This is a genomic window from Bacillus cereus group sp. MYBK108-1 (genome assembly GCF_051917185.1).
In the GTDB taxonomy this organism is placed as follows: Bacteria; Bacillota; Bacilli; order Bacillales; family Bacillaceae_G; genus Bacillus_A; species Bacillus_A cereus.
The window spans coordinates 57,153-99,901 of the sequence record NZ_JBQAHZ010000021.1 but is presented as its reverse complement, the minus strand read 5'-3'; the positions used below and the strand labels follow the sequence as shown (position 1 = coordinate 99,901).

Genomic DNA, 42,749 nt, shown 5'->3' with positions numbered 1-42,749 from the left:
CTACAATTGTGTGCGAATTCAAGAAAAATTAAACCACCTATCCCCTAAAGAATTTAGGGAACAAGTGGTTTAGGTGTTTTGATTGGTGTCCCGTTTTCGGGGTTCACTTCAGTAAACAAGGGTTTTTTATGCAAACTTATACAGGTTTTACATGAAGACGGTATGCTCAAATGAATTTACGCTACGATAAAAGAAAATAATAGATTAGATGGTGTGAATTTCAAACATACTGTTTTGAAAACAAAAAATAAATGCATGATAAGGATTGGCGTTGGAGCTTAATCCTTTTTTTATGAAGATGTAGAGAATGGCAAGTAGACCTAATACTACACGAGTGATGCCTTTAGTTAAGTAAAAGTAAGTTGAGTTATATAAAAAATGTGATTTTCTCTTGCATTACTATCACTTGAGTGGTAAAGTGATAGTAAGATTCACGATAGGAAGTGATCAAACATGCGTGATAATACGATAGGATCATTAATATGGTTACGTTTAATACGATTTACGAACCAAAGTAATCAAATGTCAAATGAGTTTTTAAAACGTTTTGATTTAACGACAGCTCAATTTGATGTGCTTTTGCAAATACGTACGTATCAACCACTAACACAAATGGAGTTAGCTGAAAAGGTAACTGTTACACAAGGTGGCATTTCTCGAATGTTAACTCGTCTTGAAAAAGAAGGATATATTGTACGAAAACAAGATTGGAAAACGAAAACAATTAGTCTTACAGAGCAAGGAGAAGCGGCTTTAGAGAGAGCATTGCCAGAGCAACTTGCATTTCAATCTTCGTTTTTTGATGATGTATTAAATGAAGAAGAGCAGAAAATATTATATGAGCTGATGACGAAAGTTCATAAGCATAGTGAAAAAAAAGAATTACCGCAAGAGTAATTTTTTTTACACCATCAATTGACTAATCAAGTGATGGTGTAGGTAATACGGAGATAAACTTGACTTACCAACGTTTTTAGAAAAAAACTAATACTACTTTATTAAAGGGGAGAGTAACTATGGAAAAATACCGTATAGATACAAGAAAAGGAATTGAGTTTGGATTATATTCAATTGGTGATCATGTTTTAAATCCACATAATGGGGACAAAATTACGCCAGAGAAAAGAATTCACGAACTAATTGAAACAGCTAAGTTAGCAGATGAGGCAGGACTTGATGTGTTTGCTGTCGGCGAAAGTCACCAAACACATTTTACAACGCAAGCTCATACAGTTATTTTAGGTGCGGTCGCGCAAGCTACGAAAAATATAAAAATTGCAAGTTCCGCAACGATATTAAGTACATCTGATCCAGTTAGAGTATATGAGGATTTCGCTACCATTGACTTGATTTCTAATGGACGTGCAGAAATTGTGGCTGGTCGTGGATCTCGTATTGGAGGATATAGTTTACTTGGTTATGACGTGAATGATTATGAAGAATTATTTGAAGAGAAGATGGATCTTTTATTAAAAATTAATAACGAGGAACATGTAACATGGAATGGACAGTTCAGAGCACCGCTCGCACATGCATCGGTTATTCCAAGAGCGAAAAATAATAACTTACCAATTTGGCGTGCAGTCGGAGGTCCACCAGCTAGTGCAATTAAAGCAGGACGTGCAGGTGTGCCAATGATGATAACAACACTTGGTGGTCCAGCAATTAACTTTAAAGTGTCAGTAGATGCTTACCGCGAGGCTGCTCAGCAAAGCGGATTTGATCCAGCTAGTTTACCAGTTGCGACAACGAGTTTATTTTATACGGCAAAAAATTCACAAGATGCACTTAGTGAATATTACCCTCACATTAATGCTGGTATGCTTACACTGCGCGGTGATGGGTATCCGAAACAGCAATTTACAAATGCAATAGATTACCGTGATGCTTTAATGGTTGGTAGTCCACAACAAATCATTGAGAAAATGCTTTACCAATATGAATTGTTTGGCCAACAACGCTTTATGGCACAAATTGATTTTGGCGGTGTACCATTTGATAAAATTGAGAAAAATATTGAATTAATTGCTACTGAAATTTTACCAGCCGTTAGAAAACATACAGCAAAATAAATAAAAAAACTGAGAGTTTAATCGACTCTCAGTTTTTTTATTTGTTCTGGAAAAATGACAAAAAAATGAACTTTTAGTCGAGGAAGAGGGAAGTTGTTTTCTATTTTTGAATAACATTATTTCGAGTTTGAATTTTGAAAATACATTTTTCTCTTGACAAAAAATAAGCATTTATCGTGGGTGCTTTCGAGGACATTTTTCCGAGTAAAAGTCAAGCGTATGAAGAAAAAACGATTGTTTTATAGATATAAAAGTAAGAAGTATATTGAAAAAACACATTTTGCTAATGAGAAAAATCTGATTCAAAAAAATGACAAAAGACATATTTCAGACAAAATGATGTCAATAATACGTCAAAAATAACCTGAATTTACTATGCAGGTATATTATACAATTCGATTAACGAATAAAACACTACAGAAATAGTGAAAAGGTAAAAAATAGCATTACAATAGTTTGAAAAACTGAAACTTCATATTTTTCGACAATACATACAAAATGTTTTTGTCTTTTCGTATTTCTTAATAATTGAGTTTGATAAGATTGCTCAATTAACTTTTATTATAAAAACTATGAAGGAAGTGATTTTAGTATGGAAACGCTCGAATTGGCACGAATACAGTTCGCATCAACAACGATTTTCCATTACTTTTTTGTTCCGCTGTCAATTGGTTTAGCTTTTATTATTGCGATCATGCAAACGTTGTATGTGGTAAAAGGGCAAGAGGTATATAAGAAGATGGCAAAGTTTTGGACGCAATTATTCCTTATTAACTTTGCAGTAGGTGTAGTAACAGGTATTTTACAAGAATTTCAGTTTGGTATGAACTGGTCAACGTATTCACGTTTTGTAGGTGATGTATTTGGTCCCTCGCTTGCAATTGAAGGATTACTGGCATTTTTCATTGAGTCTACATTCCTAGGTTTATGGGTATTCGGTGAGGACAAATTACCGAAGCGAATTCACTTAATGTGTATTTGGCTCCTTTCAATTGGAACGATGTTATCAGCATTCTGGATTTTAACTGCAAGTGCATTTATGCAGTCACCTGTCGGGTATGAAATGGCAGCTGATGGTCGTGCGCAAATGAATGATTTCTTAGCCATTATTCAAAACCCACAACTATGGGTACAATTCCCGCATACAATTACAGCGGCAATTGCAACAGGTGCATTCTTTATTGCTGGTGTAAGTGCATGGAAAATTACAAAAGGACAAGAAACTGTAGTATTTAAAAAATCTTTCCGAATTTCTATCATTGTTGGAACAATTACAACGGCGCTTGTATTATTCTTCGGTCATGCACAAGCGCAACAATTAATTAAGACACATCCAATGAAGATGGCGGCAGCTGAAGCGCTATGGAATACAAGTGAGGATCCAGCGCCATTTACAGTATTTTCGAAAATTGATACAGAGAAGAAAGAAAATTCGTTTGAAATTCAAATCCCTTATATGCTAAGTCTATTATCGTATGATAAGTTTAGCGGTCAAGTTGAAGGAATGAATCAAATTCAAAAACAATATGAAGAAAAATATGGACCTGGGGATTATATTCCTCCAGTGCATACAATGTTTTGGAGTTTTAGAGCGATGGTAATGAGTGGAACATTCATGCTTCTTCTAGGAGCTTACGGATGGTTCTTATCAAGAAAAGATCGTTTAGCTGAAAAAACGTGGTATTTAAAATTAATGGTGTATGCAATTTCTCTTCCATTCATCGGTAATACAGTAGGGTGGATTATGACTGAAATGGGTCGTCAACCTTGGGTTGTATTTGGTGTAATGAAAACAGAAGATGCTGTATCACCAAATGTAACATTCGGTGAAGTATTATTCTCACTTATTTCATTCACATCAATGTATTTAATTATGGGTGGAATTTGTGTGTACTTATTTGTTCGTACCATTAAGGGCCACAAGAATAAGAAAACGAAAAAGGATTATCAAAGCCATGATCCATTTGATAAGGAGGAAGAGTATGTTATCTCTTAATGAGTTATGGTTTTTAGTTATTGCAATCTTATTTGTTGGATTCTTCGTACTGGAAGGTTTCGATTTTGGTGTAGGAATGGTTTCGAGGTTTTTAGGAAAGAATGATTTTGAAAAACGAGTTTACTTAAATACAATAGGACCGTTCTGGCACGCGAATGAAGTATGGCTTGTTTGTGCTGGTGGAGCCATGTTTGCGGCATTTCCGCACTGGTATGCAACTTTATTTAGTGGTTTTTATATTCCATTTGTATTTATGCTTCTTGCTTTAATTTTAAGAGGTGTTTCCTTTAAATTTCGTGCGAAAATAGATAATCATAAATGGAAGAGTGCGTGGGATTGGGGGATGTTTATTGGAAGTATGTTACCTCCTATCCTTTGGGGAGTTGCGATTGCAAACTTTATGGTAGGTGTACCTATTGATGAGAGTAAAAATGTTGTAGGTGGATTCTTGCAATTACTTCATCCATTTGCGTTACTTGGAGGAGTAATGTTTCTCCTACTATGTATTGTTCACGGATTACAATTTCTTACGATACGTACAACTGGTAAATTGAGAGAACGTGCACGAATTGCTGCAATAAAAATTGCACCATTTTCATTACTTACACTTCTTGTTTTTGCTGGTGTGGGGTTATGGAAAACCGACATTTTCACTGCTCATGGAACAGAATGGATTATGGTACCAATCGGAGCTTTTGTAGCACTATTAGTGTCCACTTTATTAAATAAAAGAAGAAGAGATGGTTGGGCTTTCTTTATGACGAGTTTAACGATCATTTTACTAAGTGCGAGTGTATTTATCGGTATGTTCCCACGTGTTATGATTAGCTCTTTAGGAGCAATGAATGATTTGACAATTTACAACGCAGCATCAGGAGCTTATGCATTAAAACTTATGACTTACTTTGCGATTGCTATTTTGCCTTTCGTTATCGGAAGTCAAATATGGAGTTATTATGTATTTAGACAACCTGTTAAGTCAGACAACGATTTGGAGTACTAATGAAAAGAAAAAGAGGACTTCCGTCTTATCCCGGTAGCCGTATTTTATATGTAGCGTTAACGATTATTAGTATTTTAGAAGCTTTTAGTATTATTGCGCAAACAATCTTTTTAGCACGAGCTATTACGTTTTTATTTCATGGAGAGACAGTACAAACAATATTAAGTGAAGTTGTTTATTTTGGTATCGCGTTTGCAGCGCGTAACATAGTAGTTCGAACATCACAAATATTAGTGGAACGTTTTGCTGAAAAAACAGGGTCGTTACTAAGAAAACAATTGATAGAGGCATATTTCACATTAGGTCCAAGGTATGTTCAAACTGTTGGAACTGGTCATCTGGTTACCTTATCAATTGAGGGGATTGAGAAATTTAAAACATATATTGAATTAACGATTCCTAAAATGATTAGAAGTAGTATCGTTCCAGGTCTAATTGTACTATATGTTTTTACGCTAGATATTGAGTCTGGAATCATTTTAGTTGTAACGATTCCTATCGTGATCATATTTATGATTCTTCTCGGATTAGCAGCGCAAAAAATGGCAGATAGTCAGTATGAGATATATCGTGTACTTTCGAATCATTTTGTAGATACGTTAAAAGGTTTAGAAACATTAAAGTATTTAGGGAAAAGTGAACAGCACGAAGGAAAGATTGAAAAAGTAAGTAAAAGATATAGAAAAGCAACGATGCGTACTTTGCGAGTTGCTTTTCTTTCTTCTTTTGCATTAGATTTCTTTACGAGTTTATCAATTGCGTTTGTGGCAGTTGGATTAGGGATACGTTTAATAGATGGAACGATTATACTATTACCAGCCCTTACAATTTTGATTTTAGCTCCGGAATATTTTCTGCCGATTAAACAAGTGGGAGCAAATTATCATGCGACATTAGATGGACAAATTGCGATGGAGCAAATAGAAGAGATTTTGCAACAACAAAAAGGAATACAAAAGAAAGATTTAAATGAAGATATAGTATGGAATGCCTCTAGTAGCTTGAAATTACAAGATATCAAAGTTAATAATACTGAATCTGAAAAGGGTATATTAGAAGGAATTAATTTTACTTGGGAAGGTAACGGTGCTATTGGTGTTATTGGTGAAAGTGGTGCAGGGAAATCGACGTTAATCGACGTATTAGCAGGTTTTTTATCTCCTTCGAGTGGAAAGATGTTAGTAAATGGTCTAGAAGTTGATGGATCTACTCGTGAAGATTGGCAAAAAAATATTGCTTATATTCCGCAGCAACCTTATATTTTTCCGCTTTCATTAAAGGATAACATTCGTTTTTATGAAACAAATGCAACAGATGAAGAAGTTGAAAGAGTTATTAATGAAGTCGGCCTTCGTTCACTCGTTACATCACTTCCAAATGGGATACACGAAAGAATTGGAGAAGGTGGACGTATGCTAAGTGGCGGACAAGAACAGCGTGTTGCTATGGCGCGTGCGCTTTTAAGTAAAAAACCAATCATTTTATTAGATGAGCCTACGGCACATCTTGATATTGAAACCGAATTTGAAATAAAGCAAGCGATGTTACGTCTATTTAATGGAAAGTTAGTATTTTTAGCAACTCACCGTCTACATTGGATGAAACAAATGGACCATATTCTTATTCTAAATAAAGGGGAAATGAAAGAAAGTGGGACGTATGAAGAACTTTTAGAGAATGAGACATTACATTTTCATAGGGAAGAGAGGGGAGAGAAATGAGTAACTGGGTTAAACCTTATATAAAACAAAATAAAGGTAGAATGACTTTAACTATTTTCCTTGGCCTTCTTGGAGTTAGTTCAGGAGCGATGTTACTTTTTATTTCAGGTTATTTGATCTCAAAATCTGCCCTTAGACCAGAAAATGTAATGGCTGTATATGTTCCTATTGTTGCAACAAGAGCGTTTAGTATAGGGCAAGCTGTATTTCATTATATAGAGCGCCTAGTCGGACATGATGTCGTACTACGTATATTAGAAAAAATGAGAACGAGGCTATATAGAATAGTAGAACCACAGGCGTTATTTTTCCGTTCTCGATTTCAAACGGGTGATATGTTAGGAGTGTTATCCGAAGATATAGAGCATTTGCAAAACCTATATTTACGTACAATATTTCCTAGCATATTAGCGCTAGTTGTTTATAGTATCTTCGTACTTGTTATCGGTGCATTTGATTTTGTTTTTGCACTTATTGTAGGTTGTATGCTAGCTATTATCGTTTTTCTTCTTCCGTTTGTATCATTACTTTTGATGAAGAAACATCATGTTACTTTAAAGCAAGGAAGAAACCGTTTGTATCAACAACTGACAGATGCTGTTTTTGGATTATCTGATTGGCAAGCAAGTGGTCGTAAAGATGAATTTATTAATGAGTATGTAAAACAAAATGATCAGTTGTTAAAAATCGAAAAGAGAGTGAAACGCTGGTATCATATTCGGGACAGTATCATTCAATTAGTAGTAGGTATTGTAGTTATTTCGATGATCATATGGACTGGGAATGAAGCGGCAAGTGAACAAATTGCTCCTACAGTTATCGCAGCTTTCGTATTAATGACTTTATCTGTAACAAATGCGCTTATTCCTATTGCAGATGCCATCGATCGAATACCGTCGTACGTAGAATCTACCCATCGTCTTAATGACGTAGAAAGTGATAGTGTTTTACATGATGAAACGGATTTGCATGGAGAGAAAGATTATATTGAACCAAAACATGTAGATATTGAACTGAATCACGTATCGTATAGTTATCCAGATAGTAATGAGATTGTATTAAAAGATGTATCATTACAAATAAAAGCAGGGAAGAAAATTGCTATTTTAGGGAGAAGTGGGACAGGGAAATCTACTTTACTAAAATTATTAACAGGGGCGTTAAGCCCAGTAAATGGCCAAGTTGTATTGAATGGTGAACGAGCTCATACGAATCTTTTATCTAAATATATTTCTGTATTAAATCAAAAGCCGCATTTGTTTGATACGACAATTGGAAATAATGTACGAATTGGCAAACCGGAGGCGACGGATGAAGAGATATGGAAAGCTTTAGAGAAAGCACAATTAGCTTCACATGTTACTTCTCTTCCAGACGGATTACAAACAAAAATGCATGAAATGGGAAAGCGGTTTTCTGGTGGGGAAAGACAAAGGGTTGCTTTTGCTAGAACTCTTATGCAAGAAACACCAATTATTGTACTTGATGAACCGACTATCGGTTTAGATCCAAAAACAGAATTGTCTTTAATCGAAACAATGTTTTCTGCAACGGAAGAAAAGACGGTTATTTGGATTACGCACCATCTTGTAGGAATAGAACATGTAGACGAAGTTATATTCCTTGATCGTGGCCAAATTGTCATGCAAGGTAGTCATAAACAACTTCTGAAAGAAAATGAAAAGTATCGTAAACTTTATGAGTTAGATAAAGGAATATGATTTGAATAAGCAATAATTGTAAAAATAGCTACGCCTAATGGTGGAGCTATTTTTTTGTTAGATTGCAGGTGTATATGATTGTTACGAATTAAAAATGAATTTCATATTATACATATAATGGAGGGGATGTACATGAAGGAGCAATATAAAATCATTGTTTTAAGTGATGAGTTATCAGGGGAGAGGATTCGAAATACGTTAGACAAAAATAAATGTAAAACAATAGTTCATGTTGTAGACGTTTCAGATGTTGTTCGTATAGAAAGTTCTTTTCAATATATAGTCATTTGGAGAGGGGACGCAGAAAAACTTACAAATGACTTGATAAATAGGGGCGTGCAAAGTTCAAAAATTATTAATTTAACAAAATACATGTATGAATGGAAGAATAAATTAATTTCTATCTATCAAATAAATCCGGATCTTATGTCTTTATACATTTCTATGAAAAAAGCAAAGAGTGATCCGACGTATGAATTGTTTGCTACCGGTTTGTCTTATCCACATTGTGGCATAAGTACGGAGCTTCTCTCAAAAAAGTCAATAAAATTAACACTTCCATCGCAAGATCTATACTATGATTATTTAATAGCATCACAACTTTTATCAAACAATCATTCATTTCAATATTGTTTAATAGGAATAGCCTATTTCTCGTTTTACTTTGATATGTCGTTATCATCTGAATCATATAGAATTCACAAAGTATATTATCCATTGTTTCAAGATGGTCATCATACTGTAGTTCATTCTCCTCTACCCACTGATGGATTCTCACATCTAAATACTCCGAAACCACTTCTTTCTATTTTTAATTTGCATTTTGAATATATTTTATTAGACGAACTAAAAGATGAATCATTGACGCTGCCTTGGATAAATGCTGAATGGAATACTACTTCTCTTCATATTCCTTTTGAAGAACACGGGAAAATAAGAGCAGCTTCACATGCTAAATTGGCGTATCCTCATACTTTAGTTGAAAATAAAATGATTTTTAAGAAATATTTAGAATTACTGTTAAAAAACGATATAAAGCCATTAATTGTTGTGTTCCCTGTTACTTCACATTATTTCAATTGTAGTAGTAAGAAATTAAAAGAAGATTTTTATAAAGTTATAAATGATTTTCAAACTCAATATTCTTTTCAAATTATAGATCTATTTGATTCGCCATTATTTTGTGACGATGATTTTTATGATAGTGATCATATGAATAAAAAAGGTGCAAATAAAATGTCCGCATTATTAAATATGTTTATTCAGGAACGAAAAGTATGATATTTTGTTTCATGTTTGCATAAAAGTATATAGGCTCCATACAGTTAAAGTAATGTGATTTTTGTGTCGCGTATATAAATAATATGCGAAGAGGTGAGAGAGTTAAAATGAGAACTCGTATTGAAAGAACTGAAGAAATGGTAGAGCAACTTCCGTTGGTAAGTGTATTAATTCCTACGTATAATCGTCCTAGTTACTTTGAAAAGGCGTTATGTAGTGTGTTAGAACAAACGTACCCTAATATAGAAATTATAGTTGGAGATGACAGCACGAATGATGAAACAGAAAAATTGTTACAAAAATACTTATGTGATCATTCAAATATTATTTATATAAAAAATAGGTCAACTCTCGGACAATTTGAAAATGCGTTAATGTTATTTAATGAAGCGAACGGTGAGTATATAAATTTTTTAATGGATGATGATGTATTTCATGTGAATAAAATTGAAAAAATGATGAAGTATTTTTTCAATGATTTAGATAATGAAATTAAGCTTGTAACATCTCATCGTCAAGTCATTGATGATAAAGGGAAAGAACTGCGACATATTTATTCGACTGTCCGTTTATTTGAAGAGGATACCATTATAGAGGGAACAGAATTAGGAAATAAGGTAATTGTGGATCAAAAAAATTATATTGGAGAACCGACAACAGTTTTATTTCGTAAAAATGATTTACAAGAACCATATGGGATTTTTGATAAGAGGCGGTATTTATGTAACGTAGATATAGCTTCATGGTTATCTTTATTAAGTAAAGGAAAAGCAGTATATATAGCAGAGACACTGAGTTACTTTCGATTACATCCAGATCAACAGTTAAATGAATCTAATAAAATGATGGATGGGTTAGAAGATTTTTCACACAGTATTATAGCAGGAGAACAATATGGTTTCTTATCCACCGAAAAAGAGTTAGACAAAGCGATAACTAATTTTCTAGATTATGCAAGAAGGATAGTTCCATCATCAATATTATATACATTAGACTATTACCAAAAAATTAGAGCGAAGAAAATAAACATAGAAAAGAAAAAACAACATATAAATAATAATTCTTCATTACCGAAAGTAAGTATACTTATTCCTGCATACAATAGACCTTATTACTTGGAATTAGCACTCAACAGCGCTTTGAATCAAACATATGAAAATATTGAAATTATTATTTCTGACGATAGTACAAATAATGAAGTCAATGCTATGATTCAACCGTACTTACGTGAATATGAGTGTATTACATATGTTAAAAATGAAACGCCGTTAGTTGCCGAAAACTTTAATAAGTGTGTAGAACTTGCGAATGGGGACTATATAAACTTTTTATTAGATGATGATTTATTTCATCATGAAAAGATCGAGAGAATGATGAAATACTTTTTGACGTTAGAAAATATTTCATTTGTGACGTCATATCGTGAACTGATTGATGAGAATGGAGAGATATTACCACCTTCAACATTAAATATGAAAATCGCGAAAGAAACTACACTTTTTGAAGGAAAAGAATTAGGAAATTATATGTTAAAAAACTTAAAAAATGTAGTTGGTGAGCCGACAACTGTTTTGTTTAATCGGGATTTGTTTGACGGGAAGTTTGGATATTTTAAAGGAAAGGCTTATTCTGCTATTAATGACATTGCAACTTGGCTAGATATGATGAGGAAAGGAAAAGTAGTTTATATGCAAGAACCTCTTAGTTATTTTAGACAACATAGTGGACAAAATCAAAAACAAATGCATTTTATTTTAATGACAATTGAAGAGTGGATTGAATTAATTATAGATGCATATAATAGTGGATTTTTAAGCTCCGAAAGTGAGTATAAAGAGAGTTTATCTTATTGTTTAGAAAATGCGGGATTTATAGTTAAGGATGCAGTAAGAAATGGCGAACTAGATCAAATTTATAATGAAAAGATAAAAAAAGGGTTAAACAAGTTAGTTGCTCATATGTTTGAGAAAGAATCTTGTTATTGTCAATATTGCAATCAACAATTTGAAAAATTTTCACCTTGGCCAGCGCATTATGATTTTCCGAAATATAAATTTGAGATGTGGAATAAAGATACAGGGATATGTCCAGTTTGCAATTCGATGGATCGTGAAAGATTGTATCATGCGTACATTGAAACGGAAACGGACTTGTTAAATAGAAACTATACAATGCTTCATATTGCACCTGAAGCGAAGTTAAGAGATTGGTTTAACGAGTATAAAAATATTACGTATGTATGTGGTGACTTAGAACCAAAGGATCCATTAATGAAGGAAATTGATGTTACAAGGATTACATATGATAGTAATACTTTTGATGTAATATTATGTAGCCATGTGTTAGAACACGTTCCTGATGATGACAAAGCAATGCGAGAGTTATATAGAGTGTTAAAGCCAAATGGATGGGGAATTATTCAAGTACCGATCGTAATGAATGTAGATTTTATTATAGAGAATGAATTAATTGTAACACCACAATTGAGGAAATTAGCTTTTGGTCAAGAAGATCATGTGAGAATTTACAATCAATCGGGATTTATTCAACGATTAATGAATGCAGGATTTAAGGTAGAATTATATAACATAGCGGAAAAACAAGGAATGAAAAGTGCTAGGAAGTTTGGATTATCTGAAACAGATATGCTCTATATTGTCCGAAAATGATAGGAAGGAATAGATAGATATGGAGAATATTCCTTTTTTACGTGCTTCAACTGTACCTGTAAGTGAGTATTTGGACGAATTGAAGGAAATTGATACATCTCACATATATACGAATTATGGACCTATAAATCAACGTTTTGAGGAAACAATTATGTCGTCATTTTTTCAAAACAGGGGAGCTGTTACAACAGTAGCAAACGCAACGTTAGGGTTAATGGCGGCTATTCAACTAAAGAAAAGAAGAAAGGGAAAGTATGCTCTCATGCCTAGCTTTACATTCCCTGCGACTGCCTTAGCCGCTATTTGGTGTGGATTGGAACCGTACTTTATTGATATTTCAATAGATGATTGGTATATGGATAAAACCGTACTTTTGGATAAAATAGAAGAATTAAAAGAAGAGGTTGCGATTGTTATCCCGTACGCCACTTTTGGATCATGGATGAACTTAGAAGAATATGAAGAACTAGAGAAGAAGGGGATTCCGGTTGTCGTAGATGCGGCGCCGGGATTTGGATTAATGAATGGAGGGATGCATTACGGTCAAGATTTTAGTGGAATGATTGTATATAGCTTTCATGCAACAAAGCCGTTCGGAATTGGTGAAGGAGGGCTCATATATAGTAAAAACGAAGAAGATATACAACGTATTAAAAGAATGGGGAATTTCGGATTTGATAAAAATCGTGAATGTACGATGATGGGGTTTAATTGTAAAATGTCTGAATACGCAGCAGCTATTGGGATAGCGACTATAAAAAAGTGGGATCAAAAATTAAAAGAACGCAGCCGTATTTCTGAATGGTATAAACAGTTGTTACAAAATACTGGGTTAATGAAAAAAGGGTGGAAAGTCCAAAAGACAGAAGCGGTTATTCACCAATTTATGCCTATCATTTGTCCAGAAGAAGTTCGCAATATACAAGTAATAGAAGAACTGAAAAAACAGAAAATAGAAGCTAGATTATACTTTTCACCATCTTGCCACCAACAAGTTCTTTTTAAAAACTATAAGTCTACAGATTTAACAAAGACGAATAAAATAGCAAAACGAATCGTAAGTTTACCTTTATGGGAAGGAATGACGAAAGAACTAGTAGAGCAAATTGTAATCTGTTTAGAGCAGAAGGTGGTGTCGGTAGATGAATAGTTTTTATAGTCAAGAAGAACTAAAGCAAATTGGATTTTTATCTGTTGGGAAAAATGTATTGGTTAGTAAAAAAGCAAGTATATATAATCCGAGTGCTATATCAGTTGGCAATCATGTAAGAATTGATGATTTTTGCATTTTAAGTGGTAAAATCACAATTGGAAGTTATTCGCACATATCAGCGTATACAGCGTTATATGGAGGGGAAGTTGGGATTGAAATGCATGATTTTGCAAACATCTCAGCTAAAACAATCGTATATGCAGTACTTGATGATTTCAGTGGAAATACATTAATGGGGCCAACCGTCCCGAATCAATATAGGAATGTGAAAGCAGAAAAAGTTATTTTAAAAAAACATGTGATTATTGGTGCTAATTCTATTATTTTTCCAAATGTAACGGTAGGAGAAGGTACGGCAGTCGGTGCGATGAGTATGGTAAAAGAGAGTTTAGATGATTGGTATATTTACGCTGGAGTTCCCGTAAGAAAAGTAAAACCTCGTCAAAAAAAGATGCTAGAGTTAGAAATTGATTTTTTAAAAAGCATTCATTCTTAACAAAAAAGAATGAATGTTTTTTATTTTTATCTCGCTATTTGCCGGGCAGTAAGACCCTACCTCAAAATTCAGCGGAAGTAAAGAAGTTAGGTGGGGATCGGGCTGATAGCCAGTGGGGGATGAACAAAATCCTCACTGATTAAACTTTCACTTTATGATAGAGCAGAGAGTATCTTAACTTATTGTGTTTTAAATTTTGCTGACCAAGGCAATACTGAGCCATAGTGAATGTAAAGTTGGAGGGCGAGCGTATATGTTTGATGAAGATGGGATTGTTTTAATTATGGAACCAGCTGATGAAAGAAACTTGAGGAGATTTATTTTTTCAGTGCCAAAGTCAGTGTATGAAAAGAAGGGGCTTACATTACACTATGGAACAGCTATAGGACAAGGCTATATGGATATAATTGAAGATATTATAAGCGTACATATAGAAATAGATGTTGTAACGATAATAGGGCATGTAAGAGGATAAATAGCTATTTGAAAAAGGTTATAAACAATTTAGCTAGAAGTTATGTATAGAGAAAATTACAGACAATGATAAAGACGAAGGGAGTCTAAAATGAAAATAAAATCAATTTTATTAGTATTTATAGTTTCAATTGGTTTAATGGGATGTTCAATAGTGGAAGAAGGAAAGAACTCCATAGATTATGCTCAAAAGGCGACAGACTATGTAAATGAAATAAGTGCATTTGCAAATGATGCACCAGCATTAGCAGAAAAGGCCGTTAATGATAGCGAGGCTCGAAAAGAATTAGAAACGAAGCTTAGTGAAATTAAACAAGATATACCCGCATTCAATGAATTAACGCCACCTGATGTAGCAAAGGATCTTCATCAACAAATCGTCGGATATAACGAAAAGTTAAATACGTTAATTGATACGGCGATGACAAAGATAGAAGAAGGGAAAGTGGATGTAGAGCAATTTAAAAACTCTGAACTTATGCAGACGGTAGATCAAGTTCGAGATTTGAAAGATAAAGTGCAAAATTTAGGTCAATAGTAAAAAGCTCCGTTTGTGATAAACGGAGCTTTTTACTATTGGATACAATAAACGATTACACCAACGATAATAATCATGTTGCCGATGAGTTTACGTTTCGTTATTTTTTCTCCTAGGAAATACCAACCAAAAATTAATATGATGATATAACTTAAGGATTCTAATGCTGATGCTTGTTTTAATGCCATGCCCTTCATGGCGATAACATTTAATCCGGCGTTAATTACAAATAAAGAGTAGCCGATAATAACATAAGGATTCACATATTCTTTTATTCTAGAATCGTATTGTTGCAAAGTAGCTTTTTTTAATAATATTTGTGAGTAATTAGCTAAAATTATCCCGAAAATAAATAATAACATATAACTATTCATCTTTTGTCACCACCACAATTCCGACGATAATAATAGCTGCACCAAGTAAATGATTCCACTGAATCGTATCTCCAAATAGAAATACTGACCAAAGCATTGACCACAGTATAATAATCCCGCGATGTGAATATGCTTTTGAAATTTCGAAATGTTTAATTACTTGTTGCCATAAAATTGCATATCCGAATAAAAGTATAACTAATCCGAAATAAGCAACAAAAAATGAGATGGAAGCAATGGGGAATTTAGCTGCCCATTTCATGTAAACCATAATGATAGAATATATCAAAAAAGCTACATGTAAAAATACGTAATTTTTAATAGTTGGTTTCATTTATTCACTCTCTTTTGCATATAAATATATATTTATACCTAATTTTTCTAGTGTTAGATATTGGAACATATTTTGTTTAATCTTTCACATTCCAAATTATATAGTATCATGGCTTTTATTGTAAAACAATAGAAGCTATGCATTCATTTTTTCCAAGGTTCTACAATATGTATCGTTTTATTTGTTGCATCCAACTCTACTTGAACACCGATAGGCATGGTAATCATTGGATGTGTATGACAACAATCGAAGTCAGCTAGAAAAGGAATTCTTTGATTTTGAAGTACTTCTAGTAGTATTTCAAAAGGTTTTCGATTTGTACCACAATCATCAAATTGCTCATGTTTTCCAAGAATGATACCTGAAATTTTATCGAATACACCGTTAATTTTAAGTAATGAAAAGCTTCTTTCAATAGTAGCTGCATCTTTTGAACTGTCCTCAATGAAGAGAATGTCGCCTTCTTGAATATGTGGCATATAGGGGCTACCCCAAATTCCTTGTATCGTGTTTAAATTCCCGCCAATAATACGCCCAGTAGCTTTTCCATCAATTACTGAAATCCAATCGTTTGGTCGAAGTTCTTTCTCCTTTGTCTTTTCTTCCCAATTAATAAATTCATCTGACCAAAATAATGGTTGTTTTATATGATAAGGAAGAGAATGATCATGTAGTAAAGTTTCAGCGAAATATTTGTATGTGCAATCAACAAAAGGTTCAAATTCGCCAAAGGAAGGGACGAGAGCTGGTCCATAAAATGTAGGGATTCCTGTTTTGGTGTAAATTGCTAGTAATAAAGCAGTTGCATCTGAATACCCAATCATTATTTTAGGGTTCTTTAGAAAAGCATCATAATCAATATAAGGTAATATTGAATTTGAATTCATCCCACCAATTGTTGACATAATACAAGAAATATTAGGATTTCTTATTAAGACATTTAGCTCCTCAGCACGCTCTTGTATACTACCAGAACGATAAAAATCATATCGACCTGTTAATGAACCTTCTAATATATGAAACCCTTTCTGTTGTAAGTAAGATTTTGCTCTTTCAAATCTCTTTGGTGAAGTGTAGGTTACTGGTGAAGAAGGGGAGTAAATCCCAACTGTGTCTCCGTATTTTAATGATTTTGGAAGTAGCATTTGTATGAATCCCTTCTATTAAATAGTTTATCTCGCTATTTGACGGGTAGCCTGATTGGTGGGGCTGATTAAAGTTTCGCTTTATTTACGAGATTTTATTATTAAATATTCTTACGTTTCAATATTGTAAGTTTAACATAAATAAATTAAAATAATGATTGCTGTACTATGAATAAATATACCTTTTACCTTGACTGTATAAAGGAATTGTTGATAAGGTTAAATGTGAGTGTATAAAAGGTTTGCTAAAGGAGTTTTGAAATGAATCGGTTAAAATGGGGAAGGATGACAGTCCTATTAGTCATTATTTTAGGGATATGTTGGTTCTTATTCCAAGGAAATCAAAAGAGCATAGCGAATGTAGAGGGACAACCTTTGCAAGTGGCAGAACTACCTAAAGCAGGATTTACTGAAAAAGTAGTCCCGCCAAAGTACATCCCACCAGAAATTAACGCAAAAGCAGCTATGATTATCGATGCGAGTGATGGAGATATTATTTATCAATATAATGAAAATGAAGCTTTTGCACCGGCTAGTATGTCTAAGATGATGACAGCGTATCTCTTACTAGAGAGTATACATAACGGGAAAGTTCGCTGGGAAGATCCAGTAAAAATGAGTGCGAAGGCGGCACAAACAGAGGGAGCGAGAATCCCAGTACAAGTTAATGATACATTAACTGTTAAAGATTTATATCATGCATTAATGATTGAGTCAGCTAATAATTCAGCTGTGGCTTTAGCAGAACATATGGCAAAATCGGAGAAAGATTTCGTTCAGCTTATGGATGCAAAAGCGAAACAGTTAAAAATGTCGGAACATGCTAAATTTGCAAATGCGTCTGGATTACAAGAGCCAGATGGAAGTGAAACAAAAATGACGGCTGGTGATGTAGCACAATTGGCGTATCATCTTATAAAAGATTATCCGGAAATATTAGAAGTGACTCACTTACGTCAAAGTCAGCTAGCATTTAATAATATTAATGTTATAAGCACAAACGACATGTTAAATAAAAATAATAAAAGTTTATATATAGAAGGAATGGACGGACTAAAGACTGGATTTACAGATAGTGCAGGATACTGTTTTACGGGGACTGCAAAGCAAGGTGATAATCGAATTATTACAGTGGTCATGGGGACATCAAGTAAAACAAAACGTTTTACAGAGACAAATAAGTTAATGTCGTATGCATTTGGATTAGTTAATTAAGTAAGTAAAATACGAATCTAGATCGCTACATAAGTAAGACTGTTTGTTGTTACTAATTTTAGATAACAACAAACAGTCTTTTTATTTTTATTTTAAAAAGGAAAAAGCTTCTAAATACAAGTGTTATCATTTGAGTTTATTTGTTGCTGTGATATTATAAAGTTATAAGCTTATTAATAATAAGTTTGAGGGGCGTAATATGATATATACATATGAAATAGCCTCAATTGAAAATTGGAGGGAATTATGATGGCAAAAGATTTTTACTCAGCAATTGAAGACAGAAGATCTATTTATGCAATTAGTAAAGAGCAAGTAGTTTCTGATGAGAAAATTCAAGAAGTGATTTATCATGCTGTAAAACATACACCTTCAGCTTTTAATTCTCAAAGTGCTCGCGTTGTTGTTTTATTAGGAGAACAACATGATAAATTATGGGATATTACGAAAGAAACGTTACGAAAAATTGTACCTGAAAATAACTTTGCACCTACTGAAGAAAAAATGAATGCATTTAAAAGTGGTTATGGAACGGTTTTATATTTTGAAGACAGTGAAGTAGTGGAAAGCCTTCAAGCAAACTTTGCATTATATAAAGATAATTTCCCAACTTGGTCTCAGCAATCATCAGGAATGTTACAATTTGCAATTTGGACAGCTTTAGAAATTGAAGGGTTTGGTGCTACGTTACAGCATTACAATCCGCTGATTGATGAAAAAGTGAGAAAAGAGTGGGATGTTCCAGAGAATTGGAAACTTATTGCGCAAATGCCATTTGGTAAACCGGTAGTACATGCTGGTGAAAAAGAATTCCAACCGCTAGAGGACCGTGTGAAAATTTATAAATAATTTAAAAAGGTGAACAGGAATATAACCTGTTCACCTTTTTTTATACGTAATAAGGGTTTTTTTGTCCGGCATTTTTCATCTGATTTTTTAATTCATTTTTACGTGTTTCAATAGCTGATACTTTTTGTAATGTTATCATTGAAACGAATTGAATAAAAGCATAGTATAGCTCTATATTTTTTTGTATTGGATCATCTATTATATTTCTCACAAATATGCCTCCTCTTTTTATTCCAATAAAAATCCGCATTAACGGGCAGCCCGAGTGGTGAGGGTTAAAAATTAGCGGAGGATGTATAAAACCCTTACCGATTAAAGTTTCATTTTATAAAATGAAACTTTAATCAGTTCGCTAAAATTCTTTTTTATTAAGATATGTATATAATACTATAAACACCCTATAAATTCCATTATCGGAAAAAGAGAACAGTTGGTATAGTGTGTGTTTTCTTTAAAGGAGAAATGGCTTTTGTGAAATAAATCTTACAATTCGTCAAATTATTTCAAAATTGTAGATAGTATAGAAATTTAGTTTTCTAAAAATATTATACTATTGATAAATAGAGTGATTTTTGTCATGATGAAAGTATACTTTATATAAGGAGCTTTATAAGGAAATACATACTTGAGTTTGTATTAGGTTAATAGAATTTTTTATAATAGATAGAAAAGGGATATTTTATATTAAAATATTAAATAGAATGTCGAATTTTTATGTGATATATAAGAAATTTGAAAAAACCATTGCAAAAACACTATGTTTAATGATAAAGTTCACATGAAGTTCACACGGATTTCACTTTGTTCATTTAAAATGAACTACGTGTGAAAAATAAAACTCTTGCTAAAAAATGGAACTGAATGAATATTTTACTTTGATAATATTGTAAAGTATTAAAGTTTTAAGTTTTTTTAAGAGGATAGTAGGGAAAGGAAGTAAAGACAACTTATGAAAAAAGTAATTGCAGGTTTAGCAGCAGCTTCTGTAGCTGGCGTTGCAGTTCCAGGAATGGATTCTGCTCATGCACAAGTTTCAAATGAAGCGCTAAAAGAAATTAATGGACAAACTCAAACTCAAACGACTGTAACTGAAACAAAAACTGTAGAAACAACTTCTGAATTAAAATACACAGTAACTGCTGATGTATTAAATGTTCGTTCAGGTGCTGGTACAGGACATAACGTTATTTCTAAAGTAAAATCAGGCCAAGTGCTACAAGTAGTTGGACAAGAAAATGGTTGGTTCAAAGTAAACGTAAATGGTCAAACAGGTTATGTAAGTGGTGACTTCGTAACGACTGGTGGCAAAACAGGAACGACTGTTCAACAAGGAACAGGTACTTACACAGTAAACGTTTCTTCACTTAACGTACGTACAGGCCCAAGTACATCTCATACAGTATTAGGTTCTGTAAACAAAGGTAAAACAGTACAAGTTGTAGGTGAAGTACAAGATTGGTTTAAAATCAACTTCAATGGTGGAACTGGATACGTAAGCAAAGACTTCGTAACAAAAGGTGGTTCTGCTGTATCTAACGAAACAAAACAACCAACTACAAACAACAATACTACAACAGTTCAAACTGGTGGTTCTTATGTTGTTAACACTGGTGCTTTAAAAGTACGTACAGGCCCAGCTACATACAACGCTGTAATCGGTGGAGTAACAAATGGTAAAGTATTAAACGTTACTGGTGCTGAAAATGGTTGGTACAAAATTAACCATAACGGCCGCACAGGTTACGTAAGTGCAGACTTCGTTAAGTTTGTAAAAGGCGGAGTAAACAACGTTACAAATAACAATAATGTTACAAATAACGTTCAACAACCAGGTAAAGACGTACAAAAACCAACAACAGGTGGAGATACATCTTCAATCGCTGGATTCGCTAGATCTTTAAATGGTTCACCATACAGAACTGCTGGTACAACACCTGCTGGTTTTGACTGCAGTGGATTCATTCACTACGTATTAAATCAAACTGGTCATAAAGGCGCTCGTCAAACAGTTGCTGGATACTGGAGCTCTAAAACAAAAACTAGCAATCCACAACCAGGTGATTTAGTATACTTCCAAAATACTTATAAATCAGGTCCTTCTCACATGGGTGTTTACTTAGGAAACGGTCAGTTCATTAGTGCAGAAACAGATGCAACTGGTGTACGTATTAGTTCTGTAAGTAACTCTTACTGGAGCAAGCACCTATTAGGTTACACAAAAGCATACTAAGAAAAAGTAGTTTTATATACTTTTCGTATAGAGAAAAGGCTTTCCAAGGAAACTTGGGAAGCCTTTTTATAGTTGAATAAATTGGAAGTTTAATAGTTTTTATTTTAACTTTCCATTTAAAAATCGATCATATAAGTCATGGAAATAGTTAGGACGAAATAAGTTCGCTGCATGTCCTGCTAAAGGTATTTCCCTATATAGAACGTTAGGCAAAATAGATTTCAAATCAAATAGACAAGATTTATAGAGATGATCATGCTCTCCCATTACCCATAGTATAGGGTGAGGAAGTGATTTTAATTTAGATTTTAAATCGAATTCTAACCTATGTCGTAATGACTGGGCAATTATGGATGAATGTAATTGTAATCCGAAACGGTAGTAAATATTTCTTGAAATGACTGCGAACGGATTTGCTTTTAGTATACCACTTGGAAAAATAGTATTTGCGTATTGAGAGAGCCATTTAGAGTATTCATCTCCTCGCTTCTCCCAAAAATTTTGAAATACATTATATAAACGAGAAGGGTTATTGTAATGTCCTCCAATATGACAAATACTTAATACTTTTTCTGGATGCAATTGTGCAAAAATTGTAGAGATGTAACAGCCGTAACTTAGCGCACAAATATGTGCTTTTTTAATACCTTCTTGTTCATATAAGTTTAATAATTGATCTACGAGGCGCTGTAATGAAAAGTCGATTGCTTCTCCTTTATCATCACCGTGACCTAATAAGTCATAAGTTATAATGTTGTAGGAGGCAGAAAATCGTTTTTGCTCTTTTTTGAAGGCGCGACGATTGCCAACTAATCCATGAATAAAAATAATTGTTTCCTTTTCAGAATGTATATTTGTTTGCAAAAAGGATACTCCTTTCACTAACTGGAGATTTATATCGTGTTTTAAATTATTTATCTATAATTTACATAGAATAATATTAAGTACCAGGTAATAATATCAGATGTTTATATCTGTTGTAAAGATGAGTTTTTATGTATATTTTGTAAAAATAGAAAAAGTGTGTTTACATTCAGTTTACATTTGTATCGTATTCTAATTTTAGAAAGAACAGTTTTGTTTAACATGAGGAGATGAACAGGAATGGAAGTTAGAAATGAAATAAAGAAAAAAGGGAGTTGGAGGCAGTTTTTACGCCTTATTCAAGATACAAATCCTCCGAAAGGAATTTTAGTTTTTGCGTTGTTAATGAGTTTGCTTTCTACAGGAGCGAGTTTATTTATTCCTATGCTGACAAAAGGATTAGTAGATAATTTTTCGCTTTCTTCAATTAGTGCAGGACAAATTGTTGGGTTAGTTGCTTTCTTTGTAATGCAAACTATTGCGGCAGGGTTGTCTATATATTTACTAAATTATATTGGGCAGAAGATTGTAGCGGGACTAAGAGAACGTTTGTGGAAAAAGGTACTTATCTTGCCGGTATCTTATTACGATCAAAATAGAACAGGTGATACGATTAGCCGTATGACGAATGGTACAGGTGTTGTGAAAACGTTAATTTCTGAGCATTTGTCAAACTTATTAACAGGTGGTATTTCAATTGTTGGATCGTTAATTGTATTATTTGTTTTAGATTGGAAAATGACTGCGTTACTTTTAACGGTTATTCCGTTGTCTGTGCTAATTTTAGTTCCACTTGGACGAAAAATGTATAAGATTTCAAAAGCGCTTCAAGATGAAACTGCATCTTTTACAAGTGTGTTAACGCAAGTGTTATCAGAAATTCGTTTAGTGAAATCTTCAAATACAGAAAAGAGAGAATATGAAACGGGTAATACAGGTATACAAAAGTTATTAAAATTTGGTTTGAAAGAAGGAAAAGTGCAAGCATTAATTTCGCCAGTTATGTCGTTTGTTTTAATGGCACTACTTGTTATTATCGTAGGGTATGGCGGGATGCGAGTTTCTAGCGGTGCATTAACAACCGGTGAACTTGTAGCGTTTATTTTGTATTTAGTTCAAATTGTAATGCCAATGAGTCAATTATCTATGTTCTTTACACAATTCCAAAAGGCAATTGGTGCAACGGAAAGAATTAGTACGATTTTAGAATATGAAGTAGAAGATCATGAAACTGGTGTGAAAGTGACAAATGCTAAGCAACCGATCGTTCTTGAAAATGTACATTTTGAGTATAACGAAGAAGAGCAAGTTTTGAAAAATATTGATTTCACAATTGAATCTGGAAAAGTGACAGCGATTGTAGGACCAAGTGGTAGTGGGAAAACAACGTTATTCTCATTACTGGAACGTTTTTATGAGCCAACTAGTGGTGCCATTAAATTAGGAAAAGAATCAATTACGAGTTATTCATTACAGTCATGGCGACGTCAAATCGGTTACGTATCACAAGATAGTCCGTTAATTGATGGAACAATTCGTGATAATATTTGTTACGGCGTTGAGGGCGAAGTAACGGATGAAGAAATTGAAAAAGTAGCTGCAATGGCATATGTTGATGCATTTATTCATGACTTACCAAACGGTTATGCAACAGAAGTTGGAGAACGCGGTGTGAAACTTTCTGGAGGACAAAGACAGCGAATTGCCATTGCTCGAGCGTTACTGCGAAATCCGCAAATTCTTATGTTAGATGAGGCAACTTCAAGCTTAGATAGCAAATCTGAGTCTGTCGTTCAAAAAGCGTTAAATAACTTAATGAAAGGCCGAACAACATTAGTGATTGCACATAGACTTTCTACTGTTGTAGATGCAGATAAAATTATCTTTATTGAAAAAGGCAACCTTACAGGAAGTGGTACACATGATGAATTATTACAGACGCATGACATGTATCGTGAGTTTGCAACGCAGCAATTGAAAATTAAAGAGGGTGCATTATAAAATGAATCATCAGTGGGATTTTACTCCACTGATGATTCATTTTTAAAAAATATATTAGATGCTAAGTAGAAAGGAAATGGTTCCTTTGATACCTAAAATTTTAATAGTAGATGACGATCCACACATTAGAGAACTCGTTTCTGTATTTTTAGAACGAGAAGGTTTTCAAACATATGAGGCAATTGATGGAGTAGATGCACTTCAGAAAATGGATGACGTAAAAGTCGATATGGTTATTCTTGATATCATGATGCCAAATATGGATGGATTTGATGTATGTTTTGAATTAAGAAAATACTATGATATCCCGATTCTGATACTAACTGCCAAAGGAGAAACATCACAAAAAGTAAAAGGATTTCACCTTGGGACAGATGATTATCTTGTAAAACCATTTGATCCTATAGAACTAGTAGTGAGAGTAAAGGCATTATTAAAACGTTACCAAATTACAGTTTCGCAATCGATTCAAGTTGGAAATGTATTATTAAATCGTAAAACATTCGAAGTTACATCTGGAGAACAAACGGTTACGTTACCGTTAAAAGAATTTGAGCTGCTCTTTACTTTAGGGGCTAAATCGGGAAGGACTTGTTCGAGAGAGCAATTAATTGAAGAAATATGGGGATATGATTTTGAAGGGAATGAACGTACACTAGACGTTCATATTAATCGGTTACGTGAGAAGTTTCTAGAAGAGCAATCGAAATTTAGTATTAAAACAATAAGAGGATTAGGGTATCGCTTAGAGGTAAGTAAATGAGAAAAAGAAAACGAATGAGTAAGTTGAAGATGCTGAAAGTATTTGGAGCGGTATTAGCGCTCTTTTCTATTCTTACTATCATTTGGTCTATCGCATTTTATGTAGCAACTAGTTTATTGAATGCTTTTGACGTAAACGTATCGCCGTTTGTTGCCTTTCTAATTAGTGATATGGTCGGTTTTGTCTTTATTATTCTTATTTGGACATTGATTGGAATATTAATGAGACCAAAACGAGAGGCGATGATTTGGACTATTATTGAACCGATACAAAAAATTGCAAAAGGAGACTTCTCCGTAAAAATACGAAATGAAGAAAAGTATGATGGCGAAATTGGCGTGCTCGTAAAAAGTATAAATGATATGACAGATGAACTGAATGCGATGGAGAAAATGAGACAAGAGTTTGTATCAAATGTTTCTCATGAAATACAGTCACCATTAACTTCTATAAAAGGATTTGCTAGAGCACTACAAGACGATAATCTTTCTGAGGAAAAAAGAAAGCATTATCTTACCATTATTGAAACTGAAACAACGAGATTATCTAAACTAAGTCAAAATTTACTAAAGCTAACTCTTTTAGAATCAGAAGAATATATACCAGAAAGAGTGAGCTATCGATTAGATCAACAATTAAAGCAAATTGTGTTAAATAGTGAACCACTCTGGGCTGAAAAAGAAATTGAGTTAGAACTAGATTTAGAAAAAGTATATGTTATTGCTGACCAAGAAAGTATGAGTCAAGTGTGGATTAATTTAATTCATAATAGTATTAAATTTACTCCAAGCGGTGGTACGATTACTATTCAGTTAAAGGAACATGAGACAGTAGTGGAAGTGCGTATCCGTGATTCAGGAATTGGTATATCAGAAGAACAGAAACAACATATTTTTGAGCGTTTTTATAAAGCGGATTCTTCACGAAATCGTGCCTATGGAGGAAGTGGCTTAGGTTTAGCTATTGTAAAGAAAGTACTCGACCTTCATCATGGGGAAATAAAAGTTGAGAGTGAGGAAGGAAAAGGTACTGAATTTATTGTGCGTATGCCAAATCATGAAGAGAAATAGTGTTAGAAGGAGAACCTTCTAACACTATTTCTCTTTAAAAATGCATTTACCGTTACTGCAATTATATTGATAAGCTTTTCCTTCGCTATTCATACGATATGAGTAATCGGATTCTTTATCTTTCTTAAAGTCAACGTATGCTTCCACACCGTTTTTATCGTCATCTATATCAATGAATTGAACGTGTCGTATAGAATAATCTTTCTTTTCTCTTAAACCTATTCCTTGCAAGTTTGTATGAATACCATCTACTAACTGGTCAAACAACGACCAGTTTAAATTAAGATGTTCAAATGACTCAGTATGTCTTCCTAAAATACCGTTGTCTTGTATTATTTTTTTATTATCATCGTATGTATAAGAGTAGGTGAAATATGGTTCGTCTTTATATACTACTGTTGCATAATAGCCAATATTATAAAGGGGAGTATATTTTCCGGTTATGTTTTGTATTTCTTCTTGCTTATAACCTTTTTTAATATGGAGATAATGGCTAGTATCTTTTTCTATTACTTTATAATTTAGTGGGTTACCAAATATAAAGTACAGTGCAAACAATATGATACATAGTCCGACTGCAGTTAGTAACAAGAACCATTTTTTTCTTTTCATACTCATACACTCTCCTATGCTGGATTTGTTTTTATTTTACATGAATAATGGTAAAAAAAATGAAAATTATAAATAAAACCTTTCTATAGTTACCTACAAGTAACCTACGCACATGAAAGTGCATCATTGCCTTTTTACATAAACATAGATACAATTTTAATATAATACATAACTGAGATGATTAAGGAGTGTTATACTTGGCAGAATTATTACAAGGTAAAAATGCTTTAATTACAGGAGCAGGTAGAGGGATTGGTCGCGCTGTAGCAATCGCATTAGCGAAAGAAGGCGTAAATGTAGGCTTATTAGCTCGTTCAGAAGAAAACTTAAAAGCTGTAGCGAAAGAAGTAGAAGCAGAAGGTGTAAAAGCTGTTATTGCAACTGCTGATGTTTCTTCATACGAAGAAGTAACAACTGCGATTGAAACGTTAAAAAATGGTTTAGGATCTATCGATATTTTAATTAATAACGCTGGTATTTCTAAATTCGGTAAGTTTTTAGAACTAGACGTTGCTGATTGGGAAAAAATCATTCAAGTAAATTTAATGGGTGTATACTATGCAACTCGTGCAGCTTTACCGAGCATGATTGAACAACAATCTGGTGATATCATTAACATTTCATCTACAGCAGGACAAAAAGGCGCACCTGTAACAAGTGCATATAGTGCTTCTAAATTTGGTGTCCTTGGCTTAACAGAATCGTTAGCGATGGAAGTTCGCAAACATAACATTCGTGTAACAGCTCTAACTCCAAGTACAGTAGCAACTGATATGGCTGTAGATTTAGGATTAACTGATGGAAACCCTGATAAAGTAATGCAAGCAGAAGATATTGCAGAATTTATCGTAGCGCAGCTGAAATTAAATAAACGTACGTTTATTAAATCTGCTGGGCTTTGGTCTACTAATCCATAGGAATTAAATTTAGCTTTAAAAGAAGGGATATCTATTCTGTAAGGGGTAGATATCCCTTCTTTATTTTTTGTATTCGAGACAGAATTTTCGGTATAATTAAAAGTAAATGGTAGAAAGCATTGGGAAATTGAAAGGGATGGCAGTTGTAAAAGAGTGATGTAAGGAGGAAAAAGGGATGAAAAAGGGATGAAAAAGAAGTTTCAAAAATTATAACATGTATCGTGTATAACGAGATTAGCTCGTGGACCTCCAGTATACATAACACTATATTATATATTAAAAAATTGGAGGATATAAGTAGATGAGAACTGAAAAAGAAATGTTAGACGTAATTATAAATATAGCAAAAGAGGATGAAAGAATTCGAGCAGTTATCATGAATGGATCGCGTGTAAATCCAAATGTGAAAAGAGATTGTTTTCAAGACTATGATATTATGTATGTTGTAAATGATATACAATCTTTTACGTCTAATCATAATTGGGTTCATAGATTTGGAGAAATAATGATAGTACAAATGCCAGAAGAAATGTCGTTAGTTCAACCAGATAAAGATGGGAAGTTTCCGTATTTAATGCAGTTCATGGATGGGAATCGGATTGATTTAACGCTAGTTCCAGTTGAGTTAATAAAAAAGTTCGTTGGACAAGATAGTTTAAGTAAACTGCTTCTTGATAAAGATAATTGTCTGGAAGAATTCCCGCCAGCAAGCGATAAGGATTACTTAATAAAAAAGCCTACAGAAAAAGAGTTTTTAGATTGTTGTAATGAATTTTGGTGGTGTAGTACGAATATCGCAAAAGGGTTATGGCGAGAGGAACTTTCTTATGCAAAAGGAATGCTTGAAGGACCAGTGCGAGATATGTTCATCGTAATGCTAGAATGGCATATTGGTATGAAAACAGACTTTACAGTTAATACAGGGAAGCTTGGAAAGTATTTCGAGCAATATATTGAAGAAGATATGTGGGAGCAATTTAAAAGGACATTTTCTAATGCAGAATATGAAAACATATGGGAGTCATTCTTTGTCATGGGTGATTTATTTAGGGAAGTGGCCAATGAAATTGCTAACACATATGAATATCAATATCCGCAAGATGAGGATGATAAAGTGACGAACTATTTAAAACATGTGAAAGCTTTGCCAAAAGATAGTACATCAATTTATTAATAATATAAAGCAGTAAGACTGTCCTAATTAAGGACAGTCTTATTTTTGTTTATGAATAACAATTTCTCTAACAAAGTGCAGATGAATCACATATGAAAATTTAGGGAGGTTTTTTATCATGTATTATTTTTATTCGCCAGAAATGTTTGCTCCATATCAATGGGGACTAGAACGAGATGTTTCGTATGCTTATATACCATATAACTTATTTTATTACGGAGATTATATAAGTGCATTGCCATACGCATATATCCCTCAAAAATATGAAGTACAAATGAAAGCAGATGATCGTGGCTCGTGGACACCATTTTCATGGGTTGAAAAATATGCGTACGCATTTTCAGGACCGTATAATAAAGCGGAAGTCGCTCTTACATTTGATGATGGACCAGATTTAGAATTTACGCCAAAAATATTAGATAAGTTAAAACAACATAATGTAAAAGCTACTTTTTTCTTACTTGGTGAAAACGCAGAAAAATTTCCGAACGTAGTAAAGCGTATTGCGAATGAAGGGCATGTAATTGGCAATCATACGTATAGTCATCCGAATTTGGCGAAAGTAAATGAGGATGAGTACCGTAATCAAATTATAAAAACGGAAGAAATATTAAATCGTTTAGCTGGTTATGCACCGAAGTTTATACGTCCGCCATACGGTGAAATACTTGAAGATCAATTAAAATGGGCCACAGAGCAAAATTTTATGATTGTACAGTGGAGTGTTGATACGGTTGATTGGAAAGGTGTGAGTGCTGATACGATTACAAATAATGTGTTAGGGAATTCATTTCCTGGAAGTGTCATCCTCCAACATTCAACACCAGGTGGGCATTTACAAGGATCTGTAGATGCACTAGACAAAATCATTCCGCAGTTAAAAACGAAAGGAGCAAGTTTTGTAACACTTCCAAGTATGTTCCAGACATCAAAAGAAAGAAATTGAATGTGTTATAAATTGGAAAAAAGGGAGTCGTGTCGTATAATGAGGGTGTAAGTTAGGGGGGATATAATTGACCTATGCATTAGTAAACGTAGGAATGAGCGTATTGATCGGTGTTATATTTATACTTGCTGCAATTATTCTTCAAAAAAATCCACCAACGGATATTAACGCAGTATATGGTTATCGTACGAAACGATCTATGAAAAATAAGGTATTATGGGATGCGGGTAATAGGTATAGTGCAGAAGTGATGAAGCAAAACGGATTCATCATGATGGTAATTGGAAGTATTATTAGTATACTGTTTAGATATCCACATACAACAGCATTGATTATGGTGGTCATGGTATTGTTAATCATTCACTTATTTATACGAGTAGAGAACAGATTAAAGACAATTGAACAATGATGATAAGGAAAATAGGACTCTCAGTCAATGATAGATAGGAGTCCTATTATATTTACAAACTATTATTTTTTAGTAGTTCTTTTCCTTGTGCAACAACAAATTCATAGTATGCAAGATCATACGGATAAATATCTTCAAATGTTATCGTAATCGGTTTATTGTTTAAGACTGAAATCGTTTTTAAAGATGAAATCTCTCCATTTAATAGTTGTAGAAAAGAAGTTGCATGTACTTTCATCACATCGTCCACTTCTTCACCTGGTGTGAATGGAAGTGGATCGATGACATTGTGAAAATACATATGGCAAAATTCGCGATCAGTAAGATTTGAAATTTCATAATCTATTGTAAAGATTCCTTTGTATGCTAAATCGGTCGTTTGAAAGGAAAGTCCTAATTCTTCTTCAATTTCACGAAGACCGCCAATTTGTACATCTTCATCATGCATTATATGTCCAGCCGAAGTAATATCCCATATAAGTGGAGCTTCTTTCTTATTTTTAGAGCGTAATTGGAAATATAAAAACATATCTTCAGCATCTTTTTCTACAAACCAACAATGAAATGTTTCGTGCCAATCACCGTCACGATGCACTTCATCACGTAATTTCTTCCCAAGTGTATTTCTTTTAGAGTCAAATATCGTTAACCACTCTGTCATTTTAATTCCCCTTTCTGCAAATTTTATTATACAATATTCGTATTGAATTTTGGGAAAATAAAGAAAAAGGAGCGATTATAAGTGGAGATAGAGCGTATGGAAATAAAATCGATTATTTCAACAGAGGAAGAATTACGGGGAATATTGGGAAAACCAAGTGAGCGAGCATTGAAAAAAGTTATTTCATCATTAGATCACCATTGCGTAGATTTCCTTTCTAAATCTCCTTTTCTAGTATTATCTACTGCAAATAAGTTGGGGGAGTGTGACGCCTCGCCGAGAGGAGACGCACCTGGATTTGTATACGTACTCAATAATAATAAAATTATCATTCCAGAAAGGCCAGGAAATCGTCGTATAGACTCCATTTTGAATATTATTTCAAATCCACGTGTAGGACTAATCTTTTTTATTCCAGGTCTTGGGGAGACACTTAGAATAAATGGCCGAGCTTATATTACAAACGACGAAGAAATTTTGAAAGAAATGCAGGCGAATGGACGTAATCCGTTGCTTGGAATTGTTGTTGAAATAGAAGAGTGTTACATTCATTGTGCAAAAGCTTTTATTCGTTCTAAGATGTGGGAATCAGAATCTTGGTTAAATAAAAAAGAGTTACCTTCAGCAGCAAAAATGTTGCTGGAGCATGCGAAAGTGAATACTTCAGAAGAAGATGTTGCACGTTCTTTAGAAGAAAGTTATACAAAAAGATTGTATTGAAAATTTTATTGATATAGTTTTGTAAGGTGGGTATGTACGGGTTTTAGAATGGGGAATTTATCCCGCATTAACGGGCAGTAAGACCCCTACCTCAAAATTCAGCGAAAACAAAGAAGTTCGGTTGGGATCAACTGCCCGTAAAAGCCCGATTGGTGAAGGCTAATAATCAGTGGGGATGAACAAAATCCCTACTGATTAAAGTTTCACTTTATATATGAACCGTTGATTTATAAACTGGAAAAATGACAAAATAGGTAAATTGAGTGGCGGTTGCATAATGCTATTGTGAAATATAATAAAAAGTTATTTTGCAAATAGTTAGTAAAAATAGGCTTGCTTTTTAAAAAGTTGATAACTATAATAAGTTAACAAATAGACATGAACGAAAAAGTAATGATAAGGACAAGAAATCATTTTTACGGTTTACAGAGAGGGAAGTCAAGGGTGTGAGCTTCCTAACACGAGAAATGATTTTACCACCTTTGAACTTCAATAGTGAACGAGTAATCTAGTAATTATTGACGGTATCAGCCGTTATCTGAACTTGAGCAATCTAGGGAGAAATACGTCTAGATTGGAACAAGGGTGGAACCACGAAAACACATTCGTCCCTTTCCTAGGGATGAGTGTGTTTTTTTACGGATTTAGAGATTGAAAATTTAAAATAATTAAAAAATAGTATTGATTTTGTTTTTTATGCGAGTATAATGAGTTAACAAATAAACATGAACGAAAAAGTAATGATAAGGACAAGAAATCATTTTTACGGTTTACAGAGAGGGAAGTCAAGGGTGTGAGCTTCCTAACACGAGAAATGATTTTACCACCTTTGAACTTCAATAGTGAACGAGTAATCTAGTAATTATTGACGGTATCAGCCGTTATCTGAACTTGAGCAATCTAGGGAGAAATACGTCTAGATTGGAACAAGGGTGGAACCACGAAAACACATTCGTCCCTTTCCTAGGGATGGGTGTGTTTTTTTACTTTGAAAGGAGGTGCAGTAACATGGAACGATTTGTACGTACGGAAATAACCACCACCTGCATGATTAAAAAGCAGAGCAAGGTGATTGATAGAGATAAATAATAAAATTGTAGGAGGAGATTAGAAGATGAATAACGTTATAAATGTTGGGGTATTAGGTTTAGGTACGGTCGGAAGTGGTGTTGTCCATATTTTGAAAGAACATTATAAAAAAATCGCTCTTGATACAGGATACGAAGTGAAAGTGAAAACAGTCGTTGTACGTGATTTGGAAAAAGAACGCGATGTTTGTATTGACGGAATTGCAGTAACAAGTCATGCAGATGAAGTTCTAAATGATTCAAATATTGATATTGTAGTAGAGGTAATGGGAGGGATTGAAGAAGCAAAACAGCATATTGTTAAGGCTTTACGAAATAAGAAACATGTCGTGACAGCAAATAAAGATTTAATGGCTGTATATGGTGCAGAGCTTCTTCAACTGGCGAACGATAATGATTGTGATTTATGTTACGAAGCGAGTGTAGCGGGTGGTATTCCAGTGTTAAGAGGACTAACTGATGGGCTAGCATCAGATCAAATTGAAAAAATAATGGGAATTGTAAATGGTACAACAAATTATATGTTAACAAAAATGAGTCAAAATGGATGGTCTTATGAAGAGGCTTTACAGGAAGCACAAAAATTAGGCTTTGCAGAATCGGATCCGACAGCAGATGTAGATGGACTAGATGCGGCGAGAAAGGTAGCAATTCTTGCAAACTTAGGTTTTTCGATGAATGTTTCATTAGATGATGTGCAAGTAAGAGGGATTCGAAAGGTCGAAAAAGAAGATTTACAAATGGCTGAAAAGTTAGGATTTACTATGAAGTTAATTGGGAAAGCAGAAAAACAAGGATCAGCCATTCATTTAAGTGTAGAACCGACGCTTTTACCGAGCCAGCATCCATTATCAAATGTGAATAATGAATTTAATGCAGTATATGTTCACGGTCAAGCGGTAGGAGAAGTAATGTTTTACGGACCTGGAGCTGGAAAGTTGCCAACTGGTTCTGCTGTAGTAAGTGATATTATTTCCATCGTTAAAAATATGAATCAAGTGCCGAAAAATAAAAGTGCGTTAAAAGAACCAGTTCCTTATGAATTACAAGGTGATGAAGAAGTAGTTTCGAAATATTTCTTGCGTATTTCATTACGAGATGAGCCTGGGATGTTACAAAAAATAACAGAATGTTTCGTTAATTACTCTGTAAGTTTAAAAGAAGTTATTCAATTACCTTTAAACCGTGAACTGGCAGAAGTTGTTGTTGTGACACATCGAACTTCCAAGTATCAATTCGAACGAGTTTTAGAAGCGATAGAAGCTGTCGCAAGTGAAATAAACAGTTACTACATTATTGAGGAGGAAAAACAATATGTATAAAGGACTATTGAAACAATATGCTTCTTATTTACCGGTGAATGAAAACACACCTGATGTCAGTCTAATGGAAGGAAATACACCTCTTATTCCGTTATTAAATATATCAAAGCAATTAGGGATTCAGCTATATGGTAAGTACGAAGGAGCGAATCCGACAGGTTCTTTTAAAGATCGTGGTATGGTGATGGCAGTTGCTAAGGCGAAAGAAGAAGGTTCAGAAGCAATCATTTGTGCATCAACAGGTAATACATCAGCATCAGCTGCAGCATATGCGGCACGTCTTGGGATGAAATGTATAATCGTAATCCCTGAAGGAAAGATTGCGCATGGAAAATTAGCGCAAGCGGTCGCTTATGGAGCTGAAATTATTTCAATAGAAGGGAATTTCGATGATGCACTTAAGGCTGTAAGAAATATTGCTGCAGAAGAGCCGATTACATTAGTAAATTCAGTGAATCCTTATCGAATTGAAGGACAAAAAACGGCAGCATTTGAAATTTGTGACCAATTGCAAAATGCACCAGATGTTCTAGCTATCCCTGTTGGGAACGCAGGGAATATTACAGCATATTGGAAAGGCTTCTGTGAATATGAGAAAGAAAAAGGTTATAAGAAGCCAAGAATTCATGGCTTTGAAGCAGAAGGAGCAGCGGCAATTGTAAAAGGGCATGTAATTGAAGAGCCTGAAACAATTGCAACAGCAATTCGCATTGGTAACCCAGCAAGTTGGTCGTATGCAGTAGAGGCTGCCGAGCAGTCTTGTGGTGAAATAGATATGGTATCAGATGAAGAAATTTTACATGCGTATAGGTTATTGGCAAAAACTGAAGGAGTTTTCGCTGAACCGGGATCAAATGCTTCATTAGCTGGCGTAATTAAACATGTTAAATCTGGAAAAATCAAAAACGGAGAAACAGTTGTTGCAGTATTAACTGGAAATGGTTTGAAGGATCCTGATATCGCTATTTCTTCAAATCAACTAGACATCGCAAGTTTGTCAAATGATATAGAACAGATTAAAGATCATATTAAAGGGGTGATTATGTCGTGATACCATTAAGTGTTCGTGTCCCTGCTAGTACGGCAAATGTTGGTCCTGGATTTGATTCAGTTGGAATAGCTTTGTCATTGTATTTAGATGTGGTGGTTAAAGAAAAAGCTGATAAATGGCAAGTAATCCATTCCTTTGAAGAATCAATTCCGACAGACGATAAAAATTTAATCGTTAGCACGGCATGTAAAGTCTGTCCTTCTATATCACCCCATATAATAGAAGTTACTAGTAATATCCCATTAACAAGAGGGCTAGGAAGTAGTGCATCAGCGATTGTAGCTGGGATAGAACTTGCGAATCAACTAGGCAATTTGAACTTAACTGCTGATCAAAAAGTTCAAATTGCTACAAATTTTGAAGGACATCCTGATAATGTTGCTGCTTCTATATTAGGTGGAACTGTAATCGGAGCACTTGATGGAAAGGATATTTCCGTCGTAAGAATTGAGAGCAAGGAGTTAGGGGTAATTTCTCTTATTCCGAATGAAGAATTAAATACAGATGAAAGTCGATCTGTATTACCAAAGATGTTTCCGTTTCATGAGGCAGTTAAAGCTAGTGCGGTAAGTAACGTATTAGTAGCTGCATTATGTCAAAAGCGGTGGGAAGTTGTAGGTGAAATGATGGAGAGAGACCATTTTCACGAGCCATATCGTTTAGAACTCGTACCGTTATTACCATCTATTCGTAAATGCGCAAAAGAATTTGGTGCGTACGGTACAGCACTTAGCGGTGCGGGACCATCTATTTTTATATTAACGCCATATGAGAAACGTCAAGAAATCGCTGAGCAATTAGCGAGAGTATTTACAGATATGAAAGTATGTGAGCTTGAAATCGACCATAAAGGTATTATTGTAAATAAGGAAGAGCATATTGGATCGTAAAGAAAGCTGGCATGGCTAGCTTTCTTTACGTTGCAAACCTATTTTAAATTAGGTTTTTTCGGAAAAAAATATAAAACAAATGTTGATTTTGAATAATGTAAGTAAAGAGTGCATTCATTTTGGAGGTGATTAAATGAATAAAGAGTCACCAGAAGAAAAAAGAGAGCGTATGAGACAAAGTGAATTAAAAAGTAATCCTACGGGTTCTTTACATGACGGACTCAATAGAGCGAAAACAGGTAGTCCAGTTGATATAGCAGGCGGTATGAATTGGAAAGGTACAGGGATAATCATTTTAGTACTACTTTTAGGATACATTGTATACACTTATTTTTTCAGTTAAAGAATGCTTGTTAAAATTTTGATTTGTTTAGTTTCATAATTGTTGAGAAAAAATGCAGTTACTGTATTACATATCTTCTAAGCAAGTTATAGTTGTTCATATCAACTTTTAATAATCCAAATAGAGCTAGCAAAATGCTAGCTCTATTATTTTTTGCCACATTCCTGTAACAAACCACCTGTATATTCATTGGTGGAGGTGCAGAGGATGAAAAAAATGATAGCGATATGTCTTCTAACAACTATGCCATTTTCGACTTTAGTCGGTTGTGACGTAAAAGGTAGTAATGCTGTACAAGAGTCTAAAATAAAGAAATCGACGTATAAAGATTTTACTTATGATGTAAATCCAGAAACATTCACATTAACTGTAGAACATGAGGGGGTAAAGGAACAGGCATCACGACCCCTACCGAAAATGAAGGTATCGAATGTAAAAAAAGAAAAGGATCGTACATCGTGGGAATATCCAGATCAAAAAGTAAAAATAAAATTAGAAAAGAAAAAAGACCACTTAAACATTGAAGTGGAATCGACTGGTGCAGAAAGCTTTACATGGCCGAAAGTAGAAGCTGAAAATTATACACTTCCGTTATGGGAGGGTAAGCAAATTCCGAGCAATGATGAGAATTGGAAGAAGTTTTTAAAGGATGATGCATATTCATTTGCTGAATCATTTTCTATGAAGTTTTTCGCATTAAATGGTTCGAAATATTCAATTGTATATATTGCAAACAATATGTTTAATAATGAATTGAAGTTTCATTCGGATCCGAAAATAGGATTTGATTTTACACATGAATTTCCGAGCATAAATAAAAATAAAACATATGGATTTCAATTATATGTGACAAATAATGATGCGGTAAGCATTGCTAAACTGTATAAGGATGATATTGTTCGAAAAGGTGAATTTAAAACATTACAAGAAAAGGCTAGAAAAAATAAAGAAATCGAAAAGTTATATGGAGCGGCGCATTTTTATTTTTGGAATCAAAATGGTCTATCAGAAAATAATATAAATTGGCCAAAACTAAGGGAGCAAATAAATAGCCCGCTGTTTAGTCATATAAAAGAACTTATTCAAAAGAATAGTTCAGAGCCTGGGGAACTGAATGTATTAGATCAAGTAAGTAAACAAGATTTCATTGATAAGTATCAAAAAAATGTTATTTTACGTTATATAAACGAAGTATTATCCATGAAGGAATTTTATAAAGAGGATATTTTTCAAAACGTTGATCAGGAAGCTAGTGTGCTATTAAAGAAAGGTGTAGGTCACTTAACGAACACAGAATTGTATAGCTTAAATAAGCATTTATTAAAGTCGCTACTTGGTGATGCGGTTGAAGAGGTAAGTAAATGGAGTAATGCAGATGGAACGGACATACTAAAGGAAATGAAAGAGGTAGGAATAGAAAAAGCGTGGATTGGTCTGCCGAACTGGGAACAAGGATTTATGCAACCTAATTTCGTGACAAAAGCGAAGGAAATGGGGTATTTAGTTGGTCCGTATGATTCATATCATTCCATTCACGAAAAAAGTGATAAAAATTGGAACACAGCAGCCTTTAATGACCCATCATTATATGAAGAGGCTACTGTAACGAAGAAAAACGGAGAAAAGGTGCAAGGCTTTTTAGGCAGAGGTCGCAAGTTAAACCCGACTTTATCGCTGCCTAGTGTAAAGGAACGCATGAATGATATATTACAAAATGGTCCTAAATATAATTCATGGTTTATTGATTGTGATGCGACAGGTGAAATTTACGATGACTATTCAGCGAAACATATAACGACACAAGAGCAAGATTTAAAAGCACGTTTAAAACGAATGGACTACATTGCGCAAGAAAAGGGTATGGTCGTTGGTTCTGAAGGTGGAAATGATTTTGCTAGTAGTACGATTGCATTTGCACACGGAATTGAAACACCTGTTATTAAATGGGACGATGAAGATATGCGGAAAAATAAAACAAGTCCGTATTATGTCGGTGGATATTGGTCACCAAATCAAAATGTTCCCGAAAAATATGCAAAACAAGTACCATTGAAAGAAGAATATAAACAAGTGTATTTAAACCCAGTATATTCGGTACCATTATATAAATTAGTATACAATGATTCCGTTATTACAACGCACCATTGGGAATGGGGAAGTTTAAAGGTAAAAGATGAAGTTGGAAATCGAATGCTGTCTGAATTATTGTATAATGTTCCTCCGTTGTACCATTTAGATGAAGTAGAGTGGAATAAGCATAAAAAAGAAATTACAGAGCATCTAAAAGTTTGGAATGAAGTTCATGAAAAAGCAGTAAAAGAAGAGATGACGAATTTTGCGTATTTGTCAGAAGATAAGCTAGTACAATCTGTTTCTTATGGAAAAAATATTAAAATCATTGTGAACTTCTCAAATGAAGACATGGAAGTAGAAAAAACGAAAATAAAAGCAAAGTCGGCTTTTATTGATAATCAGGGGAAGAAAAGCATGTATACGCCGTTTGAGAAATAATAACGTGAAATATACTGTATTCATAGAGGTTTTATCATTAGCTGGACTCTTTATTCATATCGTTTATCTGGAAAAAGATATCCTAATTTAAAATGAAAGAGTTAATGAATTTGTAAATTTGCATGTTACGAAGTGCTAAATTTTTGAAATTGGTAAATAGTGACTTGCCAAAAATAAGTACGAGAGTATAATGTGAAATGGAATACATATTGGGTTTTAGTAGTAACCTTACAAAATTGTAAGGTTAATGAAAGGAAATTCAATATGAAGATAAATAGACTTACATTATACTTGGTAAAGAGAAAGAGAGGCGAATGGGTATGAGCTCTGAATTAGAACAAAATACGAGAAGTAATAAAAAGCGTTCTAAAAGAAAGTCAATAAAATGGTTCATATTAATTCCATTTTTCCTACTTATTTTTGGAGGAGTAGGATATGGTTCGTTTATATATAATAAAGCAAAAGCTGTTGTAAATGATGCGTATGCGAAAATTGAAAAGTCATCAAAGCGTGATAAAGAAGTTGAACCTTTAAAGGATAATATTTCAATATTAATCATGGGTGTAGATGGAAGTGAAATGAGAAAAAGCCAATATGGCGAAGCAGTTCGAACAGATGCACTTTTATTAGCAACAATTAATAAAGATGATAAGTCTGTTAAGCTAGTAAGTATTCCACGTGATTCACGTGTTTATATTCCAACTAGAAAAAAATTAGATAAAATTACTCATGCTCACGTATTTGGTGGCGTAGAAAGCACACGCGATACGGTGGAAAGATTCTTAAATGTCCCTGTTGATTATTATGTGAAGTTTAACTTTGAATCATTCGTACAAATTGTCGATTCAATTGGTGGTATTGATATTGATGTACCAGTTACTTTCACTGAACAAGATAGTAAAGACCAAGCTGGTATGATCCATTTAGAAAAAGGTTACCAACATTTAAATGGAGAACAAGCACTTGCACTTGCAAGAACGCGTAAAATTGATAGTGACGCAATGCGTGGACAGAGACAGCAACTTGTAATAGAAGCAATTGCTAAAAAAGCGATGTCTGTTCAATCAATTAGCAAAATGGGCTCTTTACTAGATGCGGTTGATAAAAATATGAAAACGAACTTAACATTTGACGATATGCTTGCCATTACAAAAAATATGGCAGGATCTAATTTGGAAATGGAAAAATTGCAAATAGAAGGCACAGATAAACGTATCGGTGGTATTTATTATTACATTCCAAATGAAAAAAATGTAAAAGATATTTCAAAAAAATTAAATGATCATTTAGGTGTAACGCCAAAATCAGTCCGAAATGAATAATAAAAAAAGATTGGCTTTTGCCAATCTTTTTTTTTGGAATGTATTTGTAACTTTTCTGTAACGATTTTTTAGTTTAGAAAAATTATACTCATATGTATGAGTATAATGGATAGGTAAAAAAGTAAAAGGACATATTCAAAATTTGTGGTAAGGAAAGATATCATATGCAGAAATGGTTAAGCATGATGGGAATTATCTTTATATTGACTGGATGTAAAATGTCTGAAGCTCCAACAAGTCTAATGGAAGCTCCTACAAATGAAAAATGGATTAATGAATTAAAGGAACAAATTGATAAAGATTTACCTGTTAATTATCGCTTACTTACTCCAATGTCTAATAGAGATAAACAGACGACATGGTCAATGAATTTCGAGCGAGATAATAAAAAAGAAGCTGTCATCGTATATAAAATACCTAATGAAGATTATCATATATATTTAGCCGTATATGAGAAGAAAAATAATGGATGGAATATGAAGTCAACCTATACATTTGATGGGGAAGAAGTAGATATTGTTGAGGTAGGAGATTTCACAGGGAGTGGGAAAAGGGAACTATTGATAGGAATAACTACCAATCGTGATTTATTAGAAAACACAATGTATGTTTTTTCCGATGAGAGTGACGATATAAAGGAATTTTATAGACAGAAGTATACAAAGTTATTTATAGATGATTTAAACAAAAATGGTTTTAAAGACATAAGCCTTGTTTCGCATATGAAAGATGAACAGTTGAAGGTTCAGTTCATTGAAAAGTTTAAGGTATTGTCAGAGGTTACATTTGATCCGTATATAAATAGTATTCAAAGAATACAAATGGGTCGTATTTCTAAATCATTAAAGGCAGTTGTAATCGATGCGGGAACAGGGGCTCATTCAGGTATAACTTATGTAGCAAAATTTGATCAGGATCATTATGAAGTATTACCTATAGATGGGAAAGAAGATTTATTTAATGAATATGTTGTAGAAAGTAAAGATGTTAATGAAGACGGCATTATTGAATTTGTTCGTACTGTACGTCCAAAAGGTTGGGAGGATAAATCACATGGTGATAGTCCGCTTTTTGAACGTTACATACAGTGGAGTGAATCTGGAATTAAACCAATTGAAGAACGATATATAGATATAGAAAAAGGGTATTATGTGAAAATTCCTAAAGAGTTAATAGGGAAAATTACAATACCAGATCAGCAAAAAGAATCAAATTCTCAAAAGTTTTTGGATACAAGAACAAATAAAATATGGCTTGAAGTTCATATTTTTAAGCGGAAAGAATGGTTCAATATAAAAGGCTACAGCGCAGCAATTAAAACGGCTTCTCACGTATATGCAGTACCGAAGCAATCGGAATTTGAAAAAGTGAAAGCATATATAACACCGCTAGCGGATTATCAACAAGAGTAGGAGGTGGGAATTATGTCAAAAATTTTAGTTTTAGAAGATGAATTAACGATCCGTAGCTTTATTGTTTTAAATTTAAAACGTGCTGGATTTTATGTAATAGAAGCTACTACTGGAGAAGAAGCGTTACAGATTTTGAGTGAACAAACTGTTGATATAGCACTGCTGGATGTAATGTTACCGGGGATTGATGGTTTAGAAGTTTGTAAGGCTATCAGGAAAGAAAATAAAAAAATGGGTATTATTATGTTAACCGCACGTGTACAAGATGAAGATAAGGTGCAAGGACTAGGAATAGGTGCAGATGATTATATTGCAAAACCGTTTAGTCCAGTAGTATTAACTGCACGTATACAGTCTTTATTAAGAAGAATAGAAGTACATGAAGAAAAAACGAATATTGTTACGTCAGGTCCATTTTCGTTAAATATTATAGAAGAAAGATTGTATAAAGATGGACAATTAGTCGATTTAACACCTACAGAGTATATGATATTACAGTATTTAATGAATCAGGCTTCAAAGCCAGTTTCGCGTGATGAAATTTTAAATATGATTTGGGGAACCAATTACGTAGGTGAGACGAAAGTAGTAGATGTAAATATGAGACGGTTACGTCAAAAGATAGAATGTAATCCATCAGAACCTGAATTTATTCTTACGGTGTGGGGAAAAGGATATGTGTGGAAGGAAAGTATAAGATGAAACGGAAAGTGACTTTATATTTTATGACGGTCATTACACTTATGCTTGTATTATTTGAAGTTGTATTTTCAGTCTCAATTTATCGATACTATTATAATGGTATTGTGCAATATATAGAGTCTCATGCGAAAACGAGTACACGTTTTTTTTCAGAATACAATTCACTATACTTTATTCGATTACAAGAATATAGTGGTGACATAATTAGTAGCTTTCAATTAGAAGGAACAGAATTACAGTTAATTGATCGTCACGGCTCGGTTATACAATCTTCAAGTGGTGAAAAGGTAAAAGGTAAAGTGAATATTCCACAATCATTATTAGAAGGTGAAATGTATAATCAAGTTACTACGAAAGGTAATAAAAAACAACTAGAGGTGCTAAGCCCACTTATACATCAAGGACAAACTATTGGTGTTTTAAAATATACGACTGTTTTAACAAATGTAAATAAAAAGATTATTGAAATTATTACGTTTACTATTTCTGTAGGTATTGTTATTTCGGGAGTCGCCTTCTTAATTAGTAGACGTTTGGCAAATTCATTTGTTGAGCCAATTGAATCCATTATTCAAGCCTCTTCACAAATTGCAGAAGGCACATTAAAGCAAAAAATTAAAGAAGATTATCCTGGAGAATT

At 33.7% G+C, this 42,749-nt stretch carries 40 protein-coding genes and 2 other annotated features (1 of these 42 only partly in view); of the genes, 33 read left to right on the top strand and 7 right to left on the bottom strand.

Annotated features, from left to right (window positions below; translation table 11 throughout):
• The 13 genes from ACTFSL_RS23445 to ACTFSL_RS23385 all read left to right on the top strand — a co-directional run.
• Positions 1–73, top strand: a 73-nt coding sequence (locus tag ACTFSL_RS23445) for an IS3 family transposase (RefSeq protein WP_326245104.1), incomplete at its 5' end; no start/stop codon positions are given.
• Between the two features lie 380 nt (positions 74–453).
• A complete protein-coding gene (locus tag ACTFSL_RS23440) occupies positions 454–897 on the top strand; it encodes a MarR family winged helix-turn-helix transcriptional regulator (RefSeq protein WP_001205523.1) in 444 nt (147 codons plus the stop codon).
• A 119-nt stretch (positions 898–1,016) separates the two neighbouring features.
• Complete coding sequence (locus ACTFSL_RS23435) at positions 1,017–2,072, top strand: LLM class flavin-dependent oxidoreductase (protein WP_000417543.1); 1,056 nt, start codon at positions 1,017–1,019, stop codon at positions 2,070–2,072.
• 592 nt (positions 2,073–2,664) lie between these two features.
• Positions 2,665–4,068 carry a cytochrome ubiquinol oxidase subunit I gene (gene cydA, locus ACTFSL_RS23430; protein WP_000448869.1) on the top strand — a complete coding sequence of 468 codons (1,404 nt, stop codon included), beginning with the start codon at positions 2,665–2,667 and terminating at the stop codon, positions 4,066–4,068.
• Complete coding sequence (cydB, locus tag ACTFSL_RS23425) at positions 4,055–5,071, top strand: cytochrome d ubiquinol oxidase subunit II (protein WP_000950085.1); 1,017 nt, start codon at positions 4,055–4,057, stop codon at positions 5,069–5,071. Before cydA ends, cydB begins: the two co-directional genes overlap by 14 nt.
• On the top strand, positions 5,071–6,792 hold the full coding sequence (gene cydD, locus ACTFSL_RS23420) for a thiol reductant ABC exporter subunit CydD (RefSeq protein WP_088338236.1): 1,722 nt from the start codon (positions 5,071–5,073) through the stop codon (positions 6,790–6,792). Before cydB ends, cydD begins: the two co-directional genes overlap by 1 nt.
• On the top strand, positions 6,789–8,513 hold the full coding sequence (gene cydC, locus ACTFSL_RS23415) for a thiol reductant ABC exporter subunit CydC (RefSeq protein ID WP_088338237.1): 1,725 nt from the start codon (positions 6,789–6,791) through the stop codon (positions 8,511–8,513). Before cydD ends, cydC begins: the two co-directional genes overlap by 4 nt.
• Before the next feature lie 132 nt (positions 8,514–8,645).
• Positions 8,646–9,794, top strand: coding sequence for a hypothetical protein (locus tag ACTFSL_RS23410; RefSeq protein ID WP_119683192.1), 1,149 nt, complete (start codon positions 8,646–8,648; stop codon positions 9,792–9,794).
• Between the two features lie 107 nt (positions 9,795–9,901).
• Complete coding sequence (locus tag ACTFSL_RS23405) at positions 9,902–12,463, top strand: glycosyltransferase (RefSeq protein ID WP_440042481.1); 2,562 nt, start codon at positions 9,902–9,904, stop codon at positions 12,461–12,463.
• Positions 12,464–12,482: 19 nt separating this feature from the next.
• On the top strand, positions 12,483–13,613 hold the full coding sequence (locus ACTFSL_RS23400) for a DegT/DnrJ/EryC1/StrS aminotransferase family protein (protein WP_000427964.1): 1,131 nt from the start codon (positions 12,483–12,485) through the stop codon (positions 13,611–13,613).
• A complete protein-coding gene (locus tag ACTFSL_RS23395; protein WP_001084195.1) occupies positions 13,606–14,172 on the top strand; it encodes an acyltransferase in 567 nt (188 codons plus the stop codon). Before ACTFSL_RS23400 ends, ACTFSL_RS23395 begins: the two co-directional genes overlap by 8 nt.
• A gap of 253 nt (positions 14,173–14,425) precedes the next feature.
• Positions 14,426–14,647 carry a hypothetical protein gene (locus ACTFSL_RS23390; protein ID WP_000459099.1) on the top strand — a complete coding sequence of 74 codons (222 nt, stop codon included), beginning with the start codon at positions 14,426–14,428 and terminating at the stop codon, positions 14,645–14,647.
• Between the two features lie 90 nt (positions 14,648–14,737).
• Positions 14,738–15,184 carry a DUF6376 family protein gene (locus ACTFSL_RS23385; protein WP_000695203.1) on the top strand — a complete coding sequence of 149 codons (447 nt, stop codon included), beginning with the start codon at positions 14,738–14,740 and terminating at the stop codon, positions 15,182–15,184.
• 35 nt (positions 15,185–15,219) lie between these two features.
• Here the strand turns inward: ACTFSL_RS23385 and ACTFSL_RS23380 are convergent, their stop codons facing one another.
• The 3 genes from ACTFSL_RS23380 to ACTFSL_RS23370 all read right to left on the bottom strand — a co-directional run bounded on the left by ACTFSL_RS23380 (position 15,220) and on the right by ACTFSL_RS23370 (position 17,037).
• A complete protein-coding gene (locus ACTFSL_RS23380) occupies positions 15,220–15,558 on the bottom strand; it encodes an EamA family transporter (RefSeq protein WP_001089868.1) in 339 nt (112 codons plus the stop codon).
• Entirely contained in the window at positions 15,551–15,892 is a 342-nt protein-coding gene (locus ACTFSL_RS23375) for an EamA family transporter (RefSeq protein WP_000805125.1), read from the bottom strand. Before ACTFSL_RS23375 ends, ACTFSL_RS23380 begins: the two co-directional genes overlap by 8 nt.
• A 143-nt stretch (positions 15,893–16,035) precedes the next feature.
• On the bottom strand, positions 16,036–17,037 hold the full coding sequence (locus tag ACTFSL_RS23370) for a S66 family peptidase (RefSeq protein ID WP_000926333.1): 1,002 nt from the start codon (positions 17,035–17,037) through the stop codon (positions 16,036–16,038).
• A 261-nt stretch (positions 17,038–17,298) separates the two neighbouring features.
• On the opposite strand from ACTFSL_RS23370, the gene ACTFSL_RS23365 reads away from it, so the two are divergent.
• Together ACTFSL_RS23365 and ACTFSL_RS23360 are read left to right on the top strand one after the other, a co-directional pair.
• Positions 17,299–18,252 carry a D-alanyl-D-alanine carboxypeptidase family protein gene (locus ACTFSL_RS23365; RefSeq protein ID WP_001080871.1) on the top strand — a complete coding sequence of 318 codons (954 nt, stop codon included), beginning with the start codon at positions 17,299–17,301 and terminating at the stop codon, positions 18,250–18,252.
• 246 nt (positions 18,253–18,498) lie between these two features.
• On the top strand, positions 18,499–19,101 hold the full coding sequence (locus ACTFSL_RS23360; RefSeq protein ID WP_440042477.1) for a nitroreductase family protein: 603 nt from the start codon (positions 18,499–18,501) through the stop codon (positions 19,099–19,101).
• 40 nt (positions 19,102–19,141) lie between these two features.
• Here ACTFSL_RS23360 and ACTFSL_RS23355 read toward each other — a convergent pair whose 3' ends face one another.
• Positions 19,142–19,312 (bottom strand): hypothetical protein, encoded by a 171-nt coding sequence (locus ACTFSL_RS23355; protein ID WP_001244279.1) that lies wholly within the window; start codon positions 19,310–19,312, stop codon positions 19,142–19,144.
• 738 nt (positions 19,313–20,050) lie between these two features.
• On the opposite strand from ACTFSL_RS23355, the gene entFM reads away from it, so the two are divergent.
• Positions 20,051–21,331: an enterotoxin EntFM gene (entFM, locus tag ACTFSL_RS23350; protein WP_000755521.1), complete on the top strand. Its 1,281-nt coding sequence runs from the start codon at positions 20,051–20,053 to the stop codon at positions 21,329–21,331.
• A gap of 99 nt (positions 21,332–21,430) precedes the next feature.
• Here entFM and ACTFSL_RS23345 read toward each other — a convergent pair whose 3' ends face one another.
• The gene (locus ACTFSL_RS23345; protein ID WP_440042474.1) at positions 21,431–22,195 is read right to left on the bottom strand and encodes an alpha/beta fold hydrolase; all 765 of its coding nucleotides are present in this window, start codon (positions 22,193–22,195) and stop codon (positions 21,431–21,433) included.
• Between the two features lie 240 nt (positions 22,196–22,435).
• Between ACTFSL_RS23345 and ACTFSL_RS23340 the strand changes: the two genes are divergently transcribed.
• From ACTFSL_RS23340 to hitS, 3 genes are all read left to right on the top strand, one after another.
• On the top strand, positions 22,436–24,196 hold the full coding sequence (locus ACTFSL_RS23340; RefSeq protein WP_088338895.1) for an ABC transporter ATP-binding protein: 1,761 nt from the start codon (positions 22,436–22,438) through the stop codon (positions 24,194–24,196).
• A gap of 85 nt (positions 24,197–24,281) precedes the next feature.
• On the top strand, positions 24,282–24,959 hold the full coding sequence (gene hitR / locus ACTFSL_RS23335; RefSeq protein ID WP_119683196.1) for an envelope stress response regulator transcription factor HitR: 678 nt from the start codon (positions 24,282–24,284) through the stop codon (positions 24,957–24,959).
• Positions 24,956–26,029, top strand: a complete 1,074-nt coding sequence (gene hitS, locus ACTFSL_RS23330) for an envelope stress sensor histidine kinase HitS (RefSeq protein ID WP_119683197.1) — start codon at positions 24,956–24,958, stop codon at positions 26,027–26,029. The genes hitR and hitS overlap by 4 nt, the downstream gene beginning before the upstream one ends.
• Before the next feature lie 24 nt (positions 26,030–26,053).
• Here the strand turns inward: hitS and ACTFSL_RS23325 are convergent, their stop codons facing one another.
• Complete coding sequence (locus ACTFSL_RS23325) at positions 26,054–26,647, bottom strand: DUF3139 domain-containing protein (protein WP_065382415.1); 594 nt, start codon at positions 26,645–26,647, stop codon at positions 26,054–26,056.
• A gap of 191 nt (positions 26,648–26,838) precedes the next feature.
• Between ACTFSL_RS23325 and ACTFSL_RS23320 the strand changes: the two genes are divergently transcribed.
• The 4 genes from ACTFSL_RS23320 to ACTFSL_RS23305 all read left to right on the top strand — a co-directional run bounded on the left by ACTFSL_RS23320 (position 26,839) and on the right by ACTFSL_RS23305 (position 30,087).
• Positions 26,839–27,558, top strand: coding sequence for a 3-ketoacyl-ACP reductase (locus ACTFSL_RS23320; RefSeq protein WP_000818985.1), 720 nt, complete (start codon positions 26,839–26,841; stop codon positions 27,556–27,558).
• A 301-nt stretch (positions 27,559–27,859) separates the two neighbouring features.
• On the top strand, positions 27,860–28,732 hold the full coding sequence (locus tag ACTFSL_RS23315) for an aminoglycoside 6-adenylyltransferase (RefSeq protein ID WP_088338893.1): 873 nt from the start codon (positions 27,860–27,862) through the stop codon (positions 28,730–28,732).
• A 118-nt stretch (positions 28,733–28,850) separates the two neighbouring features.
• Positions 28,851–29,678 carry a peptidoglycan-N-acetylglucosamine deacetylase gene (locus tag ACTFSL_RS23310; RefSeq protein ID WP_088338892.1) on the top strand — a complete coding sequence of 276 codons (828 nt, stop codon included), beginning with the start codon at positions 28,851–28,853 and terminating at the stop codon, positions 29,676–29,678.
• Positions 29,679–29,745: 67 nt separating this feature from the next.
• Positions 29,746–30,087 (top strand): SdpI family protein, encoded by a 342-nt coding sequence (locus ACTFSL_RS23305; RefSeq protein ID WP_088338891.1) that lies wholly within the window; start codon positions 29,746–29,748, stop codon positions 30,085–30,087.
• 52 nt (positions 30,088–30,139) lie between these two features.
• On the opposite strand, the gene ACTFSL_RS23300 is transcribed toward ACTFSL_RS23305, so the two are convergent.
• A complete protein-coding gene (locus tag ACTFSL_RS23300; protein ID WP_088338890.1) occupies positions 30,140–30,748 on the bottom strand; it encodes an NUDIX hydrolase in 609 nt (202 codons plus the stop codon).
• An 81-nt stretch (positions 30,749–30,829) separates the two neighbouring features.
• On the opposite strand from ACTFSL_RS23300, the gene ACTFSL_RS23295 reads away from it, so the two are divergent.
• The 10 genes from ACTFSL_RS23295 to ACTFSL_RS23250 all read left to right on the top strand — a co-directional run.
• Positions 30,830–31,468 carry a pyridoxamine 5'-phosphate oxidase family protein gene (locus ACTFSL_RS23295; RefSeq protein ID WP_088338889.1) on the top strand — a complete coding sequence of 213 codons (639 nt, stop codon included), beginning with the start codon at positions 30,830–30,832 and terminating at the stop codon, positions 31,466–31,468.
• A gap of 384 nt (positions 31,469–31,852) precedes the next feature.
• Positions 31,853–32,084: a binding site (T-box leader), on the top strand.
• A 115-nt stretch (positions 32,085–32,199) separates the two neighbouring features.
• Positions 32,200–32,431 (top strand) — a binding site (T-box leader).
• 151 nt (positions 32,432–32,582) lie between these two features.
• Positions 32,583–33,878: a homoserine dehydrogenase gene (locus ACTFSL_RS23290; RefSeq protein WP_088338916.1), complete on the top strand. Its 1,296-nt coding sequence runs from the start codon at positions 32,583–32,585 to the stop codon at positions 33,876–33,878.
• Entirely contained in the window at positions 33,871–34,929 is a 1,059-nt protein-coding gene (gene thrC / locus ACTFSL_RS23285; protein WP_088338915.1) for a threonine synthase, read from the top strand. The genes ACTFSL_RS23290 and thrC overlap by 8 nt, the downstream gene beginning before the upstream one ends.
• Entirely contained in the window at positions 34,926–35,819 is an 894-nt protein-coding gene (gene thrB, locus ACTFSL_RS23280; protein WP_000612683.1) for a homoserine kinase, read from the top strand. The genes thrC and thrB overlap by 4 nt, the downstream gene beginning before the upstream one ends.
• A gap of 133 nt (positions 35,820–35,952) precedes the next feature.
• Complete coding sequence (locus tag ACTFSL_RS23275; protein ID WP_063536132.1) at positions 35,953–36,162, top strand: DUF6366 family protein; 210 nt, start codon at positions 35,953–35,955, stop codon at positions 36,160–36,162.
• A 207-nt stretch (positions 36,163–36,369) separates the two neighbouring features.
• A complete protein-coding gene (locus ACTFSL_RS23270) occupies positions 36,370–38,673 on the top strand; it encodes a glycoside hydrolase (RefSeq protein WP_088338914.1) in 2,304 nt (767 codons plus the stop codon).
• Between the two features lie 320 nt (positions 38,674–38,993).
• Complete coding sequence (locus ACTFSL_RS23265) at positions 38,994–39,995, top strand: LCP family protein (RefSeq protein WP_002182662.1); 1,002 nt, start codon at positions 38,994–38,996, stop codon at positions 39,993–39,995.
• 164 nt (positions 39,996–40,159) lie between these two features.
• On the top strand, positions 40,160–41,407 hold the full coding sequence (locus ACTFSL_RS23260) for a hypothetical protein (protein WP_088338913.1): 1,248 nt from the start codon (positions 40,160–40,162) through the stop codon (positions 41,405–41,407).
• A 12-nt stretch (positions 41,408–41,419) separates the two neighbouring features.
• A complete protein-coding gene (locus ACTFSL_RS23255) occupies positions 41,420–42,109 on the top strand; it encodes a response regulator transcription factor (protein ID WP_000036070.1) in 690 nt (229 codons plus the stop codon).
• On the top strand, positions 42,106–42,749 hold the 5' portion of the coding sequence (locus ACTFSL_RS23250; RefSeq protein WP_088338912.1) for a sensor histidine kinase. 715 nt of this gene lie beyond the right edge of the window; the window shows 644 of its 1,359 coding nt (coding positions 1–644); the start codon lies at positions 42,106–42,108; its stop codon lies off the right edge, out of view. Before ACTFSL_RS23255 ends, ACTFSL_RS23250 begins: the two co-directional genes overlap by 4 nt.

Excerpts from the sequence above, each read along its gene's own strand:
- hitS (WP_119683197.1), top strand. The coding sequence starts at position 24,956 with ATGAGAAAAAGAAAACGAATGAGTAAGTTGAAGATGCTGAAAGTATTT.
- ACTFSL_RS23265 (WP_002182662.1), top strand. The coding sequence starts at position 38,994 with ATGAGCTCTGAATTAGAACAAAATACGAGAAGTAATAAAAAGCGTTCT.
- ACTFSL_RS23360 (WP_440042477.1), top strand. The coding sequence starts at position 18,499 with ATGATGGCAAAAGATTTTTACTCAGCAATTGAAGACAGAAGATCTATT.
- ACTFSL_RS23405 (WP_440042481.1), top strand. The coding sequence starts at position 9,902 with ATGAGAACTCGTATTGAAAGAACTGAAGAAATGGTAGAGCAACTTCCG.
- ACTFSL_RS23370 (WP_000926333.1), bottom strand. The coding sequence starts at position 17,037 with ATGCTACTTCCAAAATCATTAAAATACGGAGACACAGTTGGGATTTAC.
- ACTFSL_RS23255 (WP_000036070.1), top strand. The coding sequence starts at position 41,420 with ATGTCAAAAATTTTAGTTTTAGAAGATGAATTAACGATCCGTAGCTTT.
- cydB (WP_000950085.1), top strand. The coding sequence starts at position 4,055 with ATGTTATCTCTTAATGAGTTATGGTTTTTAGTTATTGCAATCTTATTT.
- thrC (WP_088338915.1), top strand. The coding sequence starts at position 33,871 with ATGTATAAAGGACTATTGAAACAATATGCTTCTTATTTACCGGTGAAT.
- ACTFSL_RS23275 (WP_063536132.1), top strand. The coding sequence starts at position 35,953 with ATGAATAAAGAGTCACCAGAAGAAAAAAGAGAGCGTATGAGACAAAGT.
- ACTFSL_RS23340 (WP_088338895.1), top strand. The coding sequence starts at position 22,436 with ATGGAAGTTAGAAATGAAATAAAGAAAAAAGGGAGTTGGAGGCAGTTT.
- ACTFSL_RS23290 (WP_088338916.1), top strand. The coding sequence starts at position 32,583 with ATGAATAACGTTATAAATGTTGGGGTATTAGGTTTAGGTACGGTCGGA.
- ACTFSL_RS23310 (WP_088338892.1), top strand. The coding sequence starts at position 28,851 with ATGTATTATTTTTATTCGCCAGAAATGTTTGCTCCATATCAATGGGGA.
- ACTFSL_RS23325 (WP_065382415.1), bottom strand. The coding sequence starts at position 26,647 with ATGAGTATGAAAAGAAAAAAATGGTTCTTGTTACTAACTGCAGTCGGA.
- ACTFSL_RS23395 (WP_001084195.1), top strand. The coding sequence starts at position 13,606 with ATGAATAGTTTTTATAGTCAAGAAGAACTAAAGCAAATTGGATTTTTA.
- ACTFSL_RS23390 (WP_000459099.1), top strand. The coding sequence starts at position 14,426 with ATGTTTGATGAAGATGGGATTGTTTTAATTATGGAACCAGCTGATGAA.
- ACTFSL_RS23440 (WP_001205523.1), top strand. The coding sequence starts at position 454 with ATGCGTGATAATACGATAGGATCATTAATATGGTTACGTTTAATACGA.
- cydA (WP_000448869.1), top strand. The coding sequence starts at position 2,665 with ATGGAAACGCTCGAATTGGCACGAATACAGTTCGCATCAACAACGATT.
- cydD (WP_088338236.1), top strand. The coding sequence starts at position 5,071 with ATGAAAAGAAAAAGAGGACTTCCGTCTTATCCCGGTAGCCGTATTTTA.
- entFM (WP_000755521.1), top strand. The coding sequence starts at position 20,051 with ATGAAAAAAGTAATTGCAGGTTTAGCAGCAGCTTCTGTAGCTGGCGTT.
- ACTFSL_RS23270 (WP_088338914.1), top strand. The coding sequence starts at position 36,370 with ATGAAAAAAATGATAGCGATATGTCTTCTAACAACTATGCCATTTTCG.
- ACTFSL_RS23375 (WP_000805125.1), bottom strand. The coding sequence starts at position 15,892 with ATGAAACCAACTATTAAAAATTACGTATTTTTACATGTAGCTTTTTTG.
- ACTFSL_RS23365 (WP_001080871.1), top strand. The coding sequence starts at position 17,299 with ATGAATCGGTTAAAATGGGGAAGGATGACAGTCCTATTAGTCATTATT.
- ACTFSL_RS23300 (WP_088338890.1), bottom strand. The coding sequence starts at position 30,748 with ATGACAGAGTGGTTAACGATATTTGACTCTAAAAGAAATACACTTGGG.
- cydC (WP_088338237.1), top strand. The coding sequence starts at position 6,789 with ATGAGTAACTGGGTTAAACCTTATATAAAACAAAATAAAGGTAGAATG.
- ACTFSL_RS23400 (WP_000427964.1), top strand. The coding sequence starts at position 12,483 with ATGGAGAATATTCCTTTTTTACGTGCTTCAACTGTACCTGTAAGTGAG.
- ACTFSL_RS23315 (WP_088338893.1), top strand. The coding sequence starts at position 27,860 with ATGAGAACTGAAAAAGAAATGTTAGACGTAATTATAAATATAGCAAAA.
- ACTFSL_RS23385 (WP_000695203.1), top strand. The coding sequence starts at position 14,738 with ATGAAAATAAAATCAATTTTATTAGTATTTATAGTTTCAATTGGTTTA.
- ACTFSL_RS23435 (WP_000417543.1), top strand. The coding sequence starts at position 1,017 with ATGGAAAAATACCGTATAGATACAAGAAAAGGAATTGAGTTTGGATTA.
- ACTFSL_RS23380 (WP_001089868.1), bottom strand. The coding sequence starts at position 15,558 with ATGAATAGTTATATGTTATTATTTATTTTCGGGATAATTTTAGCTAAT.
- ACTFSL_RS23410 (WP_119683192.1), top strand. The coding sequence starts at position 8,646 with ATGAAGGAGCAATATAAAATCATTGTTTTAAGTGATGAGTTATCAGGG.
- ACTFSL_RS23260 (WP_088338913.1), top strand. The coding sequence starts at position 40,160 with ATGCAGAAATGGTTAAGCATGATGGGAATTATCTTTATATTGACTGGA.